This is a genomic window from Chryseobacterium subflavum (genome assembly GCF_055762745.1).
The window spans coordinates 229,002-286,672 of sequence record NZ_JBVTMR010000004.1; the positions used below are offsets into that span (position 1 = coordinate 229,002).

At 34.2% G+C, this 57,671-nt stretch carries 59 protein-coding genes and 7 tRNA genes (2 of these 66 cut by a window edge); 12 read left to right on the forward strand and 54 right to left on the reverse strand.

What is annotated here, in order from left to right; translation table 11 throughout:
* From AC0INN_RS18410 to AC0INN_RS18425, 4 genes are all read right to left on the reverse strand, one after another.
* Positions 1 to 2, reverse strand: partial view of an NAD(P)-dependent oxidoreductase gene (locus AC0INN_RS18410; RefSeq protein ID WP_172283796.1) — a 2-nt sliver only. 652 nt of this gene lie to the left of the window's left edge; just 2 of its 654 coding nucleotides fall inside the window; its start codon straddles the left edge of the window (only 2 of its three bases are visible, at positions 1 to 2); the stop codon falls past the left edge of the window.
* 58 nt (positions 3 to 60) lie between these two features.
* Positions 61 to 498: an Rrf2 family transcriptional regulator gene (locus AC0INN_RS18415; RefSeq protein WP_306614483.1), complete on the reverse strand. Its 438-nt coding sequence runs from the start codon at positions 496 to 498 to the stop codon at positions 61 to 63.
* Between the two features lie 40 nt (positions 499 to 538).
* Positions 539 to 1,489, reverse strand: coding sequence for a hypothetical protein (locus AC0INN_RS18420; RefSeq protein WP_273650751.1), 951 nt, complete (start codon positions 1,487 to 1,489; stop codon positions 539 to 541).
* Positions 1,490 to 1,653: 164 nt separating this feature from the next.
* Positions 1,654 to 2,088, reverse strand: coding sequence for an FKBP-type peptidyl-prolyl cis-trans isomerase (locus tag AC0INN_RS18425; RefSeq protein WP_273650750.1), 435 nt, complete (start codon positions 2,086 to 2,088; stop codon positions 1,654 to 1,656).
* A gap of 131 nt (positions 2,089 to 2,219) precedes the next feature.
* Between AC0INN_RS18425 and AC0INN_RS18430 the strand changes: the two genes are divergently transcribed.
* Positions 2,220 to 2,969: a catalase family protein gene (locus AC0INN_RS18430; RefSeq protein WP_306614487.1), complete on the forward strand. Its 750-nt coding sequence runs from the start codon at positions 2,220 to 2,222 to the stop codon at positions 2,967 to 2,969.
* A 68-nt stretch (positions 2,970 to 3,037) separates the two neighbouring features.
* Here the strand turns inward: AC0INN_RS18430 and AC0INN_RS18435 are convergent, their stop codons facing one another.
* From AC0INN_RS18435 to AC0INN_RS18475, 9 genes are all read right to left on the reverse strand, one after another.
* Positions 3,038 to 3,208: a hypothetical protein gene (locus tag AC0INN_RS18435; RefSeq protein ID WP_306614489.1), complete on the reverse strand. Its 171-nt coding sequence runs from the start codon at positions 3,206 to 3,208 to the stop codon at positions 3,038 to 3,040.
* A gap of 82 nt (positions 3,209 to 3,290) precedes the next feature.
* Positions 3,291 to 4,328 (reverse strand): TerC/Alx family metal homeostasis membrane protein, encoded by a 1,038-nt coding sequence (locus AC0INN_RS18440; protein ID WP_172283786.1) that lies wholly within the window; start codon positions 4,326 to 4,328, stop codon positions 3,291 to 3,293.
* A 194-nt stretch (positions 4,329 to 4,522) separates the two neighbouring features.
* Complete coding sequence (locus AC0INN_RS18445; RefSeq protein ID WP_172283782.1) at positions 4,523 to 5,134, reverse strand: TerD family protein; 612 nt, start codon at positions 5,132 to 5,134, stop codon at positions 4,523 to 4,525.
* Positions 5,135 to 5,358: 224 nt separating this feature from the next.
* Positions 5,359 to 6,303 carry a hypothetical protein gene (locus AC0INN_RS18450; protein WP_273650748.1) on the reverse strand — a complete coding sequence of 315 codons (945 nt, stop codon included), beginning with the start codon at positions 6,301 to 6,303 and terminating at the stop codon, positions 5,359 to 5,361.
* Between the two features lie 15 nt (positions 6,304 to 6,318).
* Positions 6,319 to 7,479: a toxic anion resistance protein gene (locus AC0INN_RS18455; RefSeq protein WP_172283780.1), complete on the reverse strand. Its 1,161-nt coding sequence runs from the start codon at positions 7,477 to 7,479 to the stop codon at positions 6,319 to 6,321.
* Positions 7,480 to 7,485: 6 nt separating this feature from the next.
* Positions 7,486 to 8,040: a TerD family protein gene (locus AC0INN_RS18460; RefSeq protein ID WP_172283779.1), complete on the reverse strand. Its 555-nt coding sequence runs from the start codon at positions 8,038 to 8,040 to the stop codon at positions 7,486 to 7,488.
* Positions 8,030 to 8,854, reverse strand: coding sequence for a phosphoribosyltransferase family protein (locus AC0INN_RS18465; RefSeq protein ID WP_273650747.1), 825 nt, complete (start codon positions 8,852 to 8,854; stop codon positions 8,030 to 8,032). The genes AC0INN_RS18460 and AC0INN_RS18465 overlap by 11 nt, the downstream gene beginning before the upstream one ends.
* A gap of 5 nt (positions 8,855 to 8,859) precedes the next feature.
* Positions 8,860 to 9,534 carry an HAD family hydrolase gene (locus tag AC0INN_RS18470; RefSeq protein ID WP_306614493.1) on the reverse strand — a complete coding sequence of 225 codons (675 nt, stop codon included), beginning with the start codon at positions 9,532 to 9,534 and terminating at the stop codon, positions 8,860 to 8,862.
* Between the two features lie 213 nt (positions 9,535 to 9,747).
* A complete protein-coding gene (locus tag AC0INN_RS18475; protein WP_306614495.1) occupies positions 9,748 to 11,286 on the reverse strand; it encodes a SulP family inorganic anion transporter in 1,539 nt (512 codons plus the stop codon).
* A gap of 676 nt (positions 11,287 to 11,962) precedes the next feature.
* Between AC0INN_RS18475 and AC0INN_RS18480 the strand changes: the two genes are divergently transcribed.
* The 4 genes from AC0INN_RS18480 (at position 11,963) to AC0INN_RS18495 (ending at position 14,307) form a co-directional block, all read left to right on the forward strand.
* The gene (locus AC0INN_RS18480; protein ID WP_172283772.1) at positions 11,963 to 12,391 is read left to right on the forward strand and encodes a helix-turn-helix domain-containing protein; all 429 of its coding nucleotides are present in this window, start codon (positions 11,963 to 11,965) and stop codon (positions 12,389 to 12,391) included.
* Positions 12,392 to 12,397: 6 nt separating this feature from the next.
* A complete protein-coding gene (locus AC0INN_RS18485; RefSeq protein ID WP_172283770.1) occupies positions 12,398 to 12,724 on the forward strand; it encodes a helix-turn-helix domain-containing protein in 327 nt (108 codons plus the stop codon).
* A 154-nt stretch (positions 12,725 to 12,878) separates the two neighbouring features.
* Complete coding sequence (locus tag AC0INN_RS18490; RefSeq protein ID WP_273650745.1) at positions 12,879 to 13,763, forward strand: helix-turn-helix domain-containing protein; 885 nt, start codon at positions 12,879 to 12,881, stop codon at positions 13,761 to 13,763.
* 85 nt (positions 13,764 to 13,848) lie between these two features.
* Positions 13,849 to 14,307 (forward strand): VOC family protein, encoded by a 459-nt coding sequence (locus tag AC0INN_RS18495; RefSeq protein ID WP_273650744.1) that lies wholly within the window; start codon positions 13,849 to 13,851, stop codon positions 14,305 to 14,307.
* A 76-nt stretch (positions 14,308 to 14,383) separates the two neighbouring features.
* Here AC0INN_RS18495 and AC0INN_RS18500 read toward each other — a convergent pair whose 3' ends face one another.
* A complete protein-coding gene (locus AC0INN_RS18500) occupies positions 14,384 to 15,226 on the reverse strand; it encodes an alpha/beta fold hydrolase (RefSeq protein ID WP_273650743.1) in 843 nt (280 codons plus the stop codon).
* A gap of 101 nt (positions 15,227 to 15,327) precedes the next feature.
* Entirely contained in the window at positions 15,328 to 16,428 is a 1,101-nt protein-coding gene (locus tag AC0INN_RS18505; RefSeq protein ID WP_273650742.1) for a slipin family protein, read from the reverse strand.
* A gap of 909 nt (positions 16,429 to 17,337) precedes the next feature.
* On the opposite strand from AC0INN_RS18505, the gene AC0INN_RS18510 reads away from it, so the two are divergent.
* The 4 genes from AC0INN_RS18510 to AC0INN_RS18525 are packed head-to-tail and all read left to right on the forward strand — an operon-like array spanning position 17,338 to position 19,471.
* Positions 17,338 to 17,763 carry a MarR family winged helix-turn-helix transcriptional regulator gene (locus AC0INN_RS18510; RefSeq protein WP_273650741.1) on the forward strand — a complete coding sequence of 142 codons (426 nt, stop codon included), beginning with the start codon at positions 17,338 to 17,340 and terminating at the stop codon, positions 17,761 to 17,763.
* Positions 17,764 to 17,783: 20 nt separating this feature from the next.
* A complete protein-coding gene (locus AC0INN_RS18515) occupies positions 17,784 to 18,128 on the forward strand; it encodes a GIY-YIG nuclease family protein (RefSeq protein WP_172283760.1) in 345 nt (114 codons plus the stop codon).
* A gap of 10 nt (positions 18,129 to 18,138) precedes the next feature.
* Positions 18,139 to 18,597, forward strand: a complete 459-nt coding sequence (locus AC0INN_RS18520; RefSeq protein WP_273650740.1) for a DUF1330 domain-containing protein — start codon at positions 18,139 to 18,141, stop codon at positions 18,595 to 18,597.
* Positions 18,578 to 19,471, forward strand: coding sequence for an alpha/beta fold hydrolase (locus tag AC0INN_RS18525; protein ID WP_273650739.1), 894 nt, complete (start codon positions 18,578 to 18,580; stop codon positions 19,469 to 19,471). The genes AC0INN_RS18520 and AC0INN_RS18525 overlap by 20 nt, the downstream gene beginning before the upstream one ends.
* A 32-nt stretch (positions 19,472 to 19,503) precedes the next feature.
* Here the strand turns inward: AC0INN_RS18525 and AC0INN_RS18530 are convergent, their stop codons facing one another.
* From AC0INN_RS18530 to AC0INN_RS18605, 16 genes are all read right to left on the reverse strand, one after another.
* Positions 19,504 to 20,055 carry a 3'-5' exonuclease gene (locus AC0INN_RS18530; protein ID WP_273650738.1) on the reverse strand — a complete coding sequence of 184 codons (552 nt, stop codon included), beginning with the start codon at positions 20,053 to 20,055 and terminating at the stop codon, positions 19,504 to 19,506.
* Between the two features lie 71 nt (positions 20,056 to 20,126).
* Complete coding sequence (locus AC0INN_RS18535; RefSeq protein ID WP_273650737.1) at positions 20,127 to 20,516, reverse strand: cyclic-phosphate processing receiver domain-containing protein; 390 nt, start codon at positions 20,514 to 20,516, stop codon at positions 20,127 to 20,129.
* A gap of 20 nt (positions 20,517 to 20,536) precedes the next feature.
* Complete coding sequence (locus AC0INN_RS18540; RefSeq protein ID WP_172283751.1) at positions 20,537 to 21,022, reverse strand: ribonuclease H-like YkuK family protein; 486 nt, start codon at positions 21,020 to 21,022, stop codon at positions 20,537 to 20,539.
* Between the two features lie 71 nt (positions 21,023 to 21,093).
* A tRNA-Gln gene (locus AC0INN_RS18545) sits at positions 21,094 to 21,165 on the reverse strand.
* A 157-nt stretch (positions 21,166 to 21,322) separates the two neighbouring features.
* Positions 21,323 to 21,396 (reverse strand) — tRNA-Leu (locus tag AC0INN_RS18550).
* Between the two features lie 378 nt (positions 21,397 to 21,774).
* Positions 21,775 to 21,861 (reverse strand) — tRNA-Tyr (locus tag AC0INN_RS18555).
* A gap of 176 nt (positions 21,862 to 22,037) precedes the next feature.
* Positions 22,038 to 22,119 (reverse strand) — tRNA-Cys (locus AC0INN_RS18560).
* A gap of 79 nt (positions 22,120 to 22,198) precedes the next feature.
* Positions 22,199 to 22,270 (reverse strand) — tRNA-Pro (locus tag AC0INN_RS18565).
* 67 nt (positions 22,271 to 22,337) lie between these two features.
* Positions 22,338 to 22,409: transfer RNA gene (locus AC0INN_RS18570), tRNA-Asp, on the reverse strand.
* Between the two features lie 176 nt (positions 22,410 to 22,585).
* Positions 22,586 to 22,658 (reverse strand) — tRNA-His (locus AC0INN_RS18575).
* A gap of 825 nt (positions 22,659 to 23,483) precedes the next feature.
* Positions 23,484 to 24,503 (reverse strand): tetratricopeptide repeat protein, encoded by a 1,020-nt coding sequence (locus tag AC0INN_RS18580; protein ID WP_172283749.1) that lies wholly within the window; start codon positions 24,501 to 24,503, stop codon positions 23,484 to 23,486.
* Positions 24,496 to 26,157 (reverse strand): APC family permease, encoded by a 1,662-nt coding sequence (locus tag AC0INN_RS18585; RefSeq protein WP_306614504.1) that lies wholly within the window; start codon positions 26,155 to 26,157, stop codon positions 24,496 to 24,498. Before AC0INN_RS18585 ends, AC0INN_RS18580 begins: the two co-directional genes overlap by 8 nt.
* Positions 26,147 to 28,531, reverse strand: coding sequence for a hypothetical protein (locus AC0INN_RS18590; RefSeq protein WP_306614506.1), 2,385 nt, complete (start codon positions 28,529 to 28,531; stop codon positions 26,147 to 26,149). The genes AC0INN_RS18585 and AC0INN_RS18590 overlap by 11 nt, the downstream gene beginning before the upstream one ends.
* Positions 28,522 to 29,265: a hypothetical protein gene (locus AC0INN_RS18595; RefSeq protein ID WP_306614508.1), complete on the reverse strand. Its 744-nt coding sequence runs from the start codon at positions 29,263 to 29,265 to the stop codon at positions 28,522 to 28,524. Before AC0INN_RS18595 ends, AC0INN_RS18590 begins: the two co-directional genes overlap by 10 nt.
* Positions 29,238 to 30,371, reverse strand: a complete 1,134-nt coding sequence (locus AC0INN_RS18600; protein ID WP_306614510.1) for an AAA family ATPase — start codon at positions 30,369 to 30,371, stop codon at positions 29,238 to 29,240. Before AC0INN_RS18600 ends, AC0INN_RS18595 begins: the two co-directional genes overlap by 28 nt.
* A complete protein-coding gene (locus AC0INN_RS18605; protein WP_273650731.1) occupies positions 30,368 to 31,021 on the reverse strand; it encodes a hypothetical protein in 654 nt (217 codons plus the stop codon). The genes AC0INN_RS18600 and AC0INN_RS18605 overlap by 4 nt, the downstream gene beginning before the upstream one ends.
* 311 nt (positions 31,022 to 31,332) lie before the next feature.
* Here AC0INN_RS18605 and deoD point away from each other — a divergent pair, with 311 nt between their 5' ends.
* Positions 31,333 to 32,043 (forward strand): purine-nucleoside phosphorylase, encoded by a 711-nt coding sequence (deoD, locus tag AC0INN_RS18610; protein WP_172283737.1) that lies wholly within the window; start codon positions 31,333 to 31,335, stop codon positions 32,041 to 32,043.
* Positions 32,044 to 32,141: 98 nt separating this feature from the next.
* Here deoD and AC0INN_RS18615 read toward each other — a convergent pair whose 3' ends face one another.
* The 6 genes from AC0INN_RS18615 to AC0INN_RS18640 all read right to left on the reverse strand — a co-directional run bounded on the left by AC0INN_RS18615 (position 32,142) and on the right by AC0INN_RS18640 (position 36,218).
* Positions 32,142 to 32,930 (reverse strand): TatD family hydrolase, encoded by a 789-nt coding sequence (locus AC0INN_RS18615; protein ID WP_273650730.1) that lies wholly within the window; start codon positions 32,928 to 32,930, stop codon positions 32,142 to 32,144.
* A complete protein-coding gene (locus tag AC0INN_RS18620; protein WP_273650729.1) occupies positions 32,927 to 33,250 on the reverse strand; it encodes a hypothetical protein in 324 nt (107 codons plus the stop codon). The genes AC0INN_RS18615 and AC0INN_RS18620 overlap by 4 nt, the downstream gene beginning before the upstream one ends.
* 57 nt (positions 33,251 to 33,307) lie before the next feature.
* Positions 33,308 to 33,958 (reverse strand): hypothetical protein, encoded by a 651-nt coding sequence (locus AC0INN_RS18625; RefSeq protein ID WP_273650728.1) that lies wholly within the window; start codon positions 33,956 to 33,958, stop codon positions 33,308 to 33,310.
* A gap of 163 nt (positions 33,959 to 34,121) precedes the next feature.
* Complete coding sequence (locus AC0INN_RS18630) at positions 34,122 to 34,544, reverse strand: ester cyclase (protein WP_273650727.1); 423 nt, start codon at positions 34,542 to 34,544, stop codon at positions 34,122 to 34,124.
* 48 nt (positions 34,545 to 34,592) lie between these two features.
* Entirely contained in the window at positions 34,593 to 35,243 is a 651-nt protein-coding gene (locus tag AC0INN_RS18635; RefSeq protein WP_273650726.1) for an HD domain-containing protein, read from the reverse strand.
* A 69-nt stretch (positions 35,244 to 35,312) separates the two neighbouring features.
* Positions 35,313 to 36,218: a helix-turn-helix domain-containing protein gene (locus AC0INN_RS18640; RefSeq protein WP_273650725.1), complete on the reverse strand. Its 906-nt coding sequence runs from the start codon at positions 36,216 to 36,218 to the stop codon at positions 35,313 to 35,315.
* Between the two features lie 132 nt (positions 36,219 to 36,350).
* On the opposite strand from AC0INN_RS18640, the gene AC0INN_RS18645 reads away from it, so the two are divergent.
* Together AC0INN_RS18645 and AC0INN_RS18650 are read left to right on the forward strand one after the other, a co-directional pair.
* Positions 36,351 to 36,836 (forward strand): DUF4822 domain-containing protein, encoded by a 486-nt coding sequence (locus tag AC0INN_RS18645; RefSeq protein WP_273650724.1) that lies wholly within the window; start codon positions 36,351 to 36,353, stop codon positions 36,834 to 36,836.
* 197 nt (positions 36,837 to 37,033) lie between these two features.
* Positions 37,034 to 39,214 (forward strand): outer membrane beta-barrel protein, encoded by a 2,181-nt coding sequence (locus AC0INN_RS18650; protein WP_306614516.1) that lies wholly within the window; start codon positions 37,034 to 37,036, stop codon positions 39,212 to 39,214.
* Between the two features lie 89 nt (positions 39,215 to 39,303).
* Here AC0INN_RS18650 and map read toward each other — a convergent pair whose 3' ends face one another.
* The 17 genes from map to AC0INN_RS18735 form a co-directional block, all read right to left on the reverse strand.
* A complete protein-coding gene (map, locus tag AC0INN_RS18655; protein ID WP_273650722.1) occupies positions 39,304 to 40,068 on the reverse strand; it encodes a type I methionyl aminopeptidase in 765 nt (254 codons plus the stop codon).
* 304 nt (positions 40,069 to 40,372) lie between these two features.
* Positions 40,373 to 41,065, reverse strand: a complete 693-nt coding sequence (locus tag AC0INN_RS18660; protein WP_273650721.1) for a hypothetical protein — start codon at positions 41,063 to 41,065, stop codon at positions 40,373 to 40,375.
* A gap of 25 nt (positions 41,066 to 41,090) precedes the next feature.
* Positions 41,091 to 41,678 carry a DUF6705 family protein gene (locus tag AC0INN_RS18665; RefSeq protein ID WP_172283714.1) on the reverse strand — a complete coding sequence of 196 codons (588 nt, stop codon included), beginning with the start codon at positions 41,676 to 41,678 and terminating at the stop codon, positions 41,091 to 41,093.
* 264 nt (positions 41,679 to 41,942) lie between these two features.
* On the reverse strand, positions 41,943 to 42,512 hold the full coding sequence (locus AC0INN_RS18670; RefSeq protein ID WP_273650720.1) for a DUF6705 family protein: 570 nt from the start codon (positions 42,510 to 42,512) through the stop codon (positions 41,943 to 41,945).
* Positions 42,513 to 42,530: 18 nt separating this feature from the next.
* Positions 42,531 to 43,853, reverse strand: coding sequence for a hypothetical protein (locus AC0INN_RS18675; protein ID WP_273650719.1), 1,323 nt, complete (start codon positions 43,851 to 43,853; stop codon positions 42,531 to 42,533).
* A gap of 442 nt (positions 43,854 to 44,295) precedes the next feature.
* The gene (locus tag AC0INN_RS18680) at positions 44,296 to 45,141 is read right to left on the reverse strand and encodes an HNH endonuclease signature motif containing protein (protein ID WP_306614521.1); all 846 of its coding nucleotides are present in this window, start codon (positions 45,139 to 45,141) and stop codon (positions 44,296 to 44,298) included.
* Positions 45,125 to 47,077: an AbiJ-related protein gene (locus AC0INN_RS18685; RefSeq protein WP_306614522.1), complete on the reverse strand. Its 1,953-nt coding sequence runs from the start codon at positions 47,075 to 47,077 to the stop codon at positions 45,125 to 45,127. Before AC0INN_RS18685 ends, AC0INN_RS18680 begins: the two co-directional genes overlap by 17 nt.
* Before the next feature lie 370 nt (positions 47,078 to 47,447).
* Positions 47,448 to 48,542: a hypothetical protein gene (locus tag AC0INN_RS18690; RefSeq protein ID WP_306614524.1), complete on the reverse strand. Its 1,095-nt coding sequence runs from the start codon at positions 48,540 to 48,542 to the stop codon at positions 47,448 to 47,450.
* 2 nt (positions 48,543 to 48,544) lie between these two features.
* Positions 48,545 to 48,808 carry a helix-turn-helix domain-containing protein gene (locus AC0INN_RS18695; RefSeq protein ID WP_306614526.1) on the reverse strand — a complete coding sequence of 88 codons (264 nt, stop codon included), beginning with the start codon at positions 48,806 to 48,808 and terminating at the stop codon, positions 48,545 to 48,547.
* 182 nt (positions 48,809 to 48,990) lie between these two features.
* Entirely contained in the window at positions 48,991 to 49,344 is a 354-nt protein-coding gene (locus tag AC0INN_RS18700; protein WP_306614527.1) for a hypothetical protein, read from the reverse strand.
* Between the two features lie 8 nt (positions 49,345 to 49,352).
* Positions 49,353 to 49,763 (reverse strand): hypothetical protein, encoded by a 411-nt coding sequence (locus tag AC0INN_RS18705; RefSeq protein ID WP_306614529.1) that lies wholly within the window; start codon positions 49,761 to 49,763, stop codon positions 49,353 to 49,355.
* A gap of 292 nt (positions 49,764 to 50,055) precedes the next feature.
* Positions 50,056 to 53,037 carry a TrlF family AAA-like ATPase gene (locus AC0INN_RS18710; RefSeq protein WP_306614531.1) on the reverse strand — a complete coding sequence of 994 codons (2,982 nt, stop codon included), beginning with the start codon at positions 53,035 to 53,037 and terminating at the stop codon, positions 50,056 to 50,058.
* A gap of 106 nt (positions 53,038 to 53,143) precedes the next feature.
* A complete protein-coding gene (locus tag AC0INN_RS18715) occupies positions 53,144 to 53,776 on the reverse strand; it encodes a ribonuclease H1 domain-containing protein (protein ID WP_306614533.1) in 633 nt (210 codons plus the stop codon).
* Positions 53,777 to 54,231: 455 nt separating this feature from the next.
* Entirely contained in the window at positions 54,232 to 54,738 is a 507-nt protein-coding gene (locus tag AC0INN_RS18720) for a hypothetical protein (RefSeq protein ID WP_306614535.1), read from the reverse strand.
* Positions 54,735 to 55,931 carry a JAB-like toxin 1 domain-containing protein gene (locus tag AC0INN_RS18725; RefSeq protein WP_306614537.1) on the reverse strand — a complete coding sequence of 399 codons (1,197 nt, stop codon included), beginning with the start codon at positions 55,929 to 55,931 and terminating at the stop codon, positions 54,735 to 54,737. Before AC0INN_RS18725 ends, AC0INN_RS18720 begins: the two co-directional genes overlap by 4 nt.
* A 13-nt stretch (positions 55,932 to 55,944) precedes the next feature.
* Positions 55,945 to 57,084, reverse strand: a complete 1,140-nt coding sequence (locus tag AC0INN_RS18730; protein ID WP_306614539.1) for a hypothetical protein — start codon at positions 57,082 to 57,084, stop codon at positions 55,945 to 55,947.
* Positions 57,085 to 57,086: 2 nt separating this feature from the next.
* On the reverse strand, positions 57,087 to 57,671 hold the end of the coding sequence (locus AC0INN_RS18735; protein ID WP_306614541.1) for a hypothetical protein. 867 nt of this gene lie beyond the right edge of the window; only the last 585 of its 1,452 coding nucleotides appear in the window; its start codon lies off the right edge, out of view — the gene reads right to left on this strand; it ends in the stop codon at positions 57,087 to 57,089.

The window sequence follows — 57,671 nt, forward strand, 5'->3', positions numbered from 1 at the left end:
ATAATGTTTATTTTTAAATTAAATTGTAATAAATTTTGTTACATTTAAGGGTAAAAAATTTTAATTGAATTGATCACAAAACTCCTGTAATGTTTTATCCCCTAAAAACTGAATCACCAACTTTTCTGTTTCACTGAATAATGTGTTTAAGTGATTATTGATCTCTTTTCCGACATTACAAGCCGGATTAGGATTTAGATTTTTTTTACCCAGAACTTCAGTATTTTTTACTGCTGAGTAGATATCAGAAATACGGATTTCGCTCGCATTCCTTGAAAGCTGGCTTCCTCCTTCTTTACCTTGTCTGCTTGCAACCAGACCAGCGTTTCTTAAAACCCCTAACTCCTTACGAACAACCACAGGATTAATATTAATACTCCCAGCCATCCACTCAGAAGTTAACCACTCCTCCGGACTATCTGCCAATAAGGTCATAATATGTACTGCCGTAGCAAATCTTGTATTGTTCATTTTAATTACAGGACAAAGGTAAAACATTTTTTTAATTGTAACAAAATTTATTACAGTTAAATTTTTCTTAAAGTACCAATTTATCCAAATCCAAAAGCAGATAGTTGATGTTCTGATTGATCGTCCTTGTTGCTGATTGCATCTGATTAAGCATTGCTGCACGGTTTTGCAGGTCATCAGCACGATAAAATCCTCCGTCACTAAAAATAACCGAACTGTCTGCAGCTTTCCGGTCATCATCGAACTGATAATGAAGCCATCTTTGTTTCATACTCTGGATGATGGAACTTGATTCTTTATTGGAAAACTTCTTCTCGGTATACATATACCAGATAAATGGTGGAAAATTAGGAGATTCAAGTCTTTCGTTCCATATATCCCTGAGGAGATTTCTTTGATGGATAAACTCTACCTTCTTCCCCTTCGGATTCAGGGTAGCCAATCCGAATCCGGCTCCCAAAGCACCCCCACCAATATCTATTGCACTGCTCCATCCCTCATCTTTTACAATTCCTCCCGCAATGGATGCCGCAGCTCCTGCCACAATGGAGTATAAAATAAGTTTATTATTCCTGGAAGCATTGAGATTATCTACATAACTTCCAATCTGAGCCACCCGCTCTCCTTCGCAATCAAATTCAGCCGCTACAGCATCCAGCTCTGTGAGTGCTATCGTAATTTTACTGTTAATTTTAGTTTTAAGTTGTAAAACTTTAACCTGAGCACTTAGTGAGGTATCTTTTTTAAGTTCCATAATCTGATGCACTTCGTCCAGATTATCCAGAGCATTCAGGATAAGGATACTCTGATCGGAAAACATTCCTTTAAGCTCCTTGTTCGCAGTCAGAATAGAGTCAGAATTATAGGAAGGAAGCTCTTTGCTGTAATTGTATTGGAACGGGGCTTTGCAGTAGCTATCTTTTAAAGTAAGAATATTCTGCTTTATGGCCTGATTTTTTTTGGAAACACATGAAGTTATTAAGCTAAAAATAGCAAAAAGGTAAAGCAGCTTTTTCATTCAATCTATTTTTGTGTAGTTAGTTGTTGAAGGAGATTGCATGCCTTATTAAAAAATAATCTATCACCTATTTAAACAACTTAAAATCTAAAATACGAATTTAAAGTAAATAAAAAAATTTACCCAGAAATCGGGTAAATTTTAAGCTTTATTTAATCAGTAAATTATTTAATTCCCAATAGTTCAACTTCAAAAATAAGGGTACTGTTCGGGCCAATTTCTTTGCTGATCTGTTCCTCACCATAAGCCAGGTTAGGAGGAAGGAATAATCTCCATTTACTTCCTACCGGCATTAGCTGAAGAGCTTCTGTCCATCCGGATATTACTCTGTTCAAAGGAAATGACGCCGGAGTTCCTCTTTTTACAGAGCTATCAAAAACCTCTCCTTTGATTGTGGTTCCGTGGTAGTGACATTTTACCGTATCTTTTGCTTTAGGCAGAGCTCCATTACCTTCTGTAATGATCTCATACTGCAATCCGCTTGGCAAAGTTACAACACCATCCTTTTTGGCATTTTCTTCCATGAAGGCTTTTCCATCATTAAGATTTTTTTCTGCCAGTTCTTTTTTGCGTTTAAATAACATATCTGCTACTCCCATTATTTAATTTTTTACAAAGATAAACTTTCTGAAAAACACTGAAAACCGAATGTTAAGCAGATAAAACACTAAAATAACATTATCTTAACATGCAATTCGAAACTTGGTGTTATAATTGGATTTAAAAATTAATGCCAAGCCCAATATTATATAATAAGAAATTCAATGAACTGACAGAGGAGGAAAAAGAACTTCTTACAATCAACAAAAAAAGTATTTCAGATTTTGTTGAACAGTCATCCATTATCAGCGATGTAGATTATGCGACGCGAAATGCTCATGCCACAACATATGCGGTTCTAAAGGGAGAGTTCAAAGTAAATACAAATCTCCCCGATAATCTGCAACCCTTTTTTGATAAGGAAAAATATGATCTTATCATCAGGTTTTCAAATGCACATCTGAAAATTACAAAATCGAAAAAAGAAATGCCAGCCTACGGTTTTTCAGTAAAAATAAAAGACGAAACCGGCGATGTTCTGGCCAATTACCCATTGGTTAATTTTCCTTTGTTCCCGGTTAACTCAGTAAGTACATTTTTGAAGCTTTTTACCTCACTAAACCAATTTTTTATAAAAAAATGGAACCATGTATTTCCTCTTGCTTACCAGATAATAAAAATAACCCCATCAGTATTCACCTTTTCATTTTTAAAGCATCTGTTCAGGCTGATCAGCCGGCGTAACAATTTCTTCCTTTCATTTGATTTTCACTCTATCGGAGTCTACCGGTTAGGCGAATATATGATCAAAATACAGCTAAAACCTCAATCTCCGGAGAAGAATTTTGGAAAAAAACAGGTACTCGTGAAGCTATTGAAAATTACTTTTCTTCCAATGAGTATGTGGCGGATGTATTGGTTCAGCTGTGTTGTGATTTAAAGGATCAGCCCATTAATATTTTAAATCGTGAATGGAAGAATGCTCCCCTTATTAAAATAGGTGAAGTACTAATCAAAAAGGATGGTATACTGGAGCGATCGTGTGAACATGAACTCCTGTCTTTTAATCCTTTTGAAAGCAAGACTATTTTCCAGCCTGTTGGTAAAATCCAGAAACTCCGGGATGAAGCGTATAAGGTATCTGTACAAACCCGGCGTAAGATCAATAAACTGTTGCATGGATAACCTTGAAAACAATTGACAAGAAATAAAAAACTTAGGTTCAATAAAAAAGCCTTACTTTTCAGTAAGGCTTTATGATTTATTTTTCTTCAAGCTTTTCTTTTGCTTCGTCCTCTTTTTCAGGGAACATGATTGATAAAATAACTGAAATCACCAGTACTCCACCCACGACCCCTAATGAGATTGGTGATGAAATATGAATCCATGGTGCAATTAACATTTTAACTCCAATGAAAGATAGGATGATAGCTAATCCGTAAGGTAATTTACTGAACATATGAATAAAATTCGCTAATAGGAAATACAATGATCTAAGTCCTAGAATTGCAAAAATATTCGAAGTATAAAGAATGAACGGATCATCTGAAATCGCAAAAATAGCAGGAATTGAATCTACAGCGAAAAGAACATCTGTAAATTCTATTACTCCTACAACAACCAAAAGTGGAGTCGCCATTCTGATCCCGTTTTTAACGGTAAAGAACTTATCTCCATCATAATTATCGGCAACTTTCCAGAAGCTCTTGATAAGCTTTGCCCCGGCAGTATTACTGAAATCTTCATCCTCATCATCGCCTCCGTCACCCCAGGATTTAATACCGGCGTAAATAAGGAAAATACCAAAGAGTGCCATTACAATATTAATCTTAACAGCTTCACCAAAAATGTGCATTTCAGGTAAATAAGTTAAATTGATCAGCTCGACTCCTGCAAAAATAAATATCGCCCTGAAAATCAACGCGCCTATAATTCCCCAGAACAAAACTTTATGATGTAAATATTTCGGAACTTTAAAAAATCCGAAAACAAGGATAAATACAAACAGGTTATCCACCGAAAGGGCTTTTTCTATCCAGTAAGCAGCCTGGTACTGGGTAAACTTTTCTACAGCAAGATGATGCCCATCAGCCTGATTGAACACCCAATATACCACTCCTGAAAAGATCATGGACAATGAAATCCACACTACAGACCAGATCGTTGCTTCTTTAGATGAAACCTCGTGACTTTTTTTGTTGAAAACTCCCAAATCGAGAAGCAACATGATAACAACCGTTACCGCAAATCCCCACACCAATCCAGGATGCAGTTCTAAAATACTTTGATGTTTTTCCACTTTACTATGTGTTTATTATATACGATAAAAGCAATAGCTGTACAGAGTACAATTATTGCCATTTATTTTAATGCGGTAAATATAACCAATTTCAGCATAACTAAGCCTGACAAAAGTTTTGTTTAGTAAATTTATGTTTCAAACAATAACCAGCTCGGTATGCCTGTAAATCAATCTATTTGCTGTATTTTTTCTTATAAATACTTTTGCTGTACGGTCTGGATTGTCTGCTCCAGTTTTCTGTCTGCGGTAGGATCTCCGATTGCGTTGAATTTCCATTCCCCGTTTCTTCTGTAAAAAACTCCCATTACCATCGCAACATGCCCGCTGAATGATTTGTCGTTAGCAATATCATATTTAGCGAAAACTTCTTTTACATTAGTCGGTGTTCCCTCATAAATACGAATGGACGCAAACGGAATGGTTCCGAAATCCTGACCTCTGTAGCTGTTCAAAACCAGGGCAACATGCTCAACACCGGGATCCAGCTGATTGAAATCCACCGTAATAACCTCATTATCCAAACCGTCATCTCCGTCTACATCCCCTGTAAGATCATCCCCACTATGCTTCACAGATCCGTTTTTAGACTTTAGGTTTCCGAAGTAGATTACTTCCGTTGCATTTTTATTGGAATCATATAAAATACAGCTCGCATCTAAGTCTACTGCTTCTTTTTTACTTCCCCCGAAAAAGCTCTTTTTCTCAATCGCCCCCCAGTTAATTCCCACACAGGCTTGCGTAAGAGTAGTTCCGTTTTCTTTGGTAAGATTAATTCTTTGACCTTTCTGTAAGTTAATAGCCATTTTTTTATGTTTAATTATTTTTTTAGTGAACTGCGAAACCGCTGAATCGCAAAATTACTTTTATCCTACCTTTTTTGAAGGTAGCTTCTTTTTAAGTTAATCCGTTAAACTGAATAATTGTGAAATTGCTTCCTTTATTATCTTATAGTAACTATTTTACAGTTTCTACAAATAATGCAATTTGGCCTTTTTACAATTCAGCAAATTTGCATTTTCCCTTCTTCCTAATTATTCAAATTCAAATTAAGCATTGCACGCAGAATATTTGTTTCTTCATTGACATCAAATATTTTGCTCATAATATCAACGTTTTCTAAGTTTCGAAGATAGTCCTTTAAAACAGTCTCTACATCTTCAGGTAGTGTACGTTTTCTTTCACCGATTGATTCCTCCAGCTCCTGATTTTTCCTCTTTAGCTGGTTGATAATAACAATCTGGTTCGATTCATTTTCCGCAGTATTTAAGTACGCAAGCTCATCATCGATCAGGTATAATCTCTTCTCTTCAATGTTGAAGATAAAGTGTTCATCCGATTGAAAGATCCGAAATAACTCATATTCATTTCTGTCGATTCTGTAACCACACATAAAGCGTACTTTAAAGTTTTGTATATTAAGCTTACCTAATAATTTCCTTTCAATAAAATAATCATTGTACTGGTAAGAAGGAACCGGATGAAGCTTAAGTTTTGATTCATCTGCCTCCGTTCTGAAAAATTCCGTTGCATATTTTTTATGAAAATATAAAACATCATTCCAGTTCAGGGTGAATTTATCTTCTGTAAGATCTTTATACAAATTTTTCAAATGCGTAGAAAATATACCGCTGTACATTTTCCTGTCTATTTCAAAACTATCAACTTTCCTTTCTTCAAAAGCTGAAATATATTGATTATTAATATCAATTTCATTAATAACCGCCAGCAGATCGTTTTCCTTTTTCTTCTTTATCTTGGTCAACAATTCTATCAGGCTGTCCGTATACTGAAGGTGAAAAAGCTCAAGCTTCTGAAAATCCAGTGTCTTATTTTCATTGAACAGATTATGTATAATATCTGTTTTAATGTAAATGGATATTATATTAACATTTTCAAAGAAGTTGGCAAGAAGTTTAAGTTTCGTTAATCTTCTTTTACTCTGAGACAGTATGGTTACAGCTTCATCATTCACCGGTGTATCGTATTATTAACCTCTGATATTTGCTTTTAGTTCGCTTTCTAATGTTTGCAGGTCCTGATCCAGCTTTCTTCTGTTTTCTGTTCCTTGCTTTTGGATCTGCTTTACTTCATTCAGGGTATTGATCAACATGGCTGTTGTTTCTTTCAAGGTTTCAGCGGATACAATGGTCTGCTCGTTTGCTTTCGCAACGTTTCTGGAGTTTTGCCCCAGACGTTCTGCATTTTTCCTTAAAATTTCTTCTGTAGTGGAAGATACCTTTTGCTGAATTTCAATATTCTGTTGCTGTCTGTGCATGGCAACAGCTAAAGAAAGCTGATTCTTCCATACCGGCAATGTTGTGGTAAGGATAGTCTGTGCTTTTTCAGCTATGGAAACATTATTGTTCTGTACCAATCTGATCTGCGGAAGGGACTGCATCATGATCAGACGAACAACTTTGAGATCAGCCAATCTTCTGTCCAGCCTGTTAATGAAGTCTCTTTTATCTGCAATCTGATAATCAGCATAATTCTGGATATTCGCTTCCATTTCTGCAAGTTCTCTTCCCGCTCTCTCCATTCTTAGATTCCCTGCAATTACAAGATCTTCTATTTGTTTAATTGAATTCACATTGCTGTCAAAGATCGTTTGCAATACTGCATTATCCTTTGTAGAAGTAATGATCCCGGCATTTACTTTATAAGAGATCTGATCAATATTATTGATTATCTTATCGTACTTCGCAAATAAGTTCTCAACCTGGGTAATTACTTTTTTCATGAATGGCAAACGGCTTAAAAAGCTTTTCGCTTTATTTCCGCCATTGATCTCATCTACATCCACGTAATTAAGCTCAACCAATAAATTATTGATCAGCTCTCCTACCTCACCTGAATTGGATCTTCTTACGTTATTCAGAAAGCTGTCACTCTGATTTGCAAGCGTCTTCTGCAGTTCAGAACCAAAATTTACGATAGAACCGGGATTAGTTTCATCTATGGCATTCGCTGCATTTTCATATTTCTGCAGATCATCATTTTTGATCTGGCTTAAATTCACATTTCCATCGCGGTCCACCAGAACCCCAGGTGTTCCCTGGTTGGATTGAACAGGCTGTGCCGGCTCAAATGTTTTAAGAGGTTCAATTGACTGAAGTGGGTCGATAGGTTGATTGGGTTCGTTATCCATGATAAATTATTGATAAAGTGATACAAATTTTTCAAGCCCTTCTCTCTGTCCGCTTCCTACCGCTTCAAACTTCCACTCTCCGTTTCTGTTATAGATTCTTCCGAATTCTACCGCCGTTTCGATGGAGAAGTCCTCATCCAGCTCATACTTTAGAATTTCTTCGTTGGTATCGGTATTGAAAATTCTAATAAAAGAGTTTCTTACCTGTCCGAAATTTTGTTTTCTTGCTTCAGCTTCGTGAATGGTAACAACCACTGTTATTTCCTTTACAGCAGAATCGATTTTGGTAAGATCAATTTTAATTTGCTCATCGTCGCCATCTCCATCTCCTGTCAAATTATCTCCCGTATGGATTACAGCTTTATCCGGAGATTCCAGATTGTTGTAAAAAATAAAGTGATTATCTGAAACCAATTTTTTATTTTCTCCCAATAAAAATAAAGAAGCATCTAAATCGAAAGAACCTCCCGTTGATGTATTATTGATATCCCATCCTAAACCTACGGTAAATTTAGGTGCGTTTATATTTTCTCTTTGTCCTTTTTGTAAGTTAATAGCCATAATATAATTCTGTTTGTGTTAAAGCATTTATGTTATTTTCGTATTCTTCTATTAAATGATAGTTATTGCTGATTGCCAGTTCAAGCAAGCTATCGATCTGTTCCTTTTTTACTTTAGACGTAAGATACTCAAAATTACTTGAATCCAACCCTAAAATATATTTCACAATTCTCGTATTAAACTGAAAACCAGGCCTCGCCATCACCTCAACAATATGATCTACATTTTTTACTGCATAGTAATTGAAGTAGTTTTCAATTTTCGGGTCAATATTAAAATTCATTAACTCCGCATAATATAAGAATATGAAATCAGCTTGTACGTCATATTCATTCAATATTTTGTTTACAGTATGCTCATGGCTTCCTGTAATTTTGATATCATCTATAAAAATACAAAGTTTTCCTCTTAGAAAATCCTTGTCAATATAATACGTATCATTAGCAATCAGATTTTTCCGATCCTCGAAATTAAGATTTCCATAATCTGTCGTATAGGTATGATTACGGTTGATCTTGGATAAAATACTTGACTTCTTTCCTTTTTGAAAAAGATAGAAATCAAGGCACTTTTTAAAATAAAAGCATAAAAAGTTTGAAGCAGTGGGAATTGCCATATATGGACTCGGTAAAATCACGATTTCTTTATCGGCATCGAAAAGCCCTTCATAATGTCTAATAAATCCTTCGAATAATTCTTTAGCAAACTTCTCGGCATAAGATTTATCTCCATATTTAAAATAACTGTATTCTGCCGGAGAAAAGCTAAACTCTTCCGCAGAATGAATATGATGTAAACTGTACCTCGTGTTCATAGTTATTATATTGAATGTTTAAGTAAATGTGCATTGAAACCAAAGCTTTTCGCTCCATTAAAATCGGCAACCGCATTATCACCGATATGCAAAATCTGACGAAGTTCCAGCTCCTGGTTTTTGATTTTACTTTTCACTTCCTGAAAAGCAATCGGATTGGGTTTTGAACAATTGATCTCATCTGAATAGATATGGAAATCGATATAATCGTCCAGATTCTCTTCTATTAAAAACTTTCTAAGCGTTTTCCCTTTTATAAAGCCGGTATTACTTAAAATATTGATGGTCTTCCCCTGGTTTTTGATCTCGTCGAAAAGCTGGTGTATATTGTCAAAAATAATAACCGGTTTGTACTCCAGGAACAATTCTTCGCTTTTTATATAAAATGCATTGAGATCATCCGTATTGATTTCTTTTATATCAACCTGTAAAGCGCTTAATATAAGAAGATAAATTTCAAATGTATCCACATTCCCTCCTGTTACTTCATTCATCGTATTACACAAATCATCATAATATTTTACTGTTTTTGTAACAGTTTCTATGGGTTGATTAATGGTAAAAAACGAGGTGAACAGCTCAACTCTTTTTGCTTTAAATTCAGGGTGAGATTTTATCAAAGTAAGCCACAAATCAAAAGAGAAATGATAGTGGTTGTGGATGTCAATATCTGTTTTCAAAATGGTACGTATTACAATTTACACAGAGCATTGCTAAAAATTACTCCATATAATTTCATTTTTTCGTCGTTAGTTTTTAGTTTGAATCTATTCAATTCCTCCCAAAGATAATTTTTTAAAATTAAAGTCTGTTTTTTTTATAACTTTTTAAGATTTATGATTAATAATTAAGAAAAAAACGACAACTCATCATGGCACGTACCTACCATTTGTCTATTTCTCGGGCATTACCTTATAAGTGGGATCATCTTCTATGCTAACATCAATTACCGCTTCCGCTGTTTTTAAAATTTTCCTGCAGTCTTCGCTTAAATGGCGTAGGTGTAAGGTTTTATTGAGCTCATGATACCGTCTGGACAGCTTATCCAAAGCATCAATTGCACTCATATCAACAATTCTGCTTTCTTTAAAATCCACGACAACCTTATCCGGATCGGCTGCCGGATCAAATTTCTCTGCAAATGCGGTTACAGATCCGAAAAATAAAGGGCCGGAGATTTCATAATACTTCACTCCATCTTCATCAACGTACTTTCTTGCTCTGATCCTTTTTGCATTATCCCAGGCAAATACCAACGACGCAATGATGACTCCTACAAGAACAGCTAAGGCCAGATTATGCAAAACTATTGTTATCATCGCGACGATCACCCCAACAAATATGTCAGACTTTGGCATCTTATTGACAATCCTTATCGAAACCCACTGAAAGGTACTGATGGCTACCATCATCATTACCCCTACCAAAGCAGCCATTGGAATTTTTTCAATAAATGGTGCTCCTACCAGAATAATAATCAAAATCGTTATTGATGCAATGATTCCTGAAAGCCTGGCTCGGGATCCTGCATTGAGATTAACTAACGTCTGAGCTACCATGGCACAACCGCCCATTCCGGCAAAAAAACCATTGGTAATATTAGCAAGTCCCTGAGCCACAGATTCACGGTTAGCATTTCCTTTGGAATTGGTGATCTCATCAACCATCGAAAGAGTTAAAAGAGATTCTATAAGGCCTACACCAGCCATGATTAATGCGTAAGGAAATATAATTTTCAGGGTTTCCAATGAAAATGGTACGGCAGGAATATGAAATGGAGGAAAACTTCCGCTGATGTGTGCAATATCCGCGACAGTCTTTGTATGGATATTTAATCCCAGGACAAGTCCAAAAACAATAATAATGGCAACCAATGAGGCAGGAACCACTTTGGTCAGTTTAGGAAAAAAATAAACAATGGCTATCGTAAAAGCCGTAAGTCCGGCCATAATATATAAAGAACTTCCCTGAAGCCAATGAACGGCTCCGTTGCCATCTACAAATTTAAACTGTTCTACCTGAGCCATAAAAATAATGACCGCTAAACCATTCAAAAACCCATACATAACAGGCTGAGGAATAAGGCGAACAAATTTCCCCAGTTTAAAAACACCAACCAATATCTGGAAAACTCCTGCTAAAGCAACGGTTGCGAACAGATATTCTACTCCATGCGATTTAGCCAAAGCAATCAATACCACGACTGTAGCACCTGCTCCTCCGGACACCATTCCCGGCCTCCCTCCAAAAACAGCCGTGATCAATCCCATTAAAAAAGCGGCATACAAGCCCGTAAGCGGAGAAAGTCCCGCAAGAATCGCAAATGAAAGAGACTCCGGGATCATGGTCATTGCGACAGTAAATCCCGCAAGTAATTCATTTTTATAATTAATTTTTTTAGGAAAATCGAAGATATTAGTGAATGCATCCATAGTTAATCACAAAGGTAAATACTTGAAATATTATACACAATAAACGAATTCTCAAAATAGCATAAACGAATAAGCATTATTTCAAATAATTCACACATAAATTTATATTATTAAAAATATAAAAATTTAAAACCTTAATTTTTCCGTTAATGTCATTTTTTAACATTATTTATTACTTATATTTTTTGCATCAATTTTAAATTTTTCTATATTTGAAAATCAAGAAGTTGATTTTTTATTATATAACTTTAAATTAAAATAAGATTTTTCTTATTTAACTTTTATAAAAAAAATTAATCTACGAGTAAACAATATAAAGAAAAAATTGAATGAAAGGGCTTTAGATAATATATTATTGCTACTGCAGTCATAAAATCTGATATCTATAGTATTTTATTAGACGAGACAAAAGATAAATAATCGCTAAAAGCATCGATGGAGGTTAGAAGGATACTCAAGTCATTCTTTACATACTAAAAAATTCAGCAAATAATAGCCATGCTATTCCAGAAGTTTTGCTTTTTACCATCTTCGCTGCTCACAAGGGCAATTGATTACCTATTTTGTAACATATTCTATTATTTCTATACGTATCACATATTCAAAATACAGTTGATATACTATTTTATCTAATCTATCTAAGCAAACACTAATTATAAAATATTATCTAATAAAAATGTTATACAAAGAAATACATATCGGGCAATTCGTGAAAGAGCGGGTTGACGATAAAGGAATTACAATGGAAAGAATTTGTAATTTCTTAAACAAGGATGAAGAATTTGTTGAAAAGATGTACAACAGCAAATCGATAGATACAGAAGTTCTGCTACGATGCAGCAAATTACTGGAGTACGATTTTTTCAGATTATATAGTTCTCACCTTATTTTATACGCTCCACCGGCAGCTGTAAACAAGAATACGGAGAAATCAGACAAAATCCCTTATTTCAGAAAAAACATTTACACACAGGAAATAAAAGAATTCATCATTAAAAGAATTCAATCAGGAGAGATGACTCTGAATGAGGTCATTAAAGAATATTCTATTCCTAAAAGTACCCTTCACCGTTGGCTGCAAAAAATAAACACACCCATTAAATAAGATATAATGCGACCAAATTACAGCAAGATTTACCATGATATGCTCAGACTGGAGCATCCGGATAAATTAGAAGAACCCAAAATTAAAGAATTACTGAAAAGACTTAACACTTCTGATGATGTTTTAAAATTCAATGAAAGAATTTTTGAACAATCAAAAGAAAGCTCAAAAAACAATCAAAAACTAAAGACCTACGACAAAAAAACAATGCTTAAACTGCTGCAATATCAAAAAAAGCATGGCTTTTCGACAAGTTATATGTCTAAAAAGTACAAGATAAGCAGAACTACCATTGCAAAATGGAAAAAGAACTTTGAAGAAGAAATCAGTTAAAAAAAATAATAAAAAGCCGGCGAATGATTATTTGCCGGCTTTTTATTTAAGCTAGATAGGTCTGTACATTCGAATCATAATGCCTATCATAGCTTTTCTATAAAGAAATAAAATATTGATTTTTTTAATCAACAGATTGATAACTTTGTTCATCATGAAAGAAGAGCACGAGCTGAATATTGTATCATTTGTCGGTCGTTATTTCAATTACATCCTTCCCGAAAAGGAAATGGACATTGTATGCCTGTCCGTCAGTGGCAAAGAGATAATACCTCTTGAGGGTAACCGCATTCATTTTTATATGATTATTATAGGAGTGAAGGGTAAAACCAGAATCAAAGCAGGCTCGCATCAATTTTTAATCATGCCCAATAGTGTTTCTGTGATTCCGGCAGAATCATGGGTAGCATTAGAAAAGCCCCAGAAAACATTTGATGCAAAATTCATCTTTTTTGAACCTTCATTTTTAAAAAAAGGCTGGGCTTACAACCATGTGCTGAATGATCTCATGTTCATTAATCCCAACTATCCTCCGACATTTCCTCTGAAAGGAAAACAACAAAAAGATTTCCTGTACAAATTCAATAAAATTTCACAGGAAATAGACACAGAAGCTCCCTTCGGAATGGAAATGATACGACTTTATCTTGTACAGATTTTATTTGAATACAATAGGATTTGCGAAATCTGCCTGCTGAATTCCGATACTTCGATCAACCGGAAATTTCAGATTATGCACCGCTTCCGGCAGCTTGTTGACATGCAATTCAAAGAAAATAAAACCGTGGCATCTTATGCGGACCAAATGAACATAACCCCTAAATACCTCAGCGAGTGTGTAGCTGAACATTTAGGATATCCGGCTTTAAAAGTTATTCAAAACAGAATCTTGCGGGAAGCTGAAGTACTTCTGAAATATACTGAGAAAAGTATTAAAGAGATCAGTAATGAACTGCAATTTGACTCACCAACGCATTTTTCCCGCTTCATACAACATCAGAAAGGCAAAACTCCCACAGAACTTAGACAGCAACCGTAAAATTGGTCATTTAAGCCGAAATCCGGCTCTCCTATTTTCTTGTCTTTATGTATAGCTTTGTATCATCACATTAAACAAAAAAATCATGATCAAAGGATTATATGAAACCCATATTCAAGTGAGTAACCTGGAGAATGCCATTCAATTTTACACTGAAGTATTAGGCCTCACACTGGCTCATCGTGACGAAACGAGACCTATTGCATTTTTATGGATTGGTAAAGGAAAGGACTTTATGCTGGGTTTATGGGAGCAAAAAGAAAATTTACAACCACGGCATTTTGCTTTTTCAAGTGATAAGGAAGACATCCTGAACTATTCTGTTGACTATTTACATAACAGAAATCTGAAACCTTATAATTTCTTAAAAGACGGGATAGACAAGCCTATGGTTTTTGCATGGATGCCGGCTTTAGCTATTTATTTTAATGATCCCGACGGAAATCAACTGGAATTCATCTCTGTTTTAGAGAGTGAAGGCAGACCTGAATGGGGTGTAATTTCTTATGAAGAGTGGGTTAGTAAAAATAACGAGGGGAAATAAATTCATCCGCTCAAAATCTTTTTGAATTAAAAATTCTGGCCCGTTTGCGGACCAGAATTTTCAAATTGGCATACCATCAATTCTGAAGAAAATTAACAATTTCTTCAGACGTGTCCACGAGTACATGTCCCTTATTTTCATCAATAATTGTTTTCAAGTCCGGCAATATACCTCCAAGACGTTTTGAAATCTGTTCTGTAGACCGGATAACATCTCTTCTTCCTCCAATGAACAAAACCGGCATGGTAAGGTTCTCCAACTCCTCATCCTGAAAGATATACTCTTTATCCATCCGTGCATTGACATGATCCTTCATTAGATCCATAAACTCTATAACCTTTGGATCAACGGACTGTTCTCCTAATATAATTTCGTTGATTTTTTTCCTGCCCGCTTTCCCAAACAGCGAGTAGAATATCGCCTTAAATATAAAACTTCCTGCAGTTCTTACAATACCGGCTGGTGAAAGCAAAACCATTTTGTATACCCTTTCAGGAAAACACCCTGCAAAACGCACTGCCAGCCATCCTCCCTGGGACAACCCTACAATATGTGCTTTTTTTATCTGCATTGCATCAAACACCTCATGTAACCACAGGGCATAATCCATGGTTTCATAGGAAAGCCGCGTCTCCGCACTTTTCCCGGGTTCACCGATAATATCAACGGCTATTACTTTATACTTTTGAGCATAAACATGGAAATCTGAGATCCATGACGTCGAATTGGATGACGCGCCATGTAAAAGCACAAGAATGTCTTCATTTTCCTCACCGGCTTCTACCATATATGTATCTCCAAAACTTGTTTTACATACTCTTTGCTTAATTCCCACACCACAACCCAGCAGCGCAGCATCATACATTGTCAAGATCTTTTGTCTTCCCTGATCATTCTTAAAAACGGTATTTTTTCTCATTACCTATAATTTTTAAAATTTCCTTTTACTTATTCAGATGGTACTAAAAAAGCAGATTTCTTTACAGAAACCTGCTCATATATAATAATTGGGGCAGTTTTCTATTTTGCGAAAATCTCTTTAAGCTGGGAAACAATATTGCTGTTTCCGGATACGGTAATATCTCCGATTTTATCCGCGATCCTTTCCATATATTCCATTTCTTTCAGTTTCCACAACACTTCATTTTCTTCCATCAATTTTGCGGTATTCAGCAAGCTCCTTGTAGAAGCTGTTTCCTCCCGACGCATGATGCTATTGGCCTGAGCCTTTTTCTCGGCAATCAAAACCTGATTCATGATCTCCTTCATTTCTCCGGTAAGAATAACATCACGAATCCCCGCATCTGTAGCTCTCAGTCCAAGATCTTCACCCTTTTTACCCATATTAGCAAGAATCTCCTGTCCTACATTATCCTTTTTCACCAGCAATTCATCCAGTGTTAAAGCCCCAACAAATTCACGCAAAGCCAATTGCATGATAATGTATAGTTGCTTATCATACTCCTTATTATCCATCAATGCTTTCACCACATTTTCAACCTGGTAACGGACATAAAAATTGATACGAAGCATTGTTTTATCTTTTGTTAAAAGTTCCTGACCTGCAATCTCCATTTGTTGCATGCGGGTATCTACACTTTTAACTTCAACAGAAATTTCATTCATCCAGAAATAATAAGTCCCTGCTTCCAGCACTTTTGTCAGCTTTCCATCAATAATGAGCAAACCTTTGTATTGACTTGTTACCACAAATTTTCTCACAAGGTTTTTCAATTTTGGATTTTCCAGAATCGTTTTGGAAATTTTTTCAGTAATATCAACTTTCGTCATATCAATCTTTTGAAATGTCCTGTTTACGACATCTTTCCAGGCAGCATATTGCCCTACATGCAGAACTTCTTTAAAGATTCCGTTTTCATAGACTAAAACAAGTTCTCCGTCTTTTACCTCAACCAATTCAAGCATAGCGCTTAACTCCTGATGTTTTAGTAAAAGCAGCAGGTCGTCATTTATCTGCAAAAGTGTTTTCACTTCATAGATATCCACAGATTTATTTCCAAAAATCCAGTGATGGCCTTCTCGTAAAATCTCAATAAGATTCCGGTTTTTAAATACCAGACCTACCTGATATGCATTAATTTGTACATTTCTAAACATCATATTATATTTTAAGGTTATTTTATACTTTATAAAAGGAAAAAACTGAGGATTTTTCTTCTGAAAACAGCGGAAATAAGCATTTCTGAAAGAATCATTTCAAGACATACATGACAATACTACTTTTTGGGTACACGGGCTTTTGAGCGTATTCACTGTCACTGCTACACAAAAAAAACTTCATTTACACCATCCAGCTTTTTATCATGATCCGTCAGGTTATTTTTTCACAAAAAACTTTTTTACAGGCTTCTCCAAAATATTGACTGAACAACTGAAAAAGCTCAGACTTTTTCCATACATACATTTTTTGAAGAGAAATATTAAACTCTGCAAAATAGATTTTGAGTCTATTTTAACCTACGTTAAAAGCGTAGTGCTCTGACCAACTGAGCTATCTCATCCAAAATGAGAGTGGGAATCGAACCCACGCATAAAGCTATTACTCTACCCAACTGAGTTATATTTCCATAAGGAAACAGAAGGATTCGAACCTTCGACCCATAGCACATGGTAGAAGTTTTTGGAAAACTCCTCAAACCTTCAGATCAAGCTGAACAGAATAAGATCATGTTTCTCAACAATCCTTCTGCAATGGTGATATACCGAAACACTCAACAAGACCTGTCTGATATCTTCATTAAGGTTTGCTTTTTCCAAACCTTATTATTATTTCATTTTGATAATGCAAAGTAATAATAGAAATACGCAATCATTTTGCGTAATAAATTATTTATACAGGAAATCGATTTTCTTACTCTAAAAGACTTGTGTTTTAATTACCTATTTGGGCTATCCAGTCATTCACATTTTAAATCACTTAAATAATAAAATTAACTAACCGTAGTACGTAATTAATTAAAATGTTTATATTTGCACAATAAAAATACTTGACAACTCAAATAAAATTCAATGATAAGTACAGATTTATTACTGCTTATGAACGTTACAAAAGTGCAGGCCATTATTTCAAGAAAATTTGATGCATTGAGTGTGCATGGACTTAGCTTCAGTGATTTTACGATCCTGTATATTCTTATAGGGTCTTCAGAACATAAGATCCGCAGGATAGATCTGGCGGAGAAAACAGGTTTAACAGCTTCAGGGATTACACGCCTTTTGAATCCCCTTGAAAAAATAGGTCTTGTATCCAGAGAAGCCAATGAGAGAGATGCAAGGGTCAGCTATGTTGTAATCACTGATACCGGGAAAAAGGTCTTTGAAGAAGCAAAAAAAACAGCAGAAAATATTACAGCAGAAGTATTATCATTTAAGAAGAACAAATCTCTTAAAGCTACTTCAGAATTCCTATTTGAGCTGGGAGGATCGATACAATAATGAACAGACAATGGATTTAAATGAAAAATACAATTAAACAGCAACTTAGAGAAAAAGCTAAAAATCACCCTGTAACAATGGGAGTTCTTTCTATTAAAAATACCATAAACGGAAAGCAGTTTATCCAAGGCTCCCTTAATGTGGAAGCATTGGAGAATAAAATAAAATTCTCACTCAATATTGGCCAGTACACGCATCGGCAATTGCAGTCTGACTGGAATGAGTACGGTGAAAATGCATTTATATTCGAATGTATTGCGGTAGTGGAGCCCCAGAACAATCCTTATATCAATTACCGTCAGGAAGTTTTAAAGGCAGAAAAGAATTGTATCGAAGATATTGAGCTCCCGGAAAATCTTTATTAGTTATAAAAAAATGACAACATCTTATCTATATCCTACCTTCGAGGCAGGAAAACATTTATTCAGTAAAAATATAAAAGGTTCTATCGTTAATCTGAACCTGATTAAATTAAAAAAAGAAGCCGATTATTCATCTCATCCGGAACTGAAATCTTCCGGGATCACAAGTGGCTGGGATGCATATTGCCGATACATACAGGAAACAGAACCCTTTCTCACAGCCAGTGGAGGTGAAATTCTTTTTATTGGAAAGGGGGATCATTTTTTAATAGGGCCTGAAAAAGAGTATTGGGACATTTGCATGCTCATCCGTCAAAAAAGTGTAGGCGACTTTTTAAATTTTGAACAAAACGAAGAATACATAAAAATCGCAGGCCATCGCACCGCAGCTATTGAAGATTCTCGACTGTTACCCCTGGAAGAGATTCTGCTTCAATCGATAAAACCCAACAATGGAAACAGCAATCATTAACAATGTAGATTTATGCTACGAGATCTTTGGAGAAAATAATAGTACTTCTATAATTTTAATCTCAGGATTAGGCAGCCAGATGATCCGATGGGATAATTCTTTCTGCGAGCAGCTTTCTTCACAAGGCTTCAAAGTCATCCGTTTTGATAACAGGGATTCCGGGGCTTCTGTTTTTACTACGGAAAAAGAAATCCAATTCGGAGGAAATATCGAGCAAACCTTTTCAGAGATCAGAAAAGAAGACATTCCCTATTCACTGAAGGATATGGCAAAAGACGTTATAGGGCTTATGGATCATCTACACATTAAAAAGGCTCATATTATTGGCAGATCCATGGGTGGGGTGATTGCACAATTGCTGGGCTCTTACTTTCCCGAAAGAGTATCATCGATCACCATTATTATGTCTACCTCGCTCAATCCTCAGCTGCCTTCTGGACATCCGGACGTTATGGCAATGATGACCCAACCACCTGTTGATTATCTTACCAACAAAGAAGCTTATATTAAAGAAAAAATAATTTTTGCCAAAAGGATATCAGGCAATTTCCCTTTGAACGAAATGCAGGAAAGAAGTTTAATAGAACAGGAATTAATCCGTTCTAAAACAAAAAATGGTTTGTTCAGACAATTACTGGCTATGGGTTCGTGGACATATAAACCTAGTGACCTTCAACAAATCTCAGCACCTGTTCTCATTATCCACGGAACAGATGATCCTATTTTTCATCCTGAATCCGCCAGGGATCTTCACCGAACGATTCCGAATTCAGAGCTTATGATGATCGAAGGAATGGGACATTCCATTCCGGAAGAGCTTTATATCCCAATCTGCAAAAAGATTATACAAACTGTAAATTTATCGGAAAAATAAAACTCCCTTCTTAGAAGGGAGCTTTCCTGTAATTAGTTATTTTGCAGGCACCAATGTAAAATCTTGGCAATATTTTTAGCATCGTCCACACCGCGGTGATGGGTTCCTTCCAGCTTAAGATTAAGTTCCCCTAAAGCCCTGCTCATTCCTACACTTTTCCTGATCGTAGGATGAACAAACCCGAACAATGTCTTCACATTAATATGACTATCACTTAAGGGATAATCAAGATTAAATCTTCTGGCCTGGTTTTGAAGCATGTTCAAGTCATAATTGCCATAACTTGCCCAGGTAAGATGTTCTGAATGATATTCTGCCCGGAGTATATCTACGGCATCATCAAATAAAACACCTTCTTCATCCAGCATCTTTTGGGTGATGGTAGTCAGCTCCGTACAGAATGGGCTCACCTTTGAATATTGAGGTCTTACCAAAATCCCTTCGTTTCTTGAGATCTCGCCGGTCTTTGCATCCATAACGCAAACCCCGATTTCAATGATCTCACTTTCTTGTCCTCTTGGCGGCCGGCTGTCCCAACATGTTGCTTCGAGGTCTATAATAAGTATATGATCTGTTGTTTTCATAGTTTTCGTCGTACATGTATAAAATGTACTTTGTTATTAATAATTGGTCAACTTCAAATGAGCTCTGGTTCCTATGTCAGATCAACCGAAAAGAGCTCATTCTGTCTTCTAAAATTTTCAAGCAGGTTAATAATATTCTTTTTACCCACCGGATTCATGGAATGACAGTAAAATTGAGGTAAATCCACATGATGATCCATACAATATTCAATCAGCCATTTTGCACAGTCATATCCCGTCTTTTCGGAATCCCAGTTACCGGTGTGCTCTCCATCAGCAAGGTCGTGATCAAAAGAGATCATTTCCGGAAGTCCATTTTCTGAAATCCAATGGATAAACTGCTTATAATTCCGAACGATGATCCAGTCTTTCAATAAGAAAAAATCCTGTTTTGTATAGCGATAGGCTTCTTCCGGACACCTGATATCATCAAGAAACAAAAGCTTTTGTATCATTTTCATAAAATCATCAAGATTTATTATTAAACCATCATATCTGCACAATTGGAGCTCGCAAAAGCATAAGGTTTAGCTTTGAATACATATCCCATTCCCAAAATATACCCCATGGCATCTTTCAAGGCTACATTGGATTTAAAATCAGGATCTGTATTGATATCAGCATGAACCTCCATTTCAACCCCATATTTATCTAAAACAGGACAGATGGTATAAGCAATTTCTACAGATTTATTCACCTCATTAAGCATCCGCTCTTTGATGCTGATTGTTTGAATTTCTTTTTGTTTTCTGATAAAAGTAAACGCACCTTTTCCTTCACGAATAAATACCACTGCCGTAGCATAGCTAATAGTATCTCCATACACATGAGAATCTGATCCCACACAAACTTTCAGTCGGTATCCATTAGCTTCTTCGCGGATGATGGCTTCTTCTATCAACTGCGTGATAGGCTTGTGGAAAAATTTCCCACTCATATTCTGCCATATTTCTTGTTGCGTTTCCATTTTTTTACATTTTTTAAAATTCTACATATTGTTCTTTATAATTGATAAGCGATGATTGAGTAAAGATTTTGTTGATTCATCAGGACTCGAACCTGAACAACAAGAGTCAAAGTCTTGTGTGCTGCCGATTACACCATGAATCATTCTGCAGTACTGAGTTACATATATATAAGTTTTGTCCGCAATTACAGAACAGACAGGATCGAACCTGTACCTTCGTAATTATCATTGATTATAGATAAATAAAAATTCATTATAAAAACCAAATGGTTATTTATCTTTATATGAATTAACATTTTGTACAGGAAAAGGGAGTCGAACCCTCAATATCTTGAGTCTAAGTCAAGTGCGTCTGCCAGTTCCGCCATTCCCGTATTTTTTTACAAATTATAAATGATGAGATATTATAACAGATAAATTATAATAGCTGCAATCATTGATCTATGATCAATCATCACTTTTAGTTAAGGTTAGAGAAAGTTTGTCGGTGTAAACTTTTGCTTGTTAGTGTTTGTAAAGATCTTCTGCGCTTGACAAACCCTTCTCTTTCCTCTTTCGTTATATGATTGATCAATGATGATTGATCATTGATTGATAAGATATTAGTCTTAAAATTTATGAATCATCTTTTATCTTTTATCTTTTATCTTTTATCTTTTATCTTTAATTAATAATAATCGACTGATTAGGAATCGAACCTAAGCGACAAGAGTACAGTTCCTGCATGCTGCCATTACATTATCAGTTGATTGTGGTGGAAGTGGTAGGATTCGAACCTACTCAGCAATAAAGCAACAGATTTACAGTCTGCCCCGGCTCTCCAACTCCGGCGCACTTCCAGATTTATATAAAGATCAGCGATAAAGATGAATAGAGGTTTTGATTTCATCATAATTTCTGATCATTATAATGGAGTAAGCAAAAGGCCTGTCTTAATTTTTTGTTTGATATAAGAACTTCTGCGCCCGACATCCTTTTAACTTTTCTCCGGAACTAATCTCATTTTAGTTATTTGAGATGGTTATGGGATTCAAACCCACTCAGCTTACGCAACGGTTTTGCAGACCGCCCCGACTCTTCCACTTCGGCGAACCATCAGGTTTTATTCATTATAATTGATCGTTCATTAGTGATAATTTACCTGCATTTCAACTTTTCGCGTTCAATTAAAAATAGTCTGGAAAGCAAGATTCGAACTTGCGACCTCCCGCGTCCAAGGCGGGTAAACAACCACCGTTATCTTTCCAGTTATAAGGTTCAGCTTCCTATTTCTTTTCCGAGAGACAGTCGGAGCCAAAATATTCTGTGAACCTTGCGGTCTATGCGAGAATCGAACTCGCAGTGCCCAAGAGACAGTCGGGCAGGTTAGCCATTACCTCAATAGACCTTTTTGCGGAGAACAAAGGAATTGAACCTTCACGACTATCGTAGAACTTATGAGCAGTAAGCCGCAACCAACCCCTATTTATCTACTCTCCTTTTAATCCCAGAGAAATTAAACCTCCCCTTTTTCCGGTTTTAAAAGACCGGTGGTCGGTTCATTAAGCTAGGGAATTGTACTTTGGGTTTCTCCGGGGATCGAACCCTATTCTCCGGTGCCACAAACCGACGCTTTACCAAATAAGCTAAAGAAACCATAAAAAAAGCACCTCTTTTCGGGAGGTGCTGTATATATTTGACGTGTCAGATCAATAGCTGACCCACATATATAAGCACCTTTTATCCACAAATTCACTATCCTGAAGACATGGGTAACCTTTCGGCTCCTCTGCTTGTAGTCTTGAATACGGATTAAATATGTAATGCAATTGTTTCATTATATTTTTTGTTTTAAACACTTTTTGAAATTCTAAAAACCTGTTGCTTTCAATTTTCGATTGCAAAGTAAATATGATTTTTTTTAACTCGCAAATAAATTTCAGGCGCAATAACTTAAAAATCAATAAGTTACATCAATAAAAAAGAAATAGAAATTCCTGTCCGCAAATTATTGCAGATACTTTAATTACCTAAATGACTGTCTCTCACCGGTTTGTTTATCACTCTATTTTATTGTATTAAAATTTCATCGCTAATTAAAAATTTTCACTTTTTTGGTTATTTTTTTTCATTCTAAATAATTTCTGTTCTAAAAACACAAAAAACGCCCCGGGAATCGAGGCGTTTTTGCAGTATTTTGATTAAATCTTTACGAGTTTACAGTAAATAATTTACAAAGTCAGCACATTTTACCTCATTCCATATCATGCATTCATATCCAAACGAATCCTTTAGTACAGGGCTATCGTATAGATTCAAACTGATATGTGCTGTTTGTATTGTCATAATTTTATGTCCGCAAAGATAATATTTTTCCTGATAAAATGGTGGTTTTGAAAGCTTCAGCCATTATGTTTGTTAGGAATTTATAAAGATTACTATGGAATTCTTAAGTCTTTTAATCTTTTAATTCAAACATCAATTAATTCCTGAACATCTTATTCCTTCCAGTCTTATACCTTGAAATATCTTTTAAAATAAGCGAATCATCAGGATTAAAATATTTTAGCTCATTTACAATTTCGGAATGGGTTTCTACCTTTTCGGAAATGATCTCATAAGCAATATTTCTCGTGACAGTCTGAAGGGAAGAGTTCTTTTTAAATTCATACTTCATAGCCTCCAGATAAATCAGCTTTTTATCTGCTGGCGTTTCTTCATATAAATGCTGAATTTCCCTTTCTAATTTTGTAGAATCAAAAATATTTGCAAAATAATTGTTCAGGCAATTGAAGGCATCTTTATTTTCTTTCCATCCTGTTAATAGGATTTTCTGTGCTTCATCAGGCATTTCCATCTTTTTTCTGTAGATCAGCGAGGCTTTTACCATCTGGCTGTTATCCACGAAATCATCTGCCAACATCTGATAATAGACATGTGCATTTTTTATATCATTCATCTCTTTATAAAGATCACCTACTTTTTCTTTCTGATCGAGTTCTTTATAAAGATCAATTGCTTTTCTGTATTGTTTTGCTTTTTCATAGCAAGCCGCAGCATCGGATTTATTATGCAGTCTTTTCAGATAAATAACCGCTGCCTCATTATAAAATTCACCATTTTCCAGTGTTTTTGCTGCCCTGTAATTATCCTGGAGAAGGTTCATATAAACTTTTGCGGCTTTTTTGTAATCTCCTTCTGTAATATATTTTTCTGCCAGCTCTTCATACTTACTACGGATTCTGTCAAAAAGAGAATTTTCAAGGTAAAAGTTTCCTCCCGAATTTCCTCGCCTTCCGGAACGTTGATCATTTTTTTCTTTATCCTTCAGGCTGATCATTACCACAAAAATTATGATAGCCACCGCGATAAAAATACCCAAGGTGCCCAATACACTCCAGAAACTCTGATGAAAAAGTTGCGCTACAAGCCCCAGCACTTTAAGAAGTACCAGTATTAAAAATGCTCTGATAAATTTATCTATAAACTTCTGCTTATTCATCTTTATCGGATTTTAAAATGGTTTTGTCCTCGCTGAATAAACGATATACCAATAAGATGACACAAATAACCAGGAACCATACAAACCAGTTGTACCCGTACATCCCGATCAACGGATAAAAAAGATAGATCAGCATTCCTATCAAAATAAGAACCAGGAATATTTTAATACCACCGGGTACATTATCGCCTCCGATATTCAATGTTTTCTTCCGGAAGAAATAAGAATAAAGCCCTACACTTCCGATAATCAGAATGATCAGCCAAATAATCTCGGAGAATGAAATGTCTTTAGATGATGTGCTTTCATCACCCAACCTTTCTTTTGTATTTACATTTTGACCGGATGAAAAATGGGGTTCCGCACTTTCTAAAGTTCCATAAAGCCTTCCAAGAGAATCTTCCATTAAAACCTGCTTTTTTCTCCAGATACTTTTTACAATTCCCTGATCAACAGGTTTATCATGATTTTTCTTTTTAATGGAATCGGAAATTTTACGCTGGTAGTCCCTGGATTTGTCTGCAATATGTTTTGCTATTTTCCTGTTGTAAATTTTCTTTAGAAAATCCCGCGTCTTACTTTCTTTTGCCCTGTAATTTTCAAGCTTCTTTTCCACCTTATTCATTTCCTTCGCGTCGGATCCTTTGGAAGCTGCGGCATAGTCTTTCATTAATTCCTTTCTTTCATTATGATATAGGGAATCAATCTTCATATCTATTTCGGTGAGACCGGATTCAAAGGCTAACTTGCCGGGATTCTGATTTTTCAAAGCCTCCTTTGAGAATACATTTCCTGAGGAAACAGGGCTTTCTGTTGTTCCCTCTTCTTTAGTAAAGCCTATCATAATTCTCCCGACAATAATTATGATCCATAATGCAAGGAGAACCCACCGGTAATCCCTTTGTTTGCCATTTGCCCCGTTTCCTCCCCATAACCGGCTCAGCCAATTGTTATTAAATCTGAACTTTCCGGAGCCATCTCCTCGGGAAGTTCCCATAATATCCAGAGGCACGCCCAAATCTACAGCCCGATCAGGATATTTTTCTATATACTTTAGATATTTTTCGATTTCTTTTTTGTTTCCCGCCATCACTTTTTTCAGATCAAAAGGCAGGTTTTTCATCCATTCTTCTTCCGTTGTTGAGGTCCGCAGAGATTCCATCATTTTTTCATCATCAATTTCCACTGCAAAACTTTTGATTTCTTTTGGAATATAAACTCCGTTTAATGGTTTGCTGACAGAAGATCCATTCTTTTGTGGTTCTTCAAGCAATGCGGTCCAATCTATTTCTTCTCTTAATTTTACCATTCCGAATTCGGGATGGATAATCAGAAACTGAGAATCAATATGGAGCCAGTCTTCAGGAGTGACCTTAGGATAAAATGTAGTGTATTCAGGGATAAATAAGACCTCATCTATACATTGAAAATAAGAATTCCTGCCAACTTCCCGGGGGACCTCATTATTAAAAACAATAAAACAGCCATACAGAATATTAGGTTCTTTGGAAGGAATCGCAAATGTCATTACCTGGTCTAGGTCAATTCCCAAAGCATCCATTTCACTGAGCCATACGGATGGTGAAGAACTCCTGATCAGAAGTCCCTTCCGGGGATAATCATTCTTTGGAAAAGGTTTTATTCTAAGTTCCATATTCCAGAATTTGATTGATAAAAGTCTCCAGATAATCTGAACACATATCCCCCATTGTTCTCATCTTAAGCAAGGTGGTTTCAGGAAGGTAATATTCTGCTCCTCCAAATTCGGTATGGGTTGCCAGAGACAAAAAGCCATGTTCCGTAGAAGGGATATAAAATACCGGAATATTTTTATTACTGCTTTTGAAAGTTAATATCCCACGGGAATCCGTGATAATCTCACTTCCGTCTGAAAAAGTAAATTTATTTTTGTACTGATTCGCAATTATTTTTATCCTGTGATTATTTCGGTATAATGTCAGAGAATTGTCATAAACTTTCGCCAGCCTGTTATTTGATATGACGAGGCTGTTTTCAGTGTTGATTCCGATATTATTAAAGTTATTTAAAATCTTTATTCCGCTATTCGCCAGCTTTTTCATTTCAGTTTCTACTTTTGAATGATTCCGGGCTATCTCTTTATCATTCTTCACCGATTCAAATGAAATATTTCCATCGATATTAATATGATAGATCCAGGAGGATTCCGCATGATGCAGATAAAAACTTTTGTTAAAATAAATCAGCCGATAATCATTGGGTATATTTTTCCCGGTTAGATTGAGCTCAGAATATTCTTTGGTATTAAGATTAAGTTTTGAAATAATATGCTTATCAGGCTGGTACTGGCAAAGGATAAATTGTTGTTGCTTATTTTTAGCCAGAGCAAACTGCCCGCGGGGTCTTACCGAAATATTTTCGATTAAAACCTCACAGCCCCGATGTATTCTGTATCGGTCATAATAATCCTTATTATAATAATTATCAGACAAATAGGTTTTAAGCAGCTGCTTTTTATTGCTCAAAATAAAGAACTCCCCTTCATACAAAAAGGAAGCTATTTTGTTCATGGGTGTTGGAAAAAGAATAGGATAGTTCTTCGGAACATCCGTTTTTTTGCCATTCACAGAATCCTGATCAGCTTTCTGTTTTCGTTGTGGTGGATTAGCCCATAAGTCTTTTAGCGGAAGTACAATTTTCTGGATGTGTTTCCTTGTTCCTTTATGATGTTTGAAGAAATTAACCTCGCCATCAACAGATGTCGTTACTATAAACTTAAGCCTGTCCCTGTTTTCATGAATTACCTTTTGCAACCCTTCATTCATGAGATTTTCCTGGTTGGTGATAAAAAATACCTCAAGATCTTTTTCCGTGTGCTCATTCTGGAAAAACTTATCTAGAGCCTGGGAAACATCCAAAGCTGAGCTTACCTGATTCAGATGATCCACAACATTTTCCACGCTATCAAGAGAAACAGGAACACTTGTTTGCCCCAGAACGAAAACTTTACATTCCGAATGAGCTTTCGGATGCTTAATGACCGCAATTGCAGATGCATAGGCCAATACTTTCGGTATTCCCCAGTTTTTCAGAGAGGTATCTATTAAAATTATTCTTTCAAAAACATTTTCTTCCGGAGGTATCTCCCTTTGAATATAGAGGGTTTCGTTGTTGGCTATTCTGCTCATAAAAACCTCATCTTCATTTGCGAATTCCGACAAAAGCATTCGGTGAAGCTCCCCCTTATTGGTCATATCAGAAATTCCTCCTATCGGCTGTTCACCGGGAGAAAGGTGACGCATGGGAATTTTGAGGCCACTCCAGATTCTTTTGATCAGGCTTCCTACCTGAAATGTTTTAGGCTCTTCTATTAAATCCTGGATAAAATCATTATTGGATTCTACGGTTATCTCCTCTTCTGCAACCTCATCATCCAGCTCCGGCTCAGTGCCAAAGCCTTTCATCGCATAAATAATTGACTCTACCGAAGGAAATTTTTCATTGAGCCACACAAGAACTCTGGTATCCTTTACCAGAGATGAGGATGTTACGGGTATTTTTTCAGCACTTTTGGCCAGAGCATAAGGATTTTTTGCAAACTTTTTCAGAAGCAATGAACCGGATGGTGCAGAGATCCTGTTATGGGCATTGTGAAATAATGTTTGCAGCAAAAGAATTCTGTTTTGCCCTTTTTTATAAGATTTACCCAATTTATTCAGGTTCCCCAGAAAATTGATAATGCAATTAACCTCAATATTTACTTTGGCTTCCCTTTCAAGCTTTTTTAAATAATACGAAACGGCATTGAAATTAAGATAGCCTTCCTGGGTTGCATAAAGTACTAACAATAAAGCTCCAAAGGGAGGGATTCCCTGCAGATGTAATTCTTTCAGGACTTCAATTATATAAGGCCGGTATGCAATGGCTCCCACATTCGGAATGGACACAAGGTTATTTTTGTGATAACCTGTCTCATCACGCACATCTTCATCTGTATTCCATTCCCAAAAATATCCTTCGTAGGGCTGGAAGTATTCATTTAGCTCCATTCTTTCGCTTTTTGAGTGAGCCGGTATGAGCTTATGGAAAGCTTTTTCAGATCTTTCTTAGCAATGGACAGATAACTTCCGTCTTCATTCCATAAAAGCCAATAGCTCAGGTTCTCATTATATTTTCTTTGAAGTAAAGCACTTACATTCTTAAATTCAAAATCAAATCCGGTGGGTAAAAGATGTCCTTCTTTCTCCCAATAGGTTTTTCCCGGTAGCCCCAGTAAAGGTGTACCCAGGAATAACGCCCTGTCTCCAATGATAATCCATTCGTTTCTTTCAAGTTTGAATGTAGGTAATGTCGGAATAACCGCTCCAATCTCCGACATAGGACTTAATAAAGCGATGGCAGGCTGTTCTGTAGTTTCAGGTTTTAGCCTTATCCTGATTTTTTCATTAATTCCAAAAAAATTCTGATTGGATGGCGGCAGTACCAGACGCAATGCCTGGTCAATAGGAGACCATAATAATGCAGTTCTTACTTTCCGGGTAGGAACTAAGGCTTTCTTTTTAAATAATAAACCATTACGGAGCTCATATAAAATGAAATTGGGCAATTGTTGCACCTCCGGAGAAGCAGCCTGCTCTTCAGTAAATCCTTTAAGCCAGATCGTCTCATCCTCCAAAGCAATCTGAAGATTTTTCCAGTTCCGGATCGAACCTAAAAAATCTTCATCAGCACGAGGTAATTCCGCCCAAAAGTCAATTACATGCTCTGTAAGATCCTCTGCCATAAGCCTTCTATTTCCTGTTGAATATATTGTTTCTGTTCAGGATTTTTAATCCAGTCACAGCGGGTTTGTAGATATCTCAGTTTATCTTTAATCACATTTTGTTCTTCAAATGTTGCAGATCCGCTATCCCATTTTTCCTGTAAGATCTTCACATCCTTCATTACCTCTTCAGGATTCGGCATTTTATTGTGCAATGCCTGAGGATGGCTTTGCGGGTTTTCATCCTTTTCGATGGTCCTGTTAATGATCCCTTCCAGAATTTCAATCTGCTCTTCCGTATCCCAAATATGTTTCAATACCCAAAGGTCAGAAAGTATTGCTTCACTTCTCCCGCAAATCAAAGCACTTGCAGCAATAAGGTTCTGAAGCTTTACCGCTCTACGGTCGGAAATTGCAATTCCGGTATTCCGGAGACTGATCACAGTATTGAGGTAAACTTCATAAATAGGTTTCAGATCCACTGTTTTACAAAGGTTCTGAAGCTCTCTTATTTCCTCGGCCCTAATTTCAGGAATATCCCTTTCCTCTGCATTTTCTAATCTTCTGCCTGCTAAAAGAACCTGTTGAAGCAGCTCAGGATTCACATAATCTACATTGATCCTGATAAGAAAACGGTCGAATAAAGCATTTAAAGCTTCATCTTCAGGTAAAACATTGCTTGCTCCCACAAACATGAGTGCAGGCAGATGCTTGGTTTCCTTTCCCCTCTTAAAGATCTTTTCATTCAAAGCCATCAAAAGCGAATTGAGGATCGCTGAATTGGCATTAAAAATCTCATCCAGAAAAACCATTGAAGCCTCGGGCATCATCCCTTCTGTATTGGTAAGAAGTTCGCCTTCTTTTAATTTCCTGATATCAAAAGGACCGAAAATTTCATTCGGTTCCGTGAAGCGGGTCAGCAAATACTCAAAATTCTTCCCATCTTTAACCGTTTGGGACAAGGTTCTTACAATAGCTGATTTTGCAGTTCCCGGCGGACCATATAAAAATGCATTTTCTCTGGCCAGAAGGCAGATCCCCAGCAGATCGACCACATCGTTTTTACCTACAAAAGTGTCTTTTACGTAATTGAGTACTGCATTAAGCTTTGAAATATTCGGAATCATTTATTTTCTTCTTCGTTTATAATTTTTAATTCTCGCCAGAACCCGTCTTTATGTAAGCCAAATTCAGCAACCAACAACTTGTTAATATAGGGTATTTCAGCCAACCTTTGAGCTCTTTTTTCAACAATCCTTTCAAGATATAGCTTCCGGTATGTCGGTTCTTTCAACTCTTCCTGCCAATTCATATTTTCGAGATCAAGATCATACCCTACACCCGAGTAATGGAATTGCAGCAAAATACTTTCCAATTTTTTTATCAAAGGATCGTCGGGGTCCAAATTCTGAAGAACAACAATTATCTGTGGTAAAAATCTCAGCGAAAGATCTGCTGATAAAAGTGCTTCGGAATTTTTCATTCCTCTAAATTCAGGGATGAACTGATCCAGGTCTTTTGCCGTGTTTTCCCTTATTAAATACAATTGAGCAGCATAATAAAGGACCTTAGCAGCCCAGACTGCAGCCTCTTTATCATACTCCAAATGATCCGTCAAAAACTCCAGTCTTTCTTTTTCAAATTCTGATTCAAAATAATCCGCGGCATCCTGTTCTTCTTTCTCTGAAATTTTTTGAATATTTGAAAAAATGGTGATACATTCTTCTTTACGGAGAAGAAATAAAGTATCCAGGAAAGGAGATGTATTTTCGGTCATATAACAAAAGTAAAATTATTTTTTTGAGAATAAAACTTTAATATCATTATGATTAAGAATTAATTAATGCCTCTGTCTTCGGTCAGCCACGGGAATACAAAGGCATAAAACAAATTTTTTAGAGGATATAAAGATTTTTAAAACCGACGAAGTTGATAATAAAGTATTTTTGTTCATAAACATTTGAAAATCTAGGATTTTCCAGTGCTCTGAAAACATAAAATAATAAAATAACCTTTGCGTTTTTGCGATTAACTTAAAAAGCAATAAAAGTAAAAGTTGCTATCTTTGCCGTCATTCAAAATAACATTATGAGTATTCACATAAGTGCAAAAAAAGGAGAAATAGCGAAAGTAATATTGCAGCCGGGGGATCCGCTTCGTGCACAATATATTGCCGAAAACTTTTTAGAAAATGCAAAACTGGTAAGCAAAACCAGAGGTATTTTGTATTATACCGGACTTTATAAAGGAAAAGAAATCAGCGTAGGAGCAAGTGGAATGGGTTTTCCAAGCATCGGTATTTACTCCTATGAATTGTACACCGAATATGATGTAGATACAATCATCCGTATCGGTACCTGTGGAGCTTACACCACAGATCTGAAAGTATTTGATATTCTAAATGTTGAACATGCGGCAAGTGAAAGTACCTATGCAAAATATGCATGGGAAATAGAAGGAGATATTATTTCTCATCAGGGAAATATTTTTGATGTGATCAATGCAACGGCAGAAGAATCTTCTTTGAAAACCAAGGCTGTTACTATTCATAGCAGTGATATTTTCTATCGAAAGGATTTAACCGTTCCTGAGATTGCGACAAGATACAACTGTCCGGCTGTGGAAATGGAAGCCTTTGGATTATTCGCCAATGCTAAACATTTAGGGAAAAATGCAGCCACAATTCTTACGGTAACGGATATCATTCCTACTCACGAAAAAATTTCGGCAGACCAAAGAGAGACAGCGTTGAAACCGATGATTGAGCTGGCTTTGGAATCAGCATTGAAAGTTATTTAAAACCTTATATCACCCTAATTATAGAAAGCAATATTGCGAATCGCAATTTGCTTTTCAACCATAAAAAAAGAGCTTCACTTATTCAGTAGAGCTCTTTTTTATATCCTGAAAAATTTTCTGGCGACCGCTGTTGTTTCCTCTGCTACATCTTTCAAACTTATTTTCTTGATCTGAGCAATGGTTTGCGCCACATAAGGTAGAAAGGCAGGTTCATTTCTCCGGTTCTGACTTCGCGCTGAGATATTTTTCGGAAGCATAAACGGAGCATCCGTTTCAATCATCATTCTTTCTAATGGAACATACCTGATCACTTCCTCAAGGTGTTTAAATCTCTTTTCATCACTGATTGCTCCTGTAAATCCTAAATAAAACCCTTTATCCAAATAGCTTTTTGCTTCTTCTAAAGTCCCGGTGAAACAATGAACGACTGATTCCGGAAGTTGAGAAAGGTAATCCTCTGTAATTTCGGTAAATCTTTTAAATGCAGATCTCTCATGAAGGAATAAAGGTTTATTGATTTGAATTGCCAGTTCAAGTTGTGCACAATAACACTTCTCTTGTAGAGGCCTTGGTGAAAAATCACGGTCAAAATCCAATCCGCACTCTCCCACTGAAACCACATGGTCCTGTTTTAGAAGGTTCCTGAGTTCGCCGATACTTTGATCATTAAATGATTTAGCATCATGAGGGTGAATGCCCGCCGTTGAAAATAAAATATCCGGATAATCCTGCGCTATATCTGCAGATTCTTTACTTCCACGCACACTTGTCCCCGTAAGGATCATATAGTCTACGCCATTGTCCAGAGCACGGTTAATCACTTCGTCTTGTTCATTATAGAACTGTTTATTGGTCAGATTAATGCCAATATCAATGTAGGTATTCATTTTTCTTTTTTTGTTTTGTTATTGATATGAAAATATCTTATTACATGGGGACTGTTTACGGCACTTCTAAAAGATCTTTCACTATGGAATTTCTTGTACCTGGAATATTTTGTTCCATTAATTTCTTTGGTTATTTTCACCCAGACAAGTTCTTGTTTTTGTCTTCTTACCTTCCGTAATGGTATGGATTCAGATAATTGGTCATCTATATCGGATTGCTCAGTTCTCCGCCACTTTTTGTTCCCATACTTTTTCAGGTAAGTTCCTATTTTCCCGTATTCAAAAGCCCGAAAAGTCCCTTTGTTATAGATATTTTTCATTCGGATGAATTTTTGGCAAAATAAAGCATTTGCTACGCAATCTTTTTACGCAATATATTATTCATTGATAAAAGTTTCCAGAAAACCAATAAGCTGTGTTCCTCCGCTAGCCCAACGAATGCCGTGTCCTTCTTTTTCCCTTATTTCGTAGACAACCCCATGCTTATAATGAAAGAATACATTCCACCAGGTTTTATTCTCGATGATATAATGGATTTTAGCCATTACCTTTTCCTGTTTTTGAAAATTACTGCCTTTTACCTCACCCCAGAACTGGTCGTCCGTTCTTCCCACATGTTTTTCCCATGCTCTCTGTGCAATGGTGATTTCTTTATTAAAATAGACCTGACAACTACCAATCAAAGCATCTTTTAGAGGTGGAATGGCTTGTTCATCACGAACGCTTGCTGAAGTAAGTCTCTGCCCCAGAACATCAAGCCAGTATTCAAAGGGGATTTCTTCCAATTGTCTTGCTTTTTCTTCATTTTGATCCTTAGTTTCCAGAATATGGATAAAGTGCCCGAAACTTTGCTTCCGGTCAATCAGAATTTCTTCATTAAAATAAGGAAGATGCCAATCTAAAGTTCCATCTTTAAATCTTTGAATGTTTTGATCGATAGTCCGAAGATGTTCTTCCGAAACAATGGCACCATATTTTTCTTTCCAGGAGCCCGAAAAAAACAAAGAACATGGCTGAATTCCGCTCATTTAAAAATTTTTAACCAAAATAGCAGATTTTTTTCAGCAATAAAAGTACACTCTACATTATTGTTGACGTAAAAATGAAAAATTTAAAATACATTAAATAATCTTTGTTCGTTAAAAAATCCCCATCAGTGACAGGGATTTTATAATTTATTATTTTGATGGGTTACTCATTGCTTTTAAGCTGTGCCAGGACTACCGATAAATTGTTAATTCCCCAATGCTCAAAATATTTCCCATTTTTAAGACGGACAATATCAATGACATCAATACTTATTCTTTTTCCTGAAGGTGCAATTCCCATAAAATTTCCGGTATGAGTTCCGGATATATTTTTTCTGGTGGTAACGAGATCTCCTTCCGCAACCTGCTGAAGAATAGTCACCTGGATATCTGGCATGGCAGGTCTTAATATCCCATTGAAAGTATTGATCATTCCCTGTTTTCCATTATCAGCACCTTGTGGGGCAGAGTGGTTGATGAAGTTCTCATCCATGAGTTCTTCAAAGGTTTCAACATTCCCCTTTTCAATAACTTCTATATTAAAGCGTTTTACTATTTCTTTGTTTTTTTCCTGTTGCAAATCCATATCTTATTATTGATTTTTTCCTTAGATACGTAAATTTAGGATAAAACATTATTCGCTCCAAGGAGAATGCAGAATACAGTTGCAGAAATTTTTCCTTTCAAAATTTGGAATCATAAATGCACAGACATCTGCTTTTATATTTCCGAAAGTGGTTTCGGTTTTATGTTTAAATCCATCAAAAAACGTTGGAATAATTTTATTCTTAAAATCATTCCGGGGAAATGCCTCTATAATCTCATTCCGGTCTGAATCACTCAGATACTCATACCCTTCTCCCATTACATCCAATCCTACTCCGGAGTACATCAAAGCTACTTCATTCTCCTTATGTTCTGCAATCCCAATGGTTGTATGCAATGCTATCGTATCCCAAACCAGCTGCAATTGATCTTTCGGAAGACCGTGGCTTTTCAGAAAATCCCTTGCTGCATTAGCTCCGTCTACTTCAAATCTCAAATCGGGACTGCTGTAATGGGGCACTAAACCCAGATCATGAAAAACTGAGCTTATATACAAAAGCTCTGCATCATACTCCATATTTTTTCGTTTTCCGTTAAGTGAAGAAAAAAGGAAAACCCGTAATGAGTGGTTATAAATAAATTCCGTTCCATACTCTAATAGCAATTCAGTGGCTTCGGCAGCAATTTTACTGTCCGGAATCATAATTCCGGCAACACTTTTTAATCTTTGGACTGACATATTTTTTATATTTTAATCAATACAAAAATAGGCCTGTCCTTCTTGCTCCGGAATGTCAGAATATACCTATTACCTGCCAATATTTACAAACATCCTACGGTATTCTAATGGTGAGATATCTGTGTGTTTTTTGAAAAAATGACTGAATTGTTCAGGCGTGCTGAATGCAAGGTGATAAGCAATTTCTTTTATTGTTTTAGCGGAAAACTGCAATAATCTTTTTGATTCGGCGATCACTTGTCCCGCAATGACCTCTTTAGCTCCTTTACCGCTTTTCTTTTTTGATATATCGGATAATTTACGGGGTGAAACGGATAGCTGTTCTGCATAGTACAATACATCATGCATCTTGTTATATTGCTGACTGAGTAATTCCAGAAACCTGCGATAGATCTGATTGTCGAAATCGTCAATTCCATCCTGAAATGAAGGCATTGCATTGGCCAGCTTAATCATCAGAATTTTTAAATAGGCTGCCATAGCATCTAATTTATTGGGATAATCGGCACCTTCATATTCTCTAAAAAGGATCTCACAAACCCCAATCAGTTCAGTGAAGTCCTTTTCCTGTAAAGGAAAATTCTGATGAAGGGCAGCATCATTAAAAAGCATCAATTTACAATTGGAGGCACTCGATGGTGCCTTTTCCCAAAAGCAATCTCCAAAGCTTATTTCAAATCCGGACAACTGATTGGGATGGGATAAAGAAAATATTTGTCCTTTCGATATGACAAATACCTCCGGCCCCTGAATATTAAATTGTTTCCCATCAATAATGATGCTTCCGTTTCCTTCGTGAACAATGAGCACTCTGTTATAGGTAACACTGACTACATCCGTTTTTTCCAGAACCGAATGATCCAGTTTAACCACCTGAAAAGAATCCTTTATTTCCTTATCGAAGATGAGCACTTCATCATACATATTATATGCTTCTCTAATGGTTCCAAAAGTACGAATATCAAAAAAGTTCACAACAGATCTGCCATACTATTTCCGGAATCACAAAATAGCAACAATCAATGATGCTTTTTACAACAAAAGGAATGTTTTATACAATCTTTTGATTTTTATAAACGATAAGTTTGTCCTGTTTAAAACCTATTTATGATGAACATTTTAAAAAAGCTATTTTACGGACTGTATGTATTGATGATGATATCTGTAATCTCATGCTCCGACAATAATGACGAAACTACTGTTGGGGAAACCGTTCTCACCCCTTCACAGATACTTTCGTCTACTCCATGGGAAACAACCCATGCTAAAAACCAAAATGGACAGCCGGTTCCTTTAACGGACACTCATGTAACGAACTTTGTAGGCTTTGCTTATTTTAAAGCAGATGGTACATTTACGATGTATAATCTTGATGATTCTCCTAAAATGCATGGAGACTGGTCCGTTTCTGCAGACGGAGCAACCAGAACTATCATAGCAAAAGATGCGAACGGAAACGTACTTTTTACAAGAATAGTAAAAATTACAGTTTTAACGGAACAGGAATTTACTTACAGAATATTTCCTGATGCTAATGATCCATCTGTATATTATGATATCATCCATACTCCAACAACTCATCCCGAGCCTTAGGCTCTTTTTATAATAAGTGAAAGCCGGTTCAATGAGCCGGCTTTGTTTTTTACTCATTTCTCTTCCAAAATAGGGCAGCTCTGCTTTACATACTTTGGAATATATTTATTTTCTTGATTTTTTTTCATTTTTTTCCCAATATGGATGTAACATATGTCACCCTATGGTTGTCTTATCAATTGAAACGCCCCTTGAAAATGAAAATAATAACATGTACAATCGCCCTATTAACCGCTTCTTTAGCTTTGGCTCAGGCCAAAAAAGACACCGTTAAACTAAAAGACATAGAAGCAGTTACTTTAGTGGTAAGAAAACCGACAGTGGAATCCAAAGTTGACAGGACGGTTTTTAATGTAGCCAACAGCTCCATCCTGGCCGGAAATACCACCTGGGATGTACTGAGAATGACTCCTTTAGTAAGTATAGATAATAATGATGCTATTAAAGCAGAAGGCGAGAACGTTACGGTTTATATTAATGACAGAAAATCTGTTTTTACAGGAAAAGAACTAAAAGAATATCTGGCAACAATTCCCGCCGATAATCTGATGAAAATCGAGGTGATCACCAGCCCTTCTTCGCGTTATGAAACGACAGGATCCGTCATTAATATCGTACTGAAAAAGCGGGATGATGAAGGAATGAAAGGAAGCATCACCCTGAATAACAGACAAAACAGAAAAAATTCGCAATACACCAACTTCAACCTGAATTACCATAAGAAAAAATTTACACAAACGGTTATTGGAAGTTATAGTGACAATACATGGGTACAAACCAATTCGATTGTTAATTCCCTGTATGAAAATAATGATATTACCACAATCAATACTTTAAACACAGATAAAAGTAAAAGCCCCTCCATTTCTTCCACTTCAGAATATGAGCTGAACGATAAAAACAACATCGGTTTTATTGTGGAATATTATCAAAGTAAAAGAACGTCTTCATCAGAAGCGGAGGCAAGCAATTATGCCAATGACCAGTTCAAGTATTCTTATGATCAGAGCCAAAACTTAGCGGGTATGAATCGTACTTTAGGAACCAATCTGTTTTACAAGTATTATGATAAAGAAAAAAACAGGATCTTGGATGTCAATTTAGGAACGAACTACGACTCTCAAAAAGATTCCAATGATTTCCTGAAAACATTTAGCAATAAACCGATTCCGGATCAAATAGGAGTTAATTCCAACAATCAGATGCGTAACTATTATATCAAAATTGATTATACGCAATCCATTGGAAAGTCGGGAGCCACATTTGAAGCCGGAGGAAAAATAGATTTCAATAATAATGTTGCTCCTTATTATTTGACCGGGAACAAGCTGGATCTGCTTCAAAAAACAGATAAATTCCATTATGAAGACAATATCAGTTCCCTTTATGCCAATTTCAGTAAAACCTTTTTCAAGAAGCTGGAAACCAGAGTCGGGATACGCTATGAATATATTGATTTCAAAGTAAGACAGGATATTGCAGGAACTTCAAGAAAAGACGGCTATGGTACTTTCCTTCCGAATCTATTGTTAAAATATTCTTTTTCAGACAAGTACGATATAAGCCTTACCTACAACCGTAATATCTGGCGTCCGTGGTATGCAGAGTTCAACCCTTTCCTTCTACCTAATAATGATGGGATCTACTCCAGAGGAAATATCGACTTACAACCCAACCCAAGCGACAGGCTTTATCTGAAGTTCGGAATCTTGAAAAAATATTTCCTTTCTGCCAGATACATGTTTACCAAACAAGATTACTGGACCACTTATAGTACTCAGGTAGTTAATACACCTGGAGATCCCGACAACCCTACAAAAGAAATAACAGTGACCTACCCTGGCAATTTTAGCGGAAAGGTTCAGAAATACTACCTGTTTGCCAATACCAACCAGACTTTTCTGAAGAATAAGTTAAATGTAAATGTAGGCTTTGGCTGGTATTATATTGACAACAGTGATTTCAATCAAAGGAATGACCTGAAAGCAAGAGACTACATCAGCTATTGGGGAGGATCAACCAACCTTTCGTACACTAACCTGTTTAACAAGAATATTAATCTAAGTGCTTGGGTGGAAATATCCAATCAGAATAACGGGAACTCTTACGCCAATAAAACGAATGTATTCCACAATATTTCCATGACAAAAATATTCCCAAAAACACAGATGGAAGTCAGCCTTCAGCTGATGAATATTTTTCAGAGACCGAACTTTGATTCCACGACCTTCAGTCCTGTGGGAACTTTTAGAAATTCCACCCAATCCGATTGGTACGGAGTTTCCCTGTCTTTTGTGAAACGTTTCGGAAACCAGAAAGTAAAAACCAATACAAAGACCGACGTCGAAAAAGGCGGCGGTGGTGGCGGAGAAAAGTAAATGCTATTTTAATTGTTACTTATAGAAAAGGACTTTTTGAAATTCAAAAAGTCCTTTCTTTATCCGTTCGGAAATGAACTCTGTTATTCTTAATTAAGAATCCCGTTCATCTCTGTTAAAATTACCGGCTTCCCATCAGTCACAATGATTGTATGTTCGTGCTGTGCCATGTACCCACCTTTATTTCCTACCATGGTCCATCCGTCATTCAGCTCAACGGCAAGGCTGGAAGTGGTTGAGATAAATGTTTCGATGGCAACAACCGAATTCTTTTTGAATCTTCTGGAATCATAACGGTTTTTATAATTCAGCAGATCATCCGGCTGTTCGTGCAGACTTCTTCCGATGCCATGCCCGGCAAGATTTTTAATCACTTTAAAACCTCTTTTCTTAGCCTCAGTCTCCATAAGCCATCCGATATCTGCAATTTTAACCCCGCCTTTAATACTATTAATTGCCCTTTCAAGAATATCTTTAGAAGCATCCACTAATTTCTGATGCTGATGAATATCTTCCCCAATAATAAACGAACCTCCATTATCCGCCCAGAATCCATTTAGCTCTGCTGAAACATCGATATTAATTAAATCTCCTTCTTTCAGAACTCTTTCTTCCGTTGGAATACCATGGCAGAATTCATTATCTATGCTGATGCATGTCCAACCTGGAAATCCATAGGTCAGATAAGGGGCCGATTTAGCGCCAAAGTCAGAAAGTATTTTTGCTCCAAACTCATCAAGTTCTTTTGTCGTCATTCCAGGCTGAGCATAGTTGGTCATTTCCTTTAAGGTATAGGCAACTGCTTCACTTGCTTTTTGCATTCCTATTAATTCAGATTCGTTTGTTATTGACATTATTATTTGTTTACGTAGGTTATTTTTGGATCGTTGTTCACAAAATTTACTGGAAACTACAAAGTTAGGCAATTAAAATATAGGATGGTGTGACAGGAAAAATTCCTATGTGAAAATGTTGAAGATAAATTTAAGTCATGTTTGATTACAAATCCTGATCTACGTTTTTGTTCTGTGATATTTAAAACAAAATATTGATAGGTATAAAAAAACCGCTCACATTACTGTAAGCGGTTTATTTTATGTGCCCAATATAACTGGTGGCATTTGTTTTCTTATGTCTAACATAGATAATATAACTTATCTATAATTCTTTTTCTCGATAAAAATTAATTGTTTTTTTTACAATGTTTAATTTAGCAATTCCACTTCGCATACCTATAAAAATATTTTCTTCATCAAATATGACTACAGAATTTGGATATAGATTTCTCCAAAATTGTTCTCTAAAAATAAGGATCGCTTCTTCATTTACTACTTTGTAAAAACCATGAAAAGAAACAATATAAATAATGTCATTAAACACAGTTGATGCTTCTAAGGCATCTCCAAAGGATTCGATTTTTCTGTATGTGAAATCTTTTTTTAATTCATATAAGCTTCCCCAGATACCCGAGCCTTCGGTAAAGTAGATTTTATTTTGGAATCGAAAAATATCAACCACATTTCCAAATTTTATTTCTATAGATTTCTTTATCTCTCCTTTCGGCTGAAAGTATAATGCTCCTCCCCATTCGCCTTTATTTTCTCCAATCAGTTTTCCACCTTCTATTTCTAATTCAGAATCTTCTTTATAATAACTGGCCTTTTCTACTATCAAACGATTATTTTCTTTTTTCACAGCATAGCAATCTTTAGATTGATTGAGAACAAACGATTCTTCAGATCCTACTTTTGGAATAGAATACTCACTAAAATTATCTGGAATTTTTATTTCTTGTCCTGTACTATAAGAACAAAAATAGAGTGTGAATAATAGAAGTAACCTTTTCTCCATTGTTAAATTTATTGAAATGATGAAATTATTGCTTAGTAAATATCAAATCTTTTGTTTCAGGTAAATAGATATTTATGTCCGTTCCCTGAGGACACTTACTGCTATCAAGTATAATGTCATTAGGACGATATTCCCAGGATAATTGTGTAGGACTTATCTTTTTTAAATTAATTTTCCCCCATCCAACGCGACAATTAGTCCCTCTATAATTAAATATTGCTTTACCTCCATTATCAACTATAAATTGACTATAAATTGTATGCGTATATTGATTCGACTGAAAATTCATGTTTTTAGTATCTTGCAGTATTGTACCTGTTGAATTTTTCACAATATATCTTATGGATAAAACATCTCTATATACTTTTTTATCCACTAGGTCAAAAAGCTTATCTTCTTCTTTAGAAATGTAAATGGTAATTTGTCTTCCATTATAGGAGGCTGAATAAACTCCTGTAAAAGCTGGTAATTCATTGTTTGTATCTTTTAAATGCGAGAGGTTAGGCACATTGTTCACAGCAGTACGAAGCGGATATGTTTGCTGTGCCTGGCAAGATAATAGACCCACTAGAAAAGTGAATAATATGGCTGTTTTTATATTTATTGTTTTCATTTATTTTTATGTTTACTATTTAAGAGCAGGTTGTTGAAGTTGGTTGATTATAATTATCTAGGGTAATGTTCTTTATTGAACTATCATAGTATCAAGAAAATTTCTAAAGAGCTATCCCAATAAATGGGATAGTTCCTAACCTAACTCAAAAACCAATGATAATCAGAATTACTAGTATAGAGAGTTCCTTCTAATTTATTACGCTACAAAAACAAACCTTTACCAAGGGTAGTAAAGGTCTTTAAGTTAATATTAAATTTTACTCTATTGTTTAGTAAATATCAAGCCTTTTGTTTCAGGTAGATAGATATTTATGTCTGTTCCTTGAGCACACTTGCTATCATCAAGTATGATATCATTAGGCTTATATTCCCAGGATAACTGAGTACTATTAATTTTGGTTAAAATAATTTTGCCCCAACCAACACGGCAATTTGTTCCACTATAGAAAAAAATAATGGAATTATTATATGACTTTATTCCTATACTGTACAGTTCTATTTTGGAAGTACTGTTACTTTTTGTGTCTTGCAAAATTACACCAGAAGAATTCTTAACGATGTATTTGATATCTAATATATCTGAGTAGAATTTCTTTGAGCTCTTCTGTAATTTCTTTTCAACTTTTGTAATATATAATGTAATTTCTTTTCCTTGGAAGTTTGCTTTATATGTTCCGATATATGGAGGAAGTTCATTATTGGTATCCTTCAAATAAGCATTAGCTGGAATATCTTTTAAATCTGTATTTAGGGGTAATGCTTGCGATTTACAGGAAAATACCCCTATAAAGAATATAAATAATATTACTGTTTTAAGATTTACTATTTTCATAACTTTACATTTTGATTTTTAAGAACAAGGTACTGGAGTTGGTTGATTAGTACTATTTAAAGTGATGTTATTTATTGTGCCATCTTTTTCTATTCTTTGCAGGTTGACCTTTCCTGCTAATCCCATATTACTTAATGTTTCAAAGAATAATGTTTCTGCTCCTAGATTGTTTAAATCCCCTTTACTATCTATGTACTTTGTCCCATTTTTTGCCCAATCAGTTAAATTGCTCTCTGTTCTTTGAAAATCAACAGTAAAGTTATCTAAATCATCTTGCGTAAAAGTTTTTACGGCATCTTGATACCCTCCATTAAACCATATTACATAATGCATGCCATTAGGAGCCACCATTCCTAAATAAGCATTGTTTGCATTTGCTGGATTAGAAGTGGGCTGTGCTCTTGCAAAACCTAATAACTGGTCTATATCTGGAGGAGATAACATAGGTATTCCTGTCGGTGTGTGATTGTGATAACCTCCTACATATCCTGTTTTATTTCTAAAATTCACACTGTGAGTTTCTCCTGTAATTGTGGCGCTAGGTGTTCCGTCTGCTTTAAACATTACTCCAAGCTCACCTCCTTTAGGTGCTTGTTTTCGGAGTTCATTAATCTTTTCAAGTACCTGTGGTTTAGCTAGATTACTTCTTGTTTTATCACAAGGAGTGTCAGGAGTATTTGGGTATGGATAGCCTGTACCTCCTCCACCATTACCCATATCACACAATCCTGTTACAGGATCTACAATACCTAAGCAATCAGAAATTTCTATTGGGGCATCTATAACCCTACAAGTTGTAACATTACTGGATACCCAATATCCATCTCCTCCCTCTGGATCAGGATTAGATTCATTATTTGGATACCACGTAGAAATCGTTTTGGTTGAACAGACTAATGTGCCCTTACTACTATTGTTTGTATTGGTATTTATTGCTTTTTTAACTCTTGCAGAAATATAATTTTGGAAAAAACTAATATCATTTTGTGATTGTCTATATATGAAGTAAATTTTAGTGCCATGTCTGGGAACTTGAAGCACAGAAATAACTTTTCCATTATCTACCACAGGAACCATCAAAAAACTTTCATCAAAGCTATCCATTGTTGTGGCATAATCCCAATAAGGTGTTCCACTGCCTTTTTTGATTTTAGATTCATTTTCCTGATAGACTTTCATTACATTTTTAATATACTTTTCGTCCTCTTTCCAAAGGCTTTTGTTAGTATATTCTTTAGAACTTGGATCAAATGAAGCGGTGACTTCATCATGAACACATGAATACAGCGAGATGCAGAGGACTACTAGTAGCAGTAGCTTGAAAATAAATTTCTTTTTCATTTAGTGTTTGTATTTCTTAGGTAGCTAATATAAAAATATTTTATAATTCACAACTTAGGGTTTTCCTTAATTGTTGAATTATTTTTTATTTGACGTGAAACTCTTATTTCAGGTGCATAAAAGATTAAGAAAATACACAATGCTTTGTAATCTTAATAAACGTTTTCTTTTCACTGACCTTAGAAAATAGATGGGCATAATTATTATTTAAACCACCAGATCGATTGCTTTTGATTTTAACTCTTTGTAAAGCCAAATGTTCTTATAAAAAATTCAAAAACTAATACTATAATACTTTGTGACACAAAAAAAACCGCTCACATTTCTGTAAGCGGTTCATTTTCTGTGGTCCCACCTGGGCTCGAACTAATATCTTATTTTTCCATCATTTAATGGGCTTTTAGCAATTCACAAAATATTCAGGGAGAAAAATAGGGAGCTTTTATTGATTAATTATATATTTTTTCCAAAACTCATCATACTGGATTAAAGACAATCTTAATACAGATTTCCAATAGTTATATCCATAAGCTTCTTTATTTTCATTTTCTTCATCTCCAATAAAATTTTTCAAAGATTCTATGTCGGAATCTAATTTATAATAAGTTCTTAAAGAATTAATAATTTCGGTTATAATCTCATTAGATTTTTCTCTCATTCTTTCTAAAAGATTTAATCTTTCGTAATGGTTCCGAATAGTTCTAAAATTAATCCTATCTATATTTTCAGGATTATAAAGAGAAAATGTTACCAAGGGGATATCATTATTAAAATCAAATTCGGCTTTTAAATATTTTTTATTTGGAAGCTCATCAAGATATAAATTCAAAAATAGACTTTCTTCACCATCAAAGCATAAATAGCTTTTTTTACTATTACAAGTTGGGCAACAAGGTAATAAGTTTAAAGGGTTTACAGAAAATTCGGGAAACTCTTCTTTCGGAATAAAGTGATCCAAAGTTTCTACAGAATTTAAAGTACAATATTGACAAGTAGCATTTATAGTCGCAATTTGCTTATCCAATATTTTATTCTTTAAACTCCTAATTACGTAAGAATTATACTGATACAAGTCAATTAAAACACTTTTCTCAGCATCATCAAAACCTAACGAAGTTATTTCATAAATTTTTTTATCATTAAATTTTTCAGCATATAAGATGAATTGGGGTTCGATTCTACTTTCTAATCCGATTAAAACATTTTTTTTTGTTATATCTCGTTTTCTTTTAACAGCATCTTTATAGACGGCAAAAGAATCCTCATCAAAATTAGTTAGGTTCTTCATCTCTATTTTTCACCAAACTTTTTATCAATATTTTTACATTCAAATTTAACGGAATCTCCCCTTGAATTTCATTTTCAATAAGTTCATAGGATTTCCCTAAATCAACAAGTTCCTCAATCACTTTTATATAATATTTAGGAACATCACGATTCCCAAAAATTTCGTTAGTAATCGTAGATAGATTTTCTCCAAAAGTTTCAAATTCCAATTTTCTTACTCTGGGAACAACCTTATCTTTTTCAAAAACATAGATACTATCAGAAAAAATTTCTCTAACAATTAAAGGAGAATGTGTCGCAATTATCCCATAAGAATCAAATTCTTGAAGTAATTCCATAATAACATTCATAAATTCAGTAATAGCATTCGGGTGTAAATGAGTTTCAGGCTCATCAAAAATTATTAAAGAATTATAGCGAATATTTGCTATAATTTCGGTTATAATAAAAAATAATGCTCTTTGCCCAGAACTCATTTTATTAACAACAAGAGAAATATTTTCTTTCTTTATTTCAATATTATAAAAATCCTCAAATGAATATTTTTCTTTTAAATTGTACACCATAGAAGAAAAAATATCTTTTAAAAGCTCCTCATCAAGAAATTCATTACAAACCCAATGATATTTTCTTACAATTTCCTTTTCTTCAATTTTATTTATTGACTCAAGAATTTTAATGATTAAATCATCATTAGTCAGAGGTTTATTTGTTTCGGCATTCACTAAACCACAAAATAAGAAATTAAAATCAAGACGGTTTTTTATGTCTTCAAAAGAATCAAAGTAACTATAAGAAACAACTATTGTTTTACCAAAAAGAGGAACTCGGGGTAATATCTTTTCAGAATCTTTTTCAGATAATTTTAATAGTAAATCTCTTAACATTAATGTTTTGCCAACGCCATTTTTACCGATTATACAGTAAAGTCTCTTGGGAATAGACTTTTTGATATTAAAATCAAAATTAAAATCTACACTATATTCTGAATAAATAGGTTTAAACAAAAATTTAAAATTAAAGAAATCAGTAACATCACCATAATTTAGTTTATACCTTATTGTTCTTATAATTTTTTCCGCTTCATTAGAATCACGGCAAAGAGATTTTATAAAACCACTTTCATTTTCAAAATTCTCACAAATTGTAGGAAAATAACCAACATCATTTAAGGCTGATAGAATAGAAACATATCTATCGGGAAAAATATTTTTTAATTTAAAATAAGAATCTTCATCAATAAAGATGCTACAGTAATCAACATTTAGGTTAGTAAATCTTTTATCAAGAGGTGTATTAAATTCTCCCCTCTTCATTATTTTAATACCACCAACATTATGAAATTCGGTTTCCGATAAATAATATTCTAAATAAAAAGTGGTTTTAAATCCAAAATCATCCCAGTTATCAGAGACTAACTTAAAACAAGGGAATTTTGCTTGAGGCATATCACGATGATTATCAAAAACAAAAAAAGGAATATCATTTAAAGGGAAATCGGCTTTATTAAAGTTTTCATCATTTTCTTCAATATTATAAATAATATTAGAGTTTACATCAAATCTTTGGACTATACGGAAATTATAATCTTTCAGAGCTCTCTGTATCAAAGAGATCAGAAGATTTTTATTATTTTCCGAAGCAAGGTTTATAGTTTTTTCGAGAAAATTTTTATAAAGTTTTTCATCATTATAAATTCCAAATCTTTTATCAAAAATATAATCAAATTCCCAATCATCGTTATTAACCGTGTGCTGTATAGCATCTTCATAAGCATTATTAAAGCGACTATCCTCTGAAGCCATATCTTTCAGGGGTAATATTTCTAAAAGAAAATCAGGCAAAGAATAATCATCCGAAAGATTAAATGGATTATTCAGACTTAAAATTTCATTAAGAAGTTTTCTTTTTATTTCATAGGGTAACTTAAATTCCATAACTCAACATTACAAATTTTAACAGTAAAAATCAATTAAAATTCTTTCAAGACTAAATTATATACTCTAATCAGTTTTAAATTGGTTTTTGAGGCATTTACATAATTTTCTAATAACATTAAATGAAAACCCTTAGATTAATAATTAATAACAGAATTATCTGGCAATCGCTTTCATATATAATCTTCATTTGAAAAGAATACCATGAATCAGCCTTCAATTAAATTTGCTTTCATTAACTAATCCACGCAATCCCCTATATGCTCCTAGTTGATTAGTTCTATACACATTTACTTTAATAGATAAGAAGCTAATATTTATTAACCTATTTAACGTTTAATATAAATCTTATATATAACTGAATACAACTTTACCTTTTGATTTTATTTAACTGCTTTTTTAGTTGAGCCTTAAACATGGTTGCGTATGTTGGTTTGACATTTTTTAAAAAACTTTCATAAATATCGATGTACTCTTGTTCAATTTGTCTTTGATCTCTTTTGAGAAATGGAATAATATACTGCCTAAATCTATCCATTTTTATTTTTTGTAAGCCTAAGAATTGCAAATAATGATCTATCGGAGTTTTATTTTTTCCCTTCTTTTTTTCGCCTTCTACTTTGATTTGAAGTTGGTCGTAAATAATTTTCTTTTCAATTGCTGGAGATAATACATTTACAAATGTAAAATCATTAAATTTGGTGTAAAGCAACTTTGCTAACTGATTCCACCTTTCCCTTACATTATACAAGAAATCTAAATCACCAAAATCTTTAGGAAGATTGCCACTAATTGCTGAAATTTTGATTTCGTATCTAATGTAAGCTTTCTTATTTTTTAGAATTTTTTTAAAATTATCCCTTCTAACATAGTTCATACTACCGAGTAGTTCTCCTTTAGAAAATGTTCGATCGAGCTTATCATAAATTGAAACCTGATAATTATTCCCAATAAATTTTACTCCAGAATTTTCATAAACATGCTTCCTAGGCAAATTTTTTAAGCTTCCAAAGCATGAAAAAATTCCTTTCATGGGCGTATTGAATTCTAAAGTAACTCCTAATTCTATTTGGGTAATCTTTGCGTTCCAAAAAACTTCACGATCTAATTCAAACTCATCTGCCCAAAAATTAATTTCTTCTTCAAATTGAGAGAAATTCAAGTCTCCCATTGCACTTTCAACATTACCAAATTTTTTTCTTCCGAAATAATCTTTTCTAATATTTTGCTGAAACCACAACTTTCCCTTATTTTCACCAACTACTCTCAGAAACTTAATTGAAAAATGTTCATATTCTAGCCTATCTTTATTGAAGTCGTCTACATCATCAATATCATTATACTTTAATTTCTTGTAGTAGCAGTATTCTTTATTATTACGTGTTTTATAAAATCTACTAAATTTTTTTTTAACATTTTCATTAAGCTCCACATCTGCAACATAAAATTTTATTACATCAACCATCGTTATTTCTTTAAAAACTTATCAATATCAGATTTTTTAACCATAATTCTTCCATTTCTCTTAGGCTGATACACTTTTAATCCTGAATCTCTGTATCTATCGAAAGTGGATCGGCTTATTCCATAGACTTTCAGAACCTCATCCACAGTAAATGTTTCTTTTAAAGTTTTCTCCTCTAAAAAATCTTCTAATAATTTTACTCTCTTTTCTAAAGCCCTCAATCTTTTTAGAAGAAAGGTATTATTAGGCATCTCTTTACCTTCCATTAAATACGATTTAAATTTCACATGAAATTAAACATTTTTAAAGTAATAGAAAAGTTATTTACGATCAGCCTTTTAACTTCTTGAAGAGCATTTTTCCATTATTTTTCATGCTAATCAAGCCTATGGCAGTAGTTACAATATCACGACTTCCCTGATTACAACTATTCATGTATCTGTAAATCCTATTTTCTCAATTCTAAAACTTTATCCAATGATTTATTTACAATATCCATTAATTGAGAAGTTGTACCAATAAAATTTATTTTACTTTCTAAATTCAAGAAGAAATCTTTTTCAGTTGAAAATGGTTTTGTCTTGGATAGTTTGATTAATGCTTTTGAAGTGTAGTTTTTAACTTTATCAAATTGTTTATCAAAGCTACCTAAATGTTTTGCAAAGGTATCTCCATTCTCCATAGTCATTGCATTTTGCATAAAACTCAAATCTGCTCCATTCTTTGCACCTCTTGAACAATTGAATGCTATCTTAACTAAATTTTCAAATCTTGATGCCTGTGTATAAAATTCTGCGCTCATTATTTTTATTATTTTGTTAATAATACAGTTGCTACTGCTCCAACTATTCCACCAATTACAGAGCATATTAGACCAACTACAAGAGCATTACTGCTAAGTTTATTCCACATTCTCATGTAATAATCCGGATTAAGCCTTTTCTTTTCTTCCTCTACCCATTCGTATGCTCCTTTGAGTTTTGCAGAGGCAAAATTATCTCCTTCATTATATTCAAAGGATTCCGTAGTATCTACATCCTTAACTACCTTTCTTGTTAAAACTTTAAATTGAACTAATTTATTAGCCATTAAATCCTCGAAACTTTGATTGCCCTCAATTTTAAGAATATATCTGCCCTCACGACTTACGGTCTGCATTATTAAATCCATAATTCTTCTTTCATCATCTATTCCCATTACACGAAAAGTTATTGTTGCCATATTTTAATAGTTTATTTGTTATTTCTGCAATCTTGTATATTCATACTTTGATCATTCAGTTTTTTCATAGTCTAGTTTTTTAATTAGTGATATTTTCAAACAGTAAAAATCAATTAGAATTTCTTAAAGATCAATTTATATTAAAGTAAGTTTTAAGTTGATTTTTGAAGCATTTCCAAGATATTTGAAAACATATTTATCGTTCATATCTAAAAAACTCCTCCTAGAGGTCTATTGTTTTCTATCTCTGATATACTTTAAGGACTATAAATTATGAGAAATATCTTAGAATTTAGAACCCATATTTTTCCTCCCTTTTTTTAAATGCTTCCATACCTCCCTCTACTATTTCCGCAATGTGTTGTCTAATACCCATACTTTTTAGTAAATCTTCACAATCCTCATTGCTAAAAGAATCTTCTAAAGCACCGTTTGTATAATCAAATTTATATGGACTTTTACTATCAGCACCATTTTGACCATTTTGATTAGCTACAATAACATTTTCTGCATCTGCATTAACTACAATATTAGGGTTGTGGGTAACTAAAATAATTTGCCTCTCTCTTTTTCTTAATTTTAAATATTCTACTAACTCTTTAGAAACGGAACGATTATCCAAATTATCTTCCGGTTGGTCAATCAATATTGGTCCATCATCTTTACTAAGCTTAATAATAAGTTTTAATAGTACAAAACTTGCTTTACCAGTAGACATTTTATGAATATCATCATTATCAGACTTTACATCCCAATGGTCAAAGAAATAATCTGTTAGTACTTTTTTACAAGCATCTCTTTCTGTATTATTACCTTTTAATATACTAGGATTATTTTCGATTTTTTCAAATAGATTTTTTAAGTCGCTTTTTATAGAATTAAAATCAATTTCTGAAAGAGCGGACTTTACATTATTATCCTTTTCATATTGATATAAATACTTACAATCTTCATTATTGAATTTTTTTTGATTAATGATAGACTCAATCATTTCTCTGAATTTAGGGAAGTTATATTTAATAGAGCCTATAATAACAATCTTATCGTCCTCATTTTTGATAGAAGATATTCTTGGTTCTAATTCTTCTAAAATCTTTGTATAAAGTTTAAAATTTTTTTCAAATTCATCAAAAATTTTCTGTTTTTGTACTTTAAGATTAGCTAAGCTATCATCAATTTCTTTTCTGAATTGCTGAATTTCACTTAGCTTTTTTTGATCTTCAGAAATACTTTTTTGGATAGATTCTATTTGCTTTTGATTAGCAAACTTCTCAATAAAAGGTTTTAACTTATTCTCTACATCAATTTGTTCTTGTTTGATTTTTGACAAGTTTATTTTAAATATGTTTTCTTGAATAAATTTTCCTTCTTCGTTTTTCTTTATTTGATTTTCTATATCATTAACATTGCTGAGAGCATCTTCTATAAAATTGTAGTTAGGCAAGAAAGTAGTTTTAATAACATTAACTTCTAATGAATCACTTAAAATACGTTTACGATTTACAAATTCGTTAAGGAATCTTTTTACTTCATCATTGAAATTTTTAATCTTATCAAAATCAGAATTTATTTTGCTTTCTTCAATCTTTAGCAAATTCATTCTTTCATTTAAACTATTATATTCTTGAGATTCCTCAGGTGTAAAACTAGCGCTTAATTGCTTTAATTTATCTTTATTAGAATCTATTCCCTCTTCAAGAGCTTTAGTAGCTCCTCTCGTTAATAATTCCTCTTCTTTCTTTTTAATATCTTCTTTTAAGGAAAAATAATAGTCTACATCTTGCTCTCTTTGACGGTCATTTCTAATGGCATTGTCAACAAAATCATTATACTTCTTTTTAAAATCAGGCTCTTCTAGTATTAAATCTCTTATCAATTTTTTTAGAGTATTTCCACTCCTTCTACTTTTATCCACAAGATTAGATAGATGATTCTGAGGAATATACTTTATACTAGGTAAAATACTGGATTGATTAGGTCTATCTACAATTAATCGTTCACTTCCCGAGAATAATTTTACTTTGAAATTAAAGCTAGCATCCTCCTCAGATAGATCGTACAAATCCTTATATTTATTATCCTCTGTATCTTTGTATTTTAGAATATTATTTTTTAATAAATCTTCATCTGCATTATTTAATAAAACTTCTGCATTTAAGGTTTTAGCAATTTTATATAGGAGTATCGATTTTCCTGATGATTTTCCTCCAATAATAACATTTAGATTTTTATTAAATCTTATAATTTCTGGGGTAAACTTATTATTGGCCGATTGAAAACTTACTTCTTCAATCATTAGATTATCGAGTTTTTCAGATTCAGGCTCGGCTATTTGAATTCTTATTCTTTCACTAGGTTCATATATGATTTGTTTTAATCCCTCAAATGTAGGCTCGGCTTTTATCCAAGTAAAGCAATGACCTAGCTCTTTTGGCTTCGTGTTATTTTCATTTACAGGAAAACCGTGAGAATCACTACAATGCAATAGTCTATCATTTACTCCTTGTGCTTTAAGAGATTCTTTGCCTTTATTAGCTTTTTCAACTGATGGAGAAGCAGAAAAAATAAAATGTGCTCTATTAGCAACCGTTTTCTTTTCTAATGGAGAACTATCCCATCTAAAATCTTCCCATTCAGCTTTACCTATTGCTTTAAAGTATTTTCCTTTTAAAAAAGTATTCGGTTCTGCTCCTTCACCTAATAGATCTTCAATTTTTGTCAATTCAAAATTGAGATTATTAAAACCCACATCTAAAGGGCTCATAGCCCCTCTTTTATCTTCAGGAGTATTATCAATTATATGTTTCCCAAGATCAATTAGACTATCTCTTGTTATAACTCCTCCCCAACTTTGATAATCAGGAGTAGTAGCGTCCAGATTAGCTTTTGCCCTTAACCCACTTAAAAAATGTGATTCAATCAAATCAACTTTTAAAACGCTTTCATCTGCAAATAAAATATGATAATTTAATCGTCCAAGCTCCCTGCTTCCAACAAATTCTTTAAGTCTAAATTCTATGACGGGTAAAATTAAATCTACACTTTTAAGACCACCAGAGTTTTTATATTCAAGAACCTTTTTATATCCATCAATGAATAAATAATCATTGATTCCAAAAACTTTAATGTTTTTATCTTTAGCTAATCTTTCTAAGTCATTAAAATATCGTTCCCATACTGTGTCAGTATCTCCACCATAATCTGAACATAAAGTCTTAGGCGTATGAACATGCAAATCCCATTTTCTCCATTCTGATCCTCTTGTAATTCCCATAGTTAAAGTTTTAGTTTAATAAAAATGTAAAAATTAAAAAAAATACTGAAATAATAATACGGGTTTCCGTAAATATTTTTCAGTATTGTTATCTATCTCTCAGTATTTATTTTCTTCCAAAATCAGCAGGGTTTTCACCCCAAGCTTTTGTTTCCCATTTTAGGATTTTATTAGCACGCTCATTATTTTCTAACCACTTGATAGCTCTATCAATCAAATCAAAGAGTTCTTTATTTTTATCATTCTTTTCCTGACTGGTTTTAACTTTCTTATTTTTTACCCAAGACATAGCATTTTTACTATCAGAATAAATAGGAATATTTATATTTTTTTTCTTACAATAAGCCAACCCATGAACAATAGCAAGAAATTCTCCAATATTATTAGTTCCTCCTTCAAATGGTCCCTGCTTAAATAAAACCTTCTTAGTCTTGGTATCGACACCTTGATATTCAACTATTCCTGTTACAACATTACAAGCTCCATCAACAGAAATACTTTCTTCAATAGGATCACCAATGAGAGCTAATTCTTCTTTGCTTAATGTTGGTTCAAAAATTTTGATGCCTACAAATTCCTTACTATCACTATTGAAAGCTTTTTCGGCTAGTTCTCTGGTTTGAAAAGATTTGAATTCGGCATTAGGAAATCCATTTGTTTGTTCTTTACATTCTTCCCAGCTATCAAATACTCCTGTTTTGTGTCCTTTCCAGACAACATAGAATTTTTGTTTTCCCATAGTTATTAATTGTGGGGGTGTTATAATTTTATTTTATGGTAAAAGTTTACAATAATTTTCATTAAACAATGTCAAATGGTAAATATCAAAATAATGAAGGATACCAGAAATATTAGTGATATCCCTGCGATCATAAAATCATGGATTTTCATCTTCTTGTAGTTGGCTAATATTGAAATAACTAATATTGTTTGAAGTATTATGCCTAAATAAAATACTATATTAAAAATCCCTTGTAATTGTCTAGGATTTACAACATCATAAACAAAATTAGGTATTAGACTACTATATAGCTTGTATCTTACTAACAAACAAACTATTAAAATCAGTAATAAAAAAAAGCTTTTCTTCCACATGTAGTAATTTTTGTAAGTCCCAAAGAAATATCTATATCTTCTCAATATGGCAATTTGAACTCTAGAACACTACTAAATTCAGTATTCTCAAAAATAACATTATTTCGAAGGAGGTGGAGGTGGAAGATATTCATACTCCGCATTTGGCTGGAAATATTTCATTAAATTTCCTTTATCAACCAATTCTAAATTTTGTAAATCTTTTATTTTATAAACAAAACCTTTTTGATAATCATTCCCATGATAATATGGTGGCTTTAGATTATTATCTACAAAACCTAGTTTATTTTCTTTAACGATTAATTCAAATTTTGATTTATAGGGTTCAACAACAATGATTTTATTTTTTTTATATTTAAAATAACCTACTTTTTTCACATTATATGTTGGGCGAAGTATATTTTCGCTTTCAGAAGACATAACAATTAATGTATCATATCTATTAAAAACATAAAACACACTATCTGTTTTAGAAATACCATCATGTATTTTATCTATACTTTCAATAACGGTATTATAAATTTGATCTGATGTAAAATATTCATTTTCCTTTTTACAACTGAATAGGCATAAAAGCAAAGAATAGAGAATTATTATTTTTTTCATTTTAACGATTTTAAATTAATTGTAGCACCTACATTTACTTTAGAGTTATTATGCCAATAGTATTTCCACAAAGTATTTTTACCTCCATTAGGAGCATAAAAAAGATAATGCCCTGGATAATTAGTACTTTTGGTTCTGTTATAATAAACTCTATCTCCTTCTCTTGCTACACCATAATCACCGTCAGTCATACCATTAACTGGTGAAGGACCATTTACATTTTTATGTGAGTGTATTTCAAATAATAGTTTAGACATTGATTGATTTTGAAAATCGGGAGGTGTAAAACCATCATTATGCCCAGTATATATTGTATATGATATTCCTTTTCCTACTTTATAAGCATCTAGTCCCCATTCTACGTCAGAATTTTTTGCAGCAAATGTAAATACATTCGCAGCATCCGAAGCATCTGTAGTTCTTCCGAAATTAATTCCTTTAGGAAATCCCGTATCATTCAAACCGTAATTAGTTGCTAAACTACTTATAACAGTACCGTCTGTTGGTTTCGCCTTATCTACAACTACAGGACTTACTTTGTTATCTACATTTCCTTTTTTATCGGTTGCAAATAATCTATCATCACTTCTCTTTTCACTACCGTCATTAGGATCAACTCTAGTAACAGTTCCATCTTTTAGCAACTTAAAATCTGTAAGTGGTGCTCTACCATCAGGGTCAACATTACTTATGGGATTATTAAATACAAAATTATAAGGCGACCAATTACTAAACTCCTCACTCAAAGGGTCAGGAGAAAACCATCTTCCTGCCGTATCTAAATAAGGCTGAGCATCGGGATTACTCAAATCTATTTCCCTGAACTCTACAATATCTTTCGCTTTTTTATTGTAACGGATAGAACCTATACTTACAATACTATCCCTATCGTGAAATTCTAGATATTTTCCTTTACTCAATGTTGCTACTTTCGGATAATAGCCGTATTTCTTAAAGGGATTTCCCGCTTCAATGTTTTTTCTTCTCCTTTCAGCCTCTTCAGGAGTAAGCGGATCATGGCTTTTTAAAACCTCATCCATATAAGGTTTTGCTCTTTCTTCTTTTGTAAGTTTCACGGGGTTTACATAAGGCTTTTCACTCTTCGTTCGGAAAGGCTTCTTATTCTGGGCGAAGGTTCTGTTTATTCCTAGCGTAACTAACAATAACAGAGTAATCTGTAAACTTCTTTTCATATTCATTTTGTGGTTATTTTACAAAGTTATTCAATTTTTTATTCTCGTATTTACTTCTTTCCGTTTTTAATGATACGAGCCAGTCCAAATACATTTCTTCGGGCATTTGCCTGTATCCTATTTCATAGATATAGCCGTATTCTTTTTTCATGATTTCAAACAATTCTTTTGCTTTAGGATTTCTCAAAGCAAGTTTTATATTTTCGGGATTATCGGTACTCAGGTTTTCTTCCTTCATGACCTGTTCAAACATTTTCTTATGGGTTTCAGCTTTCAATATCAACGCTTTTGCAAAGTAAGGATAAACCTCAATTGCTCTTTGAGTGCACTTCAATACAAAACTTCCGTCATTTTCGGGAAAACTTTTATTGTAAGCCTGAGCTAAATCGAAAAGACAAAGCGCCAAACTTTCCTTATTGTTCAAGGCTTTCATAAAAACTCCATTTTTTATAGCGTCTAAATGAATATATCCCGAAGCCATTAACCAACCATCTTCAGGGAAAATTCCGCTTGTAAGCTCTGTATTGTACCAGCCCACCGTTTTTATTCGGTGCTTAATATAAACATGGTTTGGGGCTAACGCCAGACTAGCATCTACACCTAATTCTTCAGCTAATATTTTATACAAATACGGCATGGAATTACAGTTTCCTTTTTTCGTCAATAATAATTTTGATACAAAAAGGTTAGAAATATCTTTATGCCCAAATACATCCTCAAAATCATAATTAAAAGGTTTGTACTGAACAACGGTATCTTTTACCATTACAGGGAGCGATTGGCACATAATAGAAAAAACTGCAGCATATTTACTTACATTATCTTTATCACTTTCAGAATAGTTTAATTCTCGGCTTTTCAGTATCGAACCAGAGAAAACTTTCAAAAAGCTTATTTCTCTTTCTAATTGAGGTATATCTAGCTTACCCTGATAATAAGCGTTTTCTACACCAAATACAGCATTTTTAAAGCTATATTCCTGCTTATCATTCAACATATTATCAATGTTCTGATAGGCTTCTTCGTAAAATCGGTTTTCTTTATCGGTATTTTCCAAGAAAACATTCTTTACTTCCTGAGAATAGGTAAGATTACAAAGGAATAAGCTTATCAGAAAACTTAGTTGTAGTAGATAATTTTTATTTTTCATCATTATTAAAGCCATTCTTTAGGAATTGTATTGGTTTTAGGTTTTTCTTCTTTCTTAGCAGGTGAGGATTTCTTTAAGGCTTCGGCTCTTTCTTTTTGTTTTTGAGCATTAATTATTTTCATCCTCTCAGCAATCTCTTCGCTTTTTTGTTTATTATCCTCTTTTTTCATGTTGGTTAGCCAACTCTCATAGGCTTCCTCAGGCATAAATTCATATCCCAGATTTTCTATTTTGCCCTGCCTTTCGTTCGCATTATTCAAAAGAAAAACAGCTTTAGGATAATTTCTGATGTTTTGAAGTTCTTCTTTATCTCTGGGATTAATTCCCAGATTTTTCATGGCGAGTTCAAATCGGGAAATATCATAATTAGCTCTTATCATATTCGCAAATATATTATTGGGAGAAAGTTCCAATGCTTTATTTATTGTTTTAAATACGAAGTTATCATAACCGTATTTATGAATATAGCCATTCGCTAAATCGGTATAAAACTGGGATAACAGCTCCTTTTTATTAAGGTTATTCATATAGATTTTGTTTTGCAGGGCTTCGGACTTTATATAGCCTGATTCCAAAATCAAAGAGCTTCC

What these genes read in the sequence shown, in the direction of transcription:
- AC0INN_RS18415 (WP_306614483.1), bottom strand. Translation starts at nt 498, where the DNA reads ATGTTTTACCTTTGTCCTGTAATTAAAATGAACAATACAAGATTTGCT.
- AC0INN_RS18420 (WP_273650751.1), bottom strand. Translation starts at nt 1,489, where the DNA reads ATGAAAAAGCTGCTTTACCTTTTTGCTATTTTTAGCTTAATAACTTCA.
- AC0INN_RS18425 (WP_273650750.1), bottom strand. Translation starts at nt 2,088, where the DNA reads ATGGGAGTAGCAGATATGTTATTTAAACGCAAAAAAGAACTGGCAGAA.
- AC0INN_RS18430 (WP_306614487.1), top strand. Translation starts at nt 2,220, where the DNA reads ATGCCAAGCCCAATATTATATAATAAGAAATTCAATGAACTGACAGAG.
- AC0INN_RS18435 (WP_306614489.1), bottom strand. Translation starts at nt 3,208, where the DNA reads ATGCAACAGTTTATTGATCTTACGCCGGGTTTGTACAGATACCTTATA.
- AC0INN_RS18445 (WP_172283782.1), bottom strand. Translation starts at nt 5,134, where the DNA reads ATGGCTATTAACTTACAGAAAGGTCAAAGAATTAATCTTACCAAAGAA.
- AC0INN_RS18455 (WP_172283780.1), bottom strand. Translation starts at nt 7,479, where the DNA reads ATGGATAACGAACCCAATCAACCTATCGACCCACTTCAGTCAATTGAA.
- AC0INN_RS18460 (WP_172283779.1), bottom strand. Translation starts at nt 8,040, where the DNA reads ATGGCTATTAACTTACAAAAAGGACAAAGAGAAAATATAAACGCACCT.
- AC0INN_RS18465 (WP_273650747.1), bottom strand. Translation starts at nt 8,854, where the DNA reads ATGAACACGAGGTACAGTTTACATCATATTCATTCTGCGGAAGAGTTT.
- AC0INN_RS18475 (WP_306614495.1), bottom strand. Translation starts at nt 11,286, where the DNA reads ATGGATGCATTCACTAATATCTTCGATTTTCCTAAAAAAATTAATTAT.
- AC0INN_RS18480 (WP_172283772.1), top strand. Translation starts at nt 11,963, where the DNA reads ATGTTATACAAAGAAATACATATCGGGCAATTCGTGAAAGAGCGGGTT.
- AC0INN_RS18485 (WP_172283770.1), top strand. Translation starts at nt 12,398, where the DNA reads ATGCGACCAAATTACAGCAAGATTTACCATGATATGCTCAGACTGGAG.
- AC0INN_RS18490 (WP_273650745.1), top strand. Translation starts at nt 12,879, where the DNA reads ATGAAAGAAGAGCACGAGCTGAATATTGTATCATTTGTCGGTCGTTAT.
- AC0INN_RS18495 (WP_273650744.1), top strand. Translation starts at nt 13,849, where the DNA reads ATGATCAAAGGATTATATGAAACCCATATTCAAGTGAGTAACCTGGAG.
- AC0INN_RS18500 (WP_273650743.1), bottom strand. Translation starts at nt 15,226, where the DNA reads ATGAGAAAAAATACCGTTTTTAAGAATGATCAGGGAAGACAAAAGATC.
- AC0INN_RS18505 (WP_273650742.1), bottom strand. Translation starts at nt 16,428, where the DNA reads ATGATGTTTAGAAATGTACAAATTAATGCATATCAGGTAGGTCTGGTA.
- AC0INN_RS18510 (WP_273650741.1), top strand. Translation starts at nt 17,338, where the DNA reads ATGATAAGTACAGATTTATTACTGCTTATGAACGTTACAAAAGTGCAG.
- AC0INN_RS18515 (WP_172283760.1), top strand. Translation starts at nt 17,784, where the DNA reads ATGAAAAATACAATTAAACAGCAACTTAGAGAAAAAGCTAAAAATCAC.
- AC0INN_RS18520 (WP_273650740.1), top strand. Translation starts at nt 18,139, where the DNA reads ATGACAACATCTTATCTATATCCTACCTTCGAGGCAGGAAAACATTTA.
- AC0INN_RS18525 (WP_273650739.1), top strand. Translation starts at nt 18,578, where the DNA reads ATGGAAACAGCAATCATTAACAATGTAGATTTATGCTACGAGATCTTT.
- AC0INN_RS18530 (WP_273650738.1), bottom strand. Translation starts at nt 20,055, where the DNA reads ATGAAAACAACAGATCATATACTTATTATAGACCTCGAAGCAACATGT.
- AC0INN_RS18535 (WP_273650737.1), bottom strand. Translation starts at nt 20,516, where the DNA reads ATGAAAATGATACAAAAGCTTTTGTTTCTTGATGATATCAGGTGTCCG.
- AC0INN_RS18540 (WP_172283751.1), bottom strand. Translation starts at nt 21,022, where the DNA reads ATGGAAACGCAACAAGAAATATGGCAGAATATGAGTGGGAAATTTTTC.
- AC0INN_RS18580 (WP_172283749.1), bottom strand. Translation starts at nt 24,503, where the DNA reads ATGAATAAGCAGAAGTTTATAGATAAATTTATCAGAGCATTTTTAATA.
- AC0INN_RS18585 (WP_306614504.1), bottom strand. Translation starts at nt 26,157, where the DNA reads ATGGAACTTAGAATAAAACCTTTTCCAAAGAATGATTATCCCCGGAAG.
- AC0INN_RS18590 (WP_306614506.1), bottom strand. Translation starts at nt 28,531, where the DNA reads ATGGAGCTAAATGAATACTTCCAGCCCTACGAAGGATATTTTTGGGAA.
- AC0INN_RS18595 (WP_306614508.1), bottom strand. Translation starts at nt 29,265, where the DNA reads ATGGCAGAGGATCTTACAGAGCATGTAATTGACTTTTGGGCGGAATTA.
- AC0INN_RS18600 (WP_306614510.1), bottom strand. Translation starts at nt 30,371, where the DNA reads ATGATTCCGAATATTTCAAAGCTTAATGCAGTACTCAATTACGTAAAA.
- AC0INN_RS18605 (WP_273650731.1), bottom strand. Translation starts at nt 31,021, where the DNA reads ATGACCGAAAATACATCTCCTTTCCTGGATACTTTATTTCTTCTCCGT.
- deoD (WP_172283737.1), top strand. Translation starts at nt 31,333, where the DNA reads ATGAGTATTCACATAAGTGCAAAAAAAGGAGAAATAGCGAAAGTAATA.
- AC0INN_RS18615 (WP_273650730.1), bottom strand. Translation starts at nt 32,930, where the DNA reads ATGAATACCTACATTGATATTGGCATTAATCTGACCAATAAACAGTTC.
- AC0INN_RS18620 (WP_273650729.1), bottom strand. Translation starts at nt 33,250, where the DNA reads ATGAAAAATATCTATAACAAAGGGACTTTTCGGGCTTTTGAATACGGG.
- AC0INN_RS18625 (WP_273650728.1), bottom strand. Translation starts at nt 33,958, where the DNA reads ATGAGCGGAATTCAGCCATGTTCTTTGTTTTTTTCGGGCTCCTGGAAA.
- AC0INN_RS18630 (WP_273650727.1), bottom strand. Translation starts at nt 34,544, where the DNA reads ATGGATTTGCAACAGGAAAAAAACAAAGAAATAGTAAAACGCTTTAAT.
- AC0INN_RS18635 (WP_273650726.1), bottom strand. Translation starts at nt 35,243, where the DNA reads ATGTCAGTCCAAAGATTAAAAAGTGTTGCCGGAATTATGATTCCGGAC.
- AC0INN_RS18645 (WP_273650724.1), top strand. Translation starts at nt 36,351, where the DNA reads ATGATGAACATTTTAAAAAAGCTATTTTACGGACTGTATGTATTGATG.
- AC0INN_RS18650 (WP_306614516.1), top strand. Translation starts at nt 37,034, where the DNA reads ATGAAAATAATAACATGTACAATCGCCCTATTAACCGCTTCTTTAGCT.
- map (WP_273650722.1), bottom strand. Translation starts at nt 40,068, where the DNA reads ATGTCAATAACAAACGAATCTGAATTAATAGGAATGCAAAAAGCAAGT.
- AC0INN_RS18660 (WP_273650721.1), bottom strand. Translation starts at nt 41,065, where the DNA reads ATGGAGAAAAGGTTACTTCTATTATTCACACTCTATTTTTGTTCTTAT.
- AC0INN_RS18665 (WP_172283714.1), bottom strand. Translation starts at nt 41,678, where the DNA reads ATGAAAACAATAAATATAAAAACAGCCATATTATTCACTTTTCTAGTG.
- AC0INN_RS18670 (WP_273650720.1), bottom strand. Translation starts at nt 42,512, where the DNA reads ATGAAAATAGTAAATCTTAAAACAGTAATATTATTTATATTCTTTATA.
- AC0INN_RS18675 (WP_273650719.1), bottom strand. Translation starts at nt 43,853, where the DNA reads ATGAAAAAGAAATTTATTTTCAAGCTACTGCTACTAGTAGTCCTCTGC.
- AC0INN_RS18680 (WP_306614521.1), bottom strand. Translation starts at nt 45,141, where the DNA reads ATGAAGAACCTAACTAATTTTGATGAGGATTCTTTTGCCGTCTATAAA.
- AC0INN_RS18685 (WP_306614522.1), bottom strand. Translation starts at nt 47,077, where the DNA reads ATGGAATTTAAGTTACCCTATGAAATAAAAAGAAAACTTCTTAATGAA.
- AC0INN_RS18690 (WP_306614524.1), bottom strand. Translation starts at nt 48,542, where the DNA reads ATGGTTGATGTAATAAAATTTTATGTTGCAGATGTGGAGCTTAATGAA.
- AC0INN_RS18695 (WP_306614526.1), bottom strand. Translation starts at nt 48,808, where the DNA reads ATGGAAGGTAAAGAGATGCCTAATAATACCTTTCTTCTAAAAAGATTG.
- AC0INN_RS18700 (WP_306614527.1), bottom strand. Translation starts at nt 49,344, where the DNA reads ATGAGCGCAGAATTTTATACACAGGCATCAAGATTTGAAAATTTAGTT.
- AC0INN_RS18705 (WP_306614529.1), bottom strand. Translation starts at nt 49,763, where the DNA reads ATGGCAACAATAACTTTTCGTGTAATGGGAATAGATGATGAAAGAAGA.
- AC0INN_RS18710 (WP_306614531.1), bottom strand. Translation starts at nt 53,037, where the DNA reads ATGGGAATTACAAGAGGATCAGAATGGAGAAAATGGGATTTGCATGTT.
- AC0INN_RS18715 (WP_306614533.1), bottom strand. Translation starts at nt 53,776, where the DNA reads ATGGGAAAACAAAAATTCTATGTTGTCTGGAAAGGACACAAAACAGGA.
- AC0INN_RS18720 (WP_306614535.1), bottom strand. Translation starts at nt 54,738, where the DNA reads ATGAAAAAAATAATAATTCTCTATTCTTTGCTTTTATGCCTATTCAGT.
- AC0INN_RS18725 (WP_306614537.1), bottom strand. Translation starts at nt 55,931, where the DNA reads ATGAAAAGAAGTTTACAGATTACTCTGTTATTGTTAGTTACGCTAGGA.
- AC0INN_RS18730 (WP_306614539.1), bottom strand. Translation starts at nt 57,084, where the DNA reads ATGATGAAAAATAAAAATTATCTACTACAACTAAGTTTTCTGATAAGC.